This window comes from Enterobacter cloacae complex sp. S1 (assembly GCF_014930525.1).
GTDB lineage: Bacteria > Pseudomonadota > Gammaproteobacteria > Enterobacterales > Enterobacteriaceae > Enterobacter > Enterobacter hormaechei_C.
In genome coordinates this window covers 114514-171704 of record NZ_JADBRE010000009.1, presented here as the reverse complement: position 1 = coordinate 171704, position 57191 = coordinate 114514, and the positions used below count along the sequence as shown (strand labels likewise).

Annotated in this window: 52 protein-coding genes and 1 tRNA gene (2 of these 53 only partly in view); 28 read left to right on the top strand and 25 right to left on the bottom strand. The window is 55.7% G+C overall.

Annotated elements, in window-relative coordinates; genetic code table 11:
• On the bottom strand, window positions 1-555 hold the start of the coding sequence (gene bglX / locus IM290_RS08560) for a beta-glucosidase BglX (protein WP_032654276.1). Its footprint begins 1743 nt before the window's first position; only the first 555 of its 2298 coding nucleotides appear in the window; its start codon is at window positions 553-555; its stop codon lies off the left edge, out of view.
• Window positions 556-744: 189 nt separating this feature from the next.
• Between bglX and dld the strand changes: the two genes are divergently transcribed.
• Both dld and IM290_RS08550 read left to right on the top strand, forming a co-directional pair.
• Entirely contained in the window at window positions 745-2502 is a 1758-nt protein-coding gene (dld, locus tag IM290_RS08555; protein WP_015572331.1) for a D-lactate dehydrogenase, read from the top strand.
• 102 nt (window positions 2503-2604) lie between these two features.
• Window positions 2605-3159 (top strand): GNAT family N-acetyltransferase, encoded by a 555-nt coding sequence (locus IM290_RS08550; protein ID WP_045910728.1) that lies wholly within the window; start codon window positions 2605-2607, stop codon window positions 3157-3159.
• A 105-nt stretch (window positions 3160-3264) separates the two neighbouring features.
• On the opposite strand, the gene pbpG is transcribed toward IM290_RS08550, so the two are convergent.
• On the bottom strand, window positions 3265-4188 hold the full coding sequence (pbpG, locus tag IM290_RS08545) for a D-alanyl-D-alanine endopeptidase (protein ID WP_023304111.1): 924 nt from the start codon (window positions 4186-4188) through the stop codon (window positions 3265-3267).
• 167 nt (window positions 4189-4355) lie between these two features.
• Window positions 4356-4943, bottom strand: a complete 588-nt coding sequence (locus IM290_RS08540; protein WP_003859296.1) for a Yip1 family protein — start codon at window positions 4941-4943, stop codon at window positions 4356-4358.
• A gap of 157 nt (window positions 4944-5100) precedes the next feature.
• On the opposite strand from IM290_RS08540, the gene IM290_RS08535 reads away from it, so the two are divergent.
• The gene (locus tag IM290_RS08535; protein WP_193042288.1) at window positions 5101-5673 is read left to right on the top strand and encodes a DedA family protein; all 573 of its coding nucleotides are present in this window, start codon (window positions 5101-5103) and stop codon (window positions 5671-5673) included.
• A 94-nt stretch (window positions 5674-5767) separates the two neighbouring features.
• On the opposite strand, the gene IM290_RS08530 is transcribed toward IM290_RS08535, so the two are convergent.
• From IM290_RS08530 to dusC, 3 genes are all read right to left on the bottom strand, one after another.
• Window positions 5768-6532: an SDR family oxidoreductase gene (locus IM290_RS08530; RefSeq protein ID WP_193042289.1), complete on the bottom strand. Its 765-nt coding sequence runs from the start codon at window positions 6530-6532 to the stop codon at window positions 5768-5770.
• 50 nt (window positions 6533-6582) lie between these two features.
• Window positions 6583-8001 (bottom strand): multidrug resistance outer membrane protein MdtQ, encoded by a 1419-nt coding sequence (gene mdtQ, locus IM290_RS08525; protein WP_193042290.1) that lies wholly within the window; start codon window positions 7999-8001, stop codon window positions 6583-6585.
• A gap of 331 nt (window positions 8002-8332) precedes the next feature.
• A complete protein-coding gene (gene dusC, locus IM290_RS08520; RefSeq protein ID WP_193042291.1) occupies window positions 8333-9268 on the bottom strand; it encodes a tRNA dihydrouridine(16) synthase DusC in 936 nt (311 codons plus the stop codon).
• Window positions 9269-9436: 168 nt separating this feature from the next.
• On the opposite strand from dusC, the gene IM290_RS08515 reads away from it, so the two are divergent.
• The 4 genes from IM290_RS08515 to sanA all read left to right on the top strand — a co-directional run bounded on the left by IM290_RS08515 (window position 9437) and on the right by sanA (window position 12375).
• Window positions 9437-9832, top strand: a complete 396-nt coding sequence (locus IM290_RS08515; protein WP_003859308.1) for a CidA/LrgA family protein — start codon at window positions 9437-9439, stop codon at window positions 9830-9832.
• Entirely contained in the window at window positions 9829-10524 is a 696-nt protein-coding gene (locus IM290_RS08510) for a CidB/LrgB family autolysis modulator (RefSeq protein WP_193042292.1), read from the top strand. The genes IM290_RS08515 and IM290_RS08510 overlap by 4 nt, the downstream gene beginning before the upstream one ends.
• Window positions 10525-10652: 128 nt before the next feature.
• On the top strand, window positions 10653-11537 hold the full coding sequence (gene cdd / locus IM290_RS08505; protein WP_032103253.1) for a cytidine deaminase: 885 nt from the start codon (window positions 10653-10655) through the stop codon (window positions 11535-11537).
• A 127-nt stretch (window positions 11538-11664) separates the two neighbouring features.
• On the top strand, window positions 11665-12375 hold the full coding sequence (sanA, locus tag IM290_RS08500) for an outer membrane permeability protein SanA (RefSeq protein ID WP_017383381.1): 711 nt from the start codon (window positions 11665-11667) through the stop codon (window positions 12373-12375).
• A 127-nt stretch (window positions 12376-12502) separates the two neighbouring features.
• On the opposite strand, the gene mglC is transcribed toward sanA, so the two are convergent.
• The 7 genes from mglC to IM290_RS08465 form a co-directional block, all read right to left on the bottom strand.
• Window positions 12503-13513: a galactose/methyl galactoside ABC transporter permease MglC gene (gene mglC / locus IM290_RS08495; RefSeq protein WP_003859318.1), complete on the bottom strand. Its 1011-nt coding sequence runs from the start codon at window positions 13511-13513 to the stop codon at window positions 12503-12505.
• A gap of 15 nt (window positions 13514-13528) precedes the next feature.
• A complete protein-coding gene (mglA, locus tag IM290_RS08490) occupies window positions 13529-15049 on the bottom strand; it encodes a galactose/methyl galactoside ABC transporter ATP-binding protein MglA (protein WP_003859320.1) in 1521 nt (506 codons plus the stop codon).
• 79 nt (window positions 15050-15128) lie between these two features.
• On the bottom strand, window positions 15129-16127 hold the full coding sequence (mglB, locus tag IM290_RS08485) for a galactose/glucose ABC transporter substrate-binding protein MglB (protein WP_017383382.1): 999 nt from the start codon (window positions 16125-16127) through the stop codon (window positions 15129-15131).
• 294 nt (window positions 16128-16421) lie between these two features.
• Window positions 16422-17444, bottom strand: coding sequence for an HTH-type transcriptional regulator GalS (gene galS / locus IM290_RS08480; protein ID WP_193042293.1), 1023 nt, complete (start codon window positions 17442-17444; stop codon window positions 16422-16424).
• Between the two features lie 155 nt (window positions 17445-17599).
• Window positions 17600-18757, bottom strand: a complete 1158-nt coding sequence (gene yeiB / locus IM290_RS08475) for a DUF418 domain-containing protein YeiB (protein WP_015572318.1) — start codon at window positions 18755-18757, stop codon at window positions 17600-17602.
• Between the two features lie 18 nt (window positions 18758-18775).
• The gene (folE, locus tag IM290_RS08470) at window positions 18776-19444 is read right to left on the bottom strand and encodes a GTP cyclohydrolase I FolE (RefSeq protein WP_015572317.1); all 669 of its coding nucleotides are present in this window, start codon (window positions 19442-19444) and stop codon (window positions 18776-18778) included.
• A 102-nt stretch (window positions 19445-19546) separates the two neighbouring features.
• A complete protein-coding gene (locus IM290_RS08465) occupies window positions 19547-20695 on the bottom strand; it encodes a YbfB/YjiJ family MFS transporter (protein ID WP_193042294.1) in 1149 nt (382 codons plus the stop codon).
• 137 nt (window positions 20696-20832) lie between these two features.
• Here IM290_RS08465 and fghA point away from each other — a divergent pair, with 137 nt between their 5' ends.
• Window positions 20833-21660 (top strand): S-formylglutathione hydrolase, encoded by an 828-nt coding sequence (gene fghA, locus IM290_RS08460; protein WP_193042295.1) that lies wholly within the window; start codon window positions 20833-20835, stop codon window positions 21658-21660.
• A 267-nt stretch (window positions 21661-21927) separates the two neighbouring features.
• Complete coding sequence (locus tag IM290_RS08455; protein ID WP_015572315.1) at window positions 21928-23913, top strand: ligand-gated channel protein; 1986 nt, start codon at window positions 21928-21930, stop codon at window positions 23911-23913.
• Between the two features lie 54 nt (window positions 23914-23967).
• Here IM290_RS08455 and IM290_RS08450 read toward each other — a convergent pair whose 3' ends face one another.
• Together IM290_RS08450 and yieE are read right to left on the bottom strand one after the other, a co-directional pair.
• Window positions 23968-25437 (bottom strand): amino acid permease, encoded by a 1470-nt coding sequence (locus IM290_RS08450; protein ID WP_193042296.1) that lies wholly within the window; start codon window positions 25435-25437, stop codon window positions 23968-23970.
• A gap of 180 nt (window positions 25438-25617) precedes the next feature.
• A complete protein-coding gene (yieE, locus tag IM290_RS08445; protein ID WP_017383387.1) occupies window positions 25618-26484 on the bottom strand; it encodes a DNA-binding transcriptional regulator YeiE in 867 nt (288 codons plus the stop codon).
• Between the two features lie 97 nt (window positions 26485-26581).
• Here yieE and IM290_RS08440 point away from each other — a divergent pair, with 97 nt between their 5' ends.
• Together IM290_RS08440 and nfo are read left to right on the top strand one after the other, a co-directional pair.
• Window positions 26582-27628: a YeiH family protein gene (locus IM290_RS08440; RefSeq protein ID WP_047741403.1), complete on the top strand. Its 1047-nt coding sequence runs from the start codon at window positions 26582-26584 to the stop codon at window positions 27626-27628.
• Between the two features lie 64 nt (window positions 27629-27692).
• Window positions 27693-28550, top strand: coding sequence for a deoxyribonuclease IV (gene nfo / locus IM290_RS08435; RefSeq protein ID WP_193042297.1), 858 nt, complete (start codon window positions 27693-27695; stop codon window positions 28548-28550).
• A 74-nt stretch (window positions 28551-28624) separates the two neighbouring features.
• Here nfo and fruA read toward each other — a convergent pair whose 3' ends face one another.
• Genes fruA through fruB form a run of 3 tightly spaced genes read right to left on the bottom strand, consistent with a single transcriptional unit; the run spans window position 28625 to window position 32395 of the window.
• Window positions 28625-30310, bottom strand: coding sequence for a PTS fructose transporter subunit IIBC (gene fruA / locus IM290_RS08430; RefSeq protein WP_015572312.1), 1686 nt, complete (start codon window positions 30308-30310; stop codon window positions 28625-28627).
• Between the two features lie 16 nt (window positions 30311-30326).
• Window positions 30327-31265, bottom strand: a complete 939-nt coding sequence (fruK, locus tag IM290_RS08425; protein WP_006811313.1) for a 1-phosphofructokinase — start codon at window positions 31263-31265, stop codon at window positions 30327-30329.
• Window positions 31265-32395, bottom strand: a complete 1131-nt coding sequence (fruB, locus tag IM290_RS08420) for a fused PTS fructose transporter subunit IIA/HPr protein (RefSeq protein ID WP_045333658.1) — start codon at window positions 32393-32395, stop codon at window positions 31265-31267. Before fruB ends, fruK begins: the two co-directional genes overlap by 1 nt.
• Before the next feature lie 358 nt (window positions 32396-32753).
• Between fruB and setB the strand changes: the two genes are divergently transcribed.
• A complete protein-coding gene (gene setB / locus IM290_RS08415; RefSeq protein ID WP_193042298.1) occupies window positions 32754-33935 on the top strand; it encodes a sugar efflux transporter SetB in 1182 nt (393 codons plus the stop codon).
• Here the strand turns inward: setB and IM290_RS08410 are convergent.
• Complete coding sequence (locus tag IM290_RS08410; protein ID WP_003859353.1) at window positions 33932-34186, bottom strand: YkgJ family cysteine cluster protein; 255 nt, start codon at window positions 34184-34186, stop codon at window positions 33932-33934. The genes setB and IM290_RS08410 overlap by 4 nt on opposite strands.
• Before the next feature lie 164 nt (window positions 34187-34350).
• Between IM290_RS08410 and yeiP the strand changes: the two genes are divergently transcribed.
• On the top strand, window positions 34351-34923 hold the full coding sequence (gene yeiP, locus IM290_RS08405; RefSeq protein ID WP_003859355.1) for an elongation factor P-like protein YeiP: 573 nt from the start codon (window positions 34351-34353) through the stop codon (window positions 34921-34923).
• A gap of 116 nt (window positions 34924-35039) precedes the next feature.
• On the opposite strand, the gene uxuA is transcribed toward yeiP, so the two are convergent.
• A complete protein-coding gene (gene uxuA, locus IM290_RS08400) occupies window positions 35040-36230 on the bottom strand; it encodes a mannonate dehydratase (RefSeq protein ID WP_017383391.1) in 1191 nt (396 codons plus the stop codon).
• A 205-nt stretch (window positions 36231-36435) separates the two neighbouring features.
• Here uxuA and IM290_RS08395 point away from each other — a divergent pair, with 205 nt between their 5' ends.
• The 9 genes from IM290_RS08395 (at window position 36436) to yejF (ending at window position 48026) form a co-directional block, all read left to right on the top strand.
• On the top strand, window positions 36436-37902 hold the full coding sequence (locus IM290_RS08395; RefSeq protein ID WP_193042299.1) for a mannitol dehydrogenase family protein: 1467 nt from the start codon (window positions 36436-36438) through the stop codon (window positions 37900-37902).
• A 123-nt stretch (window positions 37903-38025) separates the two neighbouring features.
• On the top strand, window positions 38026-39012 hold the full coding sequence (locus tag IM290_RS08390; RefSeq protein WP_193042300.1) for a GTP-binding protein: 987 nt from the start codon (window positions 38026-38028) through the stop codon (window positions 39010-39012).
• 33 nt (window positions 39013-39045) lie between these two features.
• The gene (locus tag IM290_RS08385) at window positions 39046-39759 is read left to right on the top strand and encodes a phosphatase PAP2 family protein (RefSeq protein WP_023295065.1); all 714 of its coding nucleotides are present in this window, start codon (window positions 39046-39048) and stop codon (window positions 39757-39759) included.
• Window positions 39760-40174: 415 nt separating this feature from the next.
• Entirely contained in the window at window positions 40175-40744 is a 570-nt protein-coding gene (mepS, locus tag IM290_RS08380) for a bifunctional murein DD-endopeptidase/murein LD-carboxypeptidase (protein ID WP_193042301.1), read from the top strand.
• 127 nt (window positions 40745-40871) lie between these two features.
• Window positions 40872-42425 (top strand): cyclic di-GMP phosphodiesterase, encoded by a 1554-nt coding sequence (locus IM290_RS08375; protein WP_033487356.1) that lies wholly within the window; start codon window positions 40872-40874, stop codon window positions 42423-42425.
• Between the two features lie 75 nt (window positions 42426-42500).
• Window positions 42501-44306 (top strand): extracellular solute-binding protein, encoded by a 1806-nt coding sequence (locus tag IM290_RS08370; RefSeq protein WP_193042302.1) that lies wholly within the window; start codon window positions 42501-42503, stop codon window positions 44304-44306.
• 9 nt (window positions 44307-44315) lie between these two features.
• On the top strand, window positions 44316-45410 hold the full coding sequence (locus IM290_RS08365) for a microcin C ABC transporter permease YejB (RefSeq protein ID WP_003859369.1): 1095 nt from the start codon (window positions 44316-44318) through the stop codon (window positions 45408-45410).
• A complete protein-coding gene (locus tag IM290_RS08360) occupies window positions 45410-46435 on the top strand; it encodes a microcin C ABC transporter permease (protein WP_015572302.1) in 1026 nt (341 codons plus the stop codon). The genes IM290_RS08365 and IM290_RS08360 overlap by 1 nt, the downstream gene beginning before the upstream one ends.
• Before the next feature lies 1 nt (window position 46436).
• The gene (gene yejF / locus IM290_RS08355) at window positions 46437-48026 is read left to right on the top strand and encodes a microcin C ABC transporter ATP-binding protein YejF (RefSeq protein WP_193042303.1); all 1590 of its coding nucleotides are present in this window, start codon (window positions 46437-46439) and stop codon (window positions 48024-48026) included.
• Window positions 48027-48029: 3 nt separating this feature from the next.
• Here yejF and IM290_RS08350 read toward each other — a convergent pair whose 3' ends face one another.
• The 3 genes from IM290_RS08350 to rsuA all read right to left on the bottom strand — a co-directional run bounded on the left by IM290_RS08350 (window position 48030) and on the right by rsuA (window position 50573).
• Window positions 48030-48374, bottom strand: a complete 345-nt coding sequence (locus IM290_RS08350; RefSeq protein WP_003859372.1) for a YejG family protein — start codon at window positions 48372-48374, stop codon at window positions 48030-48032.
• Between the two features lie 276 nt (window positions 48375-48650).
• Window positions 48651-49850 carry a Bcr/CflA family multidrug efflux MFS transporter gene (locus IM290_RS08345; protein ID WP_017383400.1) on the bottom strand — a complete coding sequence of 400 codons (1200 nt, stop codon included), beginning with the start codon at window positions 49848-49850 and terminating at the stop codon, window positions 48651-48653.
• Window positions 49851-49865: 15 nt separating this feature from the next.
• Window positions 49866-50573, bottom strand: a complete 708-nt coding sequence (rsuA, locus tag IM290_RS08340; RefSeq protein ID WP_017383401.1) for a 16S rRNA pseudouridine(516) synthase RsuA — start codon at window positions 50571-50573, stop codon at window positions 49866-49868.
• Between the two features lie 151 nt (window positions 50574-50724).
• Between rsuA and IM290_RS08335 the strand changes: the two genes are divergently transcribed.
• Window positions 50725-52485: a DEAD/DEAH box helicase gene (locus IM290_RS08335; RefSeq protein ID WP_023304130.1), complete on the top strand. Its 1761-nt coding sequence runs from the start codon at window positions 50725-50727 to the stop codon at window positions 52483-52485.
• A gap of 125 nt (window positions 52486-52610) precedes the next feature.
• Window positions 52611-52895 (top strand): 50S ribosomal protein L25, encoded by a 285-nt coding sequence (gene rplY / locus IM290_RS08330; protein WP_015572298.1) that lies wholly within the window; start codon window positions 52611-52613, stop codon window positions 52893-52895.
• A 51-nt stretch (window positions 52896-52946) separates the two neighbouring features.
• Here rplY and yejK read toward each other — a convergent pair whose 3' ends face one another.
• Entirely contained in the window at window positions 52947-53954 is a 1008-nt protein-coding gene (gene yejK, locus IM290_RS08325) for a nucleoid-associated protein YejK (RefSeq protein ID WP_017693031.1), read from the bottom strand.
• Between the two features lie 134 nt (window positions 53955-54088).
• Here yejK and IM290_RS08320 point away from each other — a divergent pair, with 134 nt between their 5' ends.
• The 3 genes from IM290_RS08320 to IM290_RS08310 all read left to right on the top strand — a co-directional run bounded on the left by IM290_RS08320 (window position 54089) and on the right by IM290_RS08310 (window position 56246).
• Complete coding sequence (locus tag IM290_RS08320) at window positions 54089-54316, top strand: YejL family protein (RefSeq protein WP_001135586.1); 228 nt, start codon at window positions 54089-54091, stop codon at window positions 54314-54316.
• A gap of 19 nt (window positions 54317-54335) precedes the next feature.
• Window positions 54336-56096 (top strand): LPS biosynthesis-modulating metalloenzyme YejM, encoded by a 1761-nt coding sequence (yejM, locus tag IM290_RS08315; RefSeq protein WP_193042304.1) that lies wholly within the window; start codon window positions 54336-54338, stop codon window positions 56094-56096.
• 73 nt (window positions 56097-56169) lie between these two features.
• Window positions 56170-56246, top strand: a tRNA-Pro gene (locus IM290_RS08310).
• Window positions 56247-56312: 66 nt separating this feature from the next.
• On the opposite strand, the gene IM290_RS08305 is transcribed toward IM290_RS08310, so the two are convergent.
• A complete protein-coding gene (locus IM290_RS08305) occupies window positions 56313-56573 on the bottom strand; it encodes a DUF2534 family protein (RefSeq protein ID WP_148384292.1) in 261 nt (86 codons plus the stop codon).
• Window positions 56574-56775: 202 nt separating this feature from the next.
• On the opposite strand from IM290_RS08305, the gene eco reads away from it, so the two are divergent.
• A protein-coding gene (eco, locus tag IM290_RS08300) for a serine protease inhibitor ecotin (RefSeq protein WP_032103230.1) crosses the window boundary here: on the top strand, window positions 56776-57191 show its 5' portion. The gene runs 94 nt beyond the window's last position; 416 of the gene's 510 nt are visible here — the first part of the coding sequence; it begins with the start codon at window positions 56776-56778; its stop codon lies off the right edge, out of view.

Here is a 57191-nt window from a genome sequence, read left to right as displayed (position 1 = left end):
GCCCATCGTGGCGGTTAAATACGTGTCTTCACCGAAGCCCTCCGAAGCGCGGCCCCAGCGCGGATCGCGGGAGACGTCAACCATCGGCGCCCAGGTCATATTCAGGCCGTCGTCTGCGGCTTCATATGCCGAAACGCGCCCGACGGTTTTCACCGCATCAAGATTAAAAGAGGAGGCTAAGCCGAGGCTAATCGGGAAGACGGTACGCTGGCCGTGCACCACGTCATAAGCGAAGAACAGTGGAATTTTCAGGCGGCTCAGCTCCATCACCTGATCCTGCATCTTGCGGATATCCTGGCGGGTAACGGTGTTAAAAATGGCCCCTACCTGCCCGTCTTTGATCATCTCGCGAATGGCTTCCTTCGGGTTATCCGGACCGACGCTGATCAGGCGCAGCTGGCCGATTTTCTCATCGACCGTCATCTTTTTGAGTAAATCCGTGACAAAGGCGTCGCGGGCTTCGGGCGTGAGCGGGTGATTACCAAACAAATCCTCTGCCAGCGCAGGTTGCAGCGCCAGGCTGACGGCAACACCTACAGAACATAGCCATTTCATGTTGTTATTCTCTCTCATCAATAACCGCGGGAAGCACCCGGCCAGACCGTGCGAAAAGCGCAGTGTGCCATAAAGCCTGAAAACCTTGCAGGGTTATTCTCTGATTTTTCTCATGAATACCGGACCGCTCAACGGCTAATCGCGCTATGCTTTACAGCGAGAAATTTGCCCCACCACAAGGAGTGGAAGATGTCTTCTGTTCGAACTGACGATAACACTACATTTATTAACGAACTGTCTCGCCTGGTTGGTCACTCTCACCTGCTTACCGACCCGGCCAAAACCGCCCGCTATCGGAAGGGCTTTCGCTCCGGCCAGGGCGACGCGCTGGCGGTAGTCTTCCCCGGTACGTTGCTCGAACTGTGGCGCGTGCTCAGCGCCTGCGTTGCGGCAGACAAGATTATTTTAATGCAGGCTGCGAATACCGGCCTGACCGAAGGCTCCACGCCGAACGGCAACGATTACGATCGTGACATCGTGATTATCAGCACCCTGCGCCTCGACAAACTGCACCTGCTGGACAAGGGCGAACAGGTGCTCGCCTTCCCCGGCACCACGCTTTACTCGCTGGAAAAAGCGCTTAAGCCGCTGGGACGCGAACCGCACTCGGTGATCGGCTCATCGTGCATTGGCGCCTCGGTGATCGGCGGGATCTGCAATAACTCCGGCGGCTCGCTGGTGCAGCGCGGCCCGGCTTACACGGAAATGTCGCTGTTCGCCCGTATCGATGAAAACGGCAAGCTGACGCTGGTTAACCATCTGGGGATCGATCTGGGCGTAACGCCAGAGCAGATCCTCAGCAAACTCGACGATGACCGCGTAAAGGACGAAGACGTTCAGCACGATGGCCGTCACGCGCATGACCACGATTACATCACCCGCGTGCGCGATATCAATGCCGATACGCCGGCGCGCTATAACGCCGATCCGGATCGCCTGTTTGAATCCTCCGGCTGCGCGGGCAAGCTGGCCGTTTTTGCGGTGCGCCTCGATACCTTCCCGGCAGAGAAAAAGCAGCAGGTGTTTTACATCGGCACCAATCAGCCGGAGGTGCTGACGGAGATCCGTCGTCATATTCTGGCCGAGTTCACTCACCTGCCGGTGGCGGGCGAGTATATGCACCGGGACATTTACGACATCGCCGAGCGCTACGGGAAAGACACCTTCCTGATGATCGACAAACTCGGCACCGACAAAATGCCGTTCTTCTTCACTATGAAGGGCCGCACCGACGCGATGCTGGAGAAAGTATCGTTGTTCAAACCGCACTTCACCGACCGCTTTATGCAGAAGCTGGGTAACGTCTTCCCGGCGCATTTACCGGAGCGGATGAAGACCTGGCGCGACAAGTATGAGCACCATCTGCTGCTGAAAATGGCCGGGGACGGAATTGCCGAAGCGCAGAGCTGGCTCACCGAATTCTTCAAAACCGCCGACGGGGATTTCTTTGCCTGTACGCCGGAAGAAGGCAGCAAAGCCTTCCTGCACCGCTTCGCCGCGGCGGGTGCTGCCATCCGTTATCAGGCGGTGCATTCCGAAGAGGTGGAGGATATTCTGGCGCTGGATATCGCCCTGCGTCGCAACGATACCGAGTGGTTTGAACATCTGCCGCCGGAGATCGACAGCAAGCTGGTGCATAAGCTCTATTACGGCCACTTTATGTGCTATGTCTTCCATCAGGATTACATCGTCAAAAAAGGGGTTGATGCACACGCGCTGAAAGAACAGATGCTGGCGCTGCTGCACGAGCGTGGCGCGCAATATCCTGCCGAGCACAACGTAGGACACCTGTACAAAGCGCCGGAGACGCTTAAACAGTTTTATCGCAAAAATGACCCTACAAACAGTATGAACCCGGGCATTGGTAAGACAACGCGGAAGAAATACTGGAAAGAGAGTGCCGAAACAGAGGAACACAATACGCAAGCCTCTGATGAACTCTTATAGCCAAATTTAAGAGATTGTTAAGCCCTCCTCAAACGTACTAGAGTATCTGCCTGTTGCCAGAGAAACGTTTCTCTGGCTTTCCAAACAAGGAGCGGGCAGAACATGTCGGCTGTAGAAATTTTCCCCGAAACTGAAATCGAGGTGCGCGACGCCCTTCCTGACGATGCGCATGCCATCTCGGCGATATACGCCTGGCATGTGCTTCATGGCCGTGCGTCCTTCGAGGAAGTTCCTCCCACCGTCGATGAGATGCGTCAGCGGATGAAGAGCGTGACCGACAGCGGTTTAACGTGGCTGGTTGCGCTGTATCGCGGCATTGTTGTCGGCTACTGCTACGCCACGTTTTATCGTCCACGCCAGGCCTACCGGTACACCCTTGAGGAATCCATCTATGTGGATGCCAGCACTACCGGGCGCGGGTTTGGCTCGGCCTTACTCCAGGCACTGATCGCCCGTTGTGAACAAGGACCCTGGCGGCAGATGATTGCCGTGGTTGGTGACGGAAACAATAATGCGGGATCGTTACGGCTGCATAAAAAACATGGTTTCGAGGTTGTCGGTCAACTGCGCAGCGTGGGGTATAAGAAGGGCGACTGGCGGGATACGTTGATCATGCAGCGTCCACTCAACGATGGTGACTGGACGCTGCCGGAGTAGGCGCTTTCGCCCGGTGGCGCTTCGCTTACCGGGCCTACGTATCGGGGCCGCTTTAGGGCCGTAGGCCGGGTAAGGCGAAGCCGCCACCCGGCACAGACAGGCGGCTCAGTCGTTCTGCGCCGTCGCCATCTGTTCCGCTTTCTGCTTTTTATACGCCAGCGCTGAAGCCGGCACCGGCTGCACTTTCCCGGTTTCAATCCAGGTGCGCAGGCGGCTGGCGTCCGCAAAGTGGGTATATTTGCCGAAGGCATCCATCACCACCAGCGCCACTGGCTTACCGTTAAACACGGTGCGCATCACCAGGCAGTGCCCTGCCGCATTAGTGAATCCGGTCTTGGTTAACTGAATATTCCAGTTATCGCGATACACCAGATGGTTAGTGTTGCGGAACGGCAGCGTATACGCCGGGTTCGAGAATGTCGCCATCTCCTCACGCGTGGTACTGAGCTGACCGATCAGCGGGTATTGCTTACTGGCGATCAGCAGCTTGGTTAAATCACGCGCCGTCGAGACGTTATGGATCGACAGACCGGTTGGCTCTACGAAATGGGTATTTTTCATCCCCAGCGCTTTGGCTTTGGCGTTCATCGCGCGGATAAACGCGTCGTAACCACCAGGATAATGGTGGGCAAGGCTTGCCGCCGCGCGGTTCTCAGAGGACATCAGCGCCAGCAGCAGCATATTTTTACGGCTGATTTCACTGTTCAGACGCACGCGAGAGTAGATCCCTTTCATCTCTGGCGTGTGGCTGATATCCACCTTCAGCTTTTCGTCCAGCGGCAGTCGTGCATCAAGCACCACCATCGCGGTCATGACTTTGGTTATGGAAGCGATCGGGCGCACCAGATCCGGATGACTGGCGTAGATCACCTTGTTGGTATTCAGGTCAACGATCATCGCGCTGCCGGACGCAATCTGGGGTTGCGCAGCAGTGGTGGCGACTGCGGTCGTTTTGGCGATGGCTGGCGCGGTAGCGGAGACGCCCAGCAGCAGCGCAAGACTAAGGAGTGACACTCGAAATTTCAGCATGATGAGACTTCTGATAATGATTCACGCACGTTATGACGTACACCGCCTGCGTCAACGGATAAACGCAGGCTGGCATCGGCATCATAGCGGTCACCGTGCGTTGTCGCCAGCGGAGAATCGTGAACAGATGCTGCATTGCTGGCATTTACGCCAGCAATGCAGTGAGCTTAAAAGAGACGGTATCCATAACCCCACAGAATAACCGTCAGGGCCAGTAGCGCCTCAAGGACCAGTACGCCGATGGCAAGCGTGGAGCTGGAGAAGCTCAGGCCCTCTTCTTTATTGATATTGAGGAAGGTTGGCACCCCTACATACAGCAGATAACCGGTGTAAAAGAGGGCAACCGTACCGATCAGCGCGCACAGCCAGACCAGTGGATAGAGCGCGACAATACCGCTTAAAAACAGCGGGGTCGCGACGTATCCGGCGAAGACCATACAGTGTGCCAGCGACGGGCGCTGCGGATAGTTGCGCGCCATCCAGTGGATGACCCGCCCCATAACCGCCACCCCGGCCAGCATCAGGCCATAAAACAGAATGGCCAGGTACAGTCCGGTAAACCAGGAAAGCTGAACCACGGTGCCGTCACCAAAGTTCCAGCCTATCTGCGTAGTACCAATAAACGCGCAGACCACCGGCACCGCTGCCATCAGCAGGACATGGTGGGTATAGTGATGCGCGACCGTTTCGTTCTCGTTACGGATCACCTGCATTTCACGATCGGGATGGGAGAAAAGTCCCCAGACATGGTTCATAACGCCCCCTTGTTGTCGGCCCGTCAGCGATAGCTTAAGTATAATGCAGGCTTTAGATTATTTTATGTACAGTGGGAAATTTCCGTTGATTGCCGCGCGGTTGATGGATGGGGTATATGATTAACGCAGGCACAGTAAGGGAGATGACGTTTACGTAATGGATATCAACGGTCTTATTGAACAATATGGATACGCCGCGCTGGTGATCGGCAGCGTCGCGGAAGGCGAAACCATCACGCTGCTGGGCGGGGTGGCCGCACATCAGGGATTGCTGAAATTCTCGCTGGTGGTCGCCGCCGTCGCGTTGGGCGGTATGATTGGCGATCAGCTGCTCTACTTTCTGGGGCTGCGCTTTGGCCCGACCCTTTTGCAACGTTTTACTAAGCATCAAAAGAAAATTCGCCGTGCTCAGCGGCTTATCCAGCGACGTCCCTGGCTGTTTGTGATTGGCACCCGCTTTATGTACGGCTTTCGCATCATTGGGCCAATACTGATTGGCGCGAGCCGCTTACCGCCGAAAATCTTCCTGCCGCTGAACATTCTCGGGGCGATTGCCTGGGCGCTGATTTTCACCACGCTTGGCTACGTGGGTGGCGAAGTAATAGGTCCGTGGCTGCATAATCTCGATCAGCATCTAAAACACTGGGCCTGGTTGATCCTGGTTGTTGCGGTGGTGATTGTGGTACGGCTGTGGATGCGGCACAGAGAGAAGAGGCGGGATCAGGAGTGAGTGCGGCCTGATGCCCTCACCCCGGCCCTCTCCCACAGGGAGAGGGGGTTTTTAGTTCCCTCTCCCTGTGGGAGAGGGTTAGGGTGAGGGGAACCTATCCCTCCGGCTTAAACTGCGGATTCGCCAGCATAAAACCGCCGTCGACGATAAACGACTGCCCGGTGGTGTAGCTGGCGTCGCTGTCACACAGCCACGCCACCAGGCTGGCAATTTCTTTGGTATGCCCTGGCCGTGCCAGCGGGATTTCCGGCATTGCGCCTTCTTTCACTTCGCTGTCGTCCATATCATTCATCGGCGTGGCGATTGCTCCGGGCGCAACGGCGTTCACCAGAATCTTATGTTTAACCAGCTCCAGCGCCATCGACTTTGTTAACCCGCCCAGCGCATGTTTGGCCGCCGTATAGGCGCTGGCGTCCGGCAATGGCGTATGTTCATGCACCGAGGTGATGTTCACGATCCGCCCCCCTTCCCCCTGCTTCACCATCTGACGCGCTGCTATTTGCGAGCAGAGAAATGCGCCGTCCACGTCAACGGTGAATATGTGCCGCCAGTCGTCAAACGACAGGTCCAGAAAAGACGCTTTGTTCATCGCCCCGGCATTATTAACCAGCACATCCAGCCGCCCGAAACGCGTAATCAGGGTTTCAATGGCCTTTGCACCTTCCGGCAAATTGCTTAAGTCGAGATGGATGGCCTCGGCACGCTGCCCACGCGCTTCAATTTCACGGCAGGTTGCCAGCGCCCCTTTCTCATCTGAATGCCAGGTTACTCCGACATCAAACCCGCGTTCGGCCAGCATCAGGGCCGTCGTTTTGCCAATTCCGGAATCCGATGCGGTAACAATTGCGACTCGCGTCATATCCACCTCCTGAAAATCTGCAAAGAGGTAAGTATAGATAATGCGCAATGTTAGCCGTGATGATATCCGCCACCGAGCGCGGAAGTGAGCTGGAGCGTGGCATCCACGCATTGACCTTTCAGCATCAACCCGGCAATACGCTCTTTGAGCGCCGGAATTTTTGCTTCACTCACCCGGGATCCGGCAATGATCCCGGCGCTGAAGCGCGCCTGTGCCAGCGCAACGACGCGCGCCGCATCTTTTTCGATCTGCTGCTGGTGCTGATTTTTGGCGGTCAGCGTTTCCACTTCGCTGGCCGTCCGGGCAACCTGGTTTACGGCATCCACTACGGCCTTGTTGTAGTTCGCCACGGAGAGGTTGTTTTGCGCCTGGGCGATATCCAGGTTCGCATTCAACCGACCGCTGTCAAAAATTGGCAGCGTCAGCCCCGCGGTTACGCCTATTTGCTGCGCAGATGAGCGGAACAGGTCACTCAGGTGCAATGCATCCTGCTGCAAGAATGCCATCAAATTGATGTCAGGGGAGAACGCGGCTCTGGCGGCATCCACTTCGCTCATGGATGCTTCGATATACCAGTGCGCCTCCTGCAAATCCGGGCGCCGAGCCAGCAGTTCATAACCGAGCGTTGATGGCAACGACGCCTCTGCGTCAGGTAAGGCATGCCGGGCGAGCGTGACTGAAGGGGTATGGGTCAACGCATTCAGACGCGCCTCAATGACCTTCATTTTGCCGTGCACGTCAGCGAGCTGTTCATCGGTTTTGCTGGCATTAATATCCGTTTCAACGCCTTCCACCGAGGAGGTAATGCCGTGCTGATAAAGCTCACGATCGGCACCGATGATATTTTCCTGCTCCCGTTTGATTTGCGCGAGTACGTCACCCACCGCGGCCTCGGTCTGCCAGTCCCAGTACAGCCGCGCGACGCTGCTGGCGAGCAGCTGGCGGGTCTGCTCCAGCTCCGCTTTTTGCGCATTCACCTGACCGATGCGGGCCTCAATTTGGGCGCGGTTTTTACCCCATAAATCCAGATCCCAACCCGCCGTCAGACCAAAGGTGCCGTTGGTGTACCAGGGGCCGGTTGTTCCCGCCGCCGGGTCGGTCAGCGCAAATGGCCCCATCAGCCCCTCTGCCGACATTTTTTGCCGTTCAACATCTGCGGAAAAATCCAGCTGTGGACCCTCAGCAGCGACAGCGGCTTTCGCCTGTGCTTCCGCCAGGGTAATACGCTGACGGGCAATTTGCATATCCGGCGCATCAGCCAGCGCTTTGTCGATCAGCGCGTTGAGCTGGGGGTCGTTAAAGTCTTTCCACCATTTGCTTTTTGGCCAGTCGGCATGACGCAGTTGGGTATTTACAGCGGCGGCGGCGGCTTGCGTTTTTACTGGAGACACCGTGGCATGTTCCGGCGCGCAGGCGGCCAGCATAAAAACAAGAGGAGCACTCAGAGATAAAGTAAGAGAACGTTTCATTACGCCATGAACTCAAAAAAATAAAGGCGCAACTTACGCTTACTGACGTTCCGTTTTTTAGTAACGCGTGGCAATCCGCATATTGTTATACATTTTCATATCCGGAAATTTATTCCCCAAGTCAATGATTTAATTTCATGCATTCATGCTAATTATGAATTGGCTGCTACACTTACTTCGACAGACATACGCAGGAGAGGCGAATGAAAATATTATTGTGGGTTATTTTGATTATATTTCTGATAGGGCTGCTGGTGGTAACCGGCGTATTCAAGATGATTTTCTGATTCTGTTGCCCGGCTCCGCGCCGGGCAAACTCTTCACACTTCGCTCAGGATTTTGACTGGATCACCCGGGCAATATCCGCAGACGTCTGTAGGGTACGGATCTCATGAAATAATCCCAGCGCGTCGTCGTACTCTTTACGCAAATAACTCAGCCACTGTTTAATGCGCGCGACGTGATACAAGCCGGTATCGCCCTGCTTTTCCAGCCGCGTGTATTTTTGCAGTAGTTTCACCACATCCGCCCACGGCATCCGCGGCTCATTATATTTCACCACCCGGCTGAGGTTCGGCACGTTCAGCGCACCGCGGCCAATCATCACGGCATTACAGCCGGTCTCTTTGAGGCAGGCCTGCGCGCTCTCGTAATCCCAGATTTCGCCGTTGGCAATCACCGGGATCGTAAGCCGTTTGCGGATCTCGCCAATCGCCTGCCAGTTAATACGCTCGGCTTTATAACCATCCTCTTTGGTTCGCCCGTGCACCACCAGCTCGGTGGCGCCCGCCTGCTGCACCGCGTCAGCAATTTCAAACTGCTTATCGCCGCTGTCCCATCCCAGACGCACTTTGACCGTCACCGGCAGATGCGATGGAACCGCCTCACGCATGGCCTTTGCGCCGCGATAAATCAGCTCCGGATCTTTAAGTAGCGTCGCCCCCCCGCCGCTGCCGTTGACCAGCTTTGACGGACAGCCGCAGTTAAGATCGACGCCGTACGAACCAAGCGCTACCGCGCGGGCGGCGTTTTCAGCCAGCCACTCGGGATACTGGCCGAGCAGCTGGACACGCACCAGCGTACCGGACGGGGTACGGCTCTGACGATGCAGTTCCGGGCAGAGACGATAAAATGATTTTTCTGGCAGCAACATATCGACCACGCGCAGGAACTCCGTCACGCAGAGATCGTAATCGTTCACCTCGGTAAGCAGCTCGCGCACGAGAGAGTCGAGCACACCTTCCATCGGGGCCAGTAAAACACGCATTCTGAGTACCTGTGAAAAAAGACGCGCTATAGTAGCTGCTCTCTATGTATGTTGAAAGCCCGGCGTTCCATTGCGGAATATCTGGTATGCCCAAAATTCATGATGTGATCCGTGGCACATTTTCAGGTTTAATTGTATGATGAATACGTCTCAGCAAGGACTTTCACCATGAGCAAATCACTGAATACTATCTGGCAATACCTTCGCGCCTTCGTCCTCATTTATGCCTGCCTGTACGCCGGCATTTTTATCGCTTCGCTGCTGCCGATTACGATACCCGGCAGCATTATCGGCATGCTGATCCTGTTTGTGCTACTGGCATTACAGGTGCTGCCCGCGAAATGGGTTAATCCGGGGTGCTTCGTTCTCATTCGCTATATGGCCCTGCTTTTTGTGCCTATCGGCGTTGGGGTGATGCAGTATTACGATGTGCTTAAAGCGCAGTTCGGCCCGATTGTGGTCTCCTGCGCCATCAGTACGCTGGTGGTATTCCTGGTCGTCAGCTGGAGTTCACACATTGTGCATGGCGAACGCAAGGTCGTCGGGGAGAAAACAAAAAAATGATGGCTAATATCTGGTGGTCCCTGCCGTTAACCCTGGCGGTGTTCTTTGCTGCGCGTAAGCTTGCGGTGCGTTTCAAAATGCCGTTGCTCAACCCGCTGCTGGTCGCCATGGTGGTGATTATTCCTTTTCTGCTGCTCACCGGCATTCCTTATGAGCGTTACTTCGCCGGGAGCAAGATCCTCAACGATTTGTTGCAGCCTGCCGTGGTGGCGCTGGCGTTTCCTTTATATGAGCAACTGCATCAGATCCGCGCGCGCTGGAAATCCATCATTACCATCTGCTTTGTGGGTAGCCTTGTTGCGATGATCACCGGTACCTCGGTGGCCTTATTGATGGGCGCGTCGCCGCAGATCGCCGCCTCTATCCTGCCTAAATCCGTCACCACGCCGATTGCCATGGCCGTAGGCGGCAGCATCGGGGGCATTCCGGCCATCAGCGCCGTGTGCGTGATTTTTGTCGGTATCCTGGGCGCGGTGTTTGGTCATACGCTGCTGAATATCATGAAAATTCGGACCAAAGCGGCACGCGGTCTGGCAATGGGTACCGCCTCGCACGCGCTGGGCACCGCACGCTGCGCGGAACTGGATTATCAGGAAGGGGCATTCAGCTCGCTGGCGCTGGTGATCTGCGGGATTATCACTTCCCTGGTCGCGCCGTTTATCTTCCCGGTTATTCTGGCAGTATTGGGCTAAAATTTGCGATGCGTCGCGCAAATTTCATTTTCATTTCATAAGTTGCACACATAATGAGATTTGGATCACATATGAAGGCCGTGCGGCTCCGTACACTACCGATCCATTAACCTTGATGAGGCAACGTCATGCATCCACGTTTTCAAGCTGCTTTCTCTCAGCTTGCAGAGAATTTGCAATCAGCCCTGGCTCCGGTTCTGGCGGATGCGCATTTCCCCGCCCTGCTGACGGCAGATCAGGTCACGACGCTTAAACAGGCAACGGGGCTGGACGAAGACGCGCTGGCTTTCGCCCTGCTTCCCCTGGCGGCTGCCTGCGCCCGCGCTGACCTCTCCCATTTTAACGTAGGTGCAATTGCGCGCGGCGTGAGCGGGACCTGGTACTTCGGCGGAAATATGGAGTTTCTTGGTGCGACCATGCAGCAAACCGTCCACGCGGAGCAGAGCGCCATCAGTCACGCCTGGCTGCGCGGCGAAAAAGCCCTGCGCGCCATCACCGTCAACTATACCCCTTGCGGCCACTGCCGCCAGTTTATGAATGAGCTGAACAGCGGTCTTGAACTGCGTATCAACCTGCCAGGACGCGCACCGCATACGCTGGGTGATTACCTGCCGGATGCTTTCGGCCCGAAAGATCTTGAGATCAAAACCCTGCTGATGGACGAGCAGGACCACGGTTATGCGCTCTCGGGAGATGAGCTGAGCGAAGCGGCCATTGCCGCCGCCAATAAAAGCCACACGCCATACAGCAAATCTCCAAGCGGCGTCGCCCTTCAGTGCCGCGACGGCCGCATCTTCACCGGCAGCTATGCAGAGAACGCCGCATTTAACCCGACGCTGCCTCCGCTCCAGGGTGCCCTGAACCTGCTTAGCCTGAACGGGTATGACTACCCGGATATTCAGCGCGCAATCCTGGCTGAAAAGGCCGATGCGCCGCTGATCCAGTGGGACGCGACCGCAGCCACGCTGAAAGCGCTGGGCTGTTCAACCATCGACCGCGTGCTGCTGGCATAATCTGTTCGGCGGGCAGAGTTGCCCGCCAGTCTGACGAAAAACCCCTCAGTTGAATCGCTGTTTCTTGCGCTAACCAGGCGGGTACAGTAGCCTGAGGGAAATTTCATCATCGGTACGAGCCATCTGCATGTTAAAGCGCGTGTTTTACAGCCTGTCTGTCCTGGTCGGCATACTGCTGTTGATCGTGCTGGGTCTCGACCGCTGGATGAGCTGGAAAACAGCCCCCTACATTTTTGATGACCTACAGGATCTCCCCTACCGTCAGGTTGGTGTGGTGCTTGGCACCGCCAAGTATTACCGCACTGGCGTCATAAATCAGTATTACCGGTATCGTATTCAGGGCGCGCTGAACGCCTATAACAGCGGCAAGGTGAACTATCTGCTGCTGAGCGGCGATAACGCGCTGCAAAGCTATAACGAGCCGGTGACGATGCGCAAAGATCTGATTGCCGCAGGCGTCGACCCGGCCGATATCGTGCTCGACTACGCCGGATTCCGCACGCTTGATTCCATCGTGCGTACCCGCAAGGTGTTCGACACCAATGATTTCATCATCATTACCCAGCGTTTCCACTGCGAGCGGGCGCTGTTTATCGCCCTGCATATGGGCATTCAGGCGCAGTGTTATGCGGTGCCATCGCCAAAGGATATGCTGAGCGTGCGCGTACGTGAGTTTGGCGCTCGTTTTGGCGCGCTGGCTGACCTGTACTTATTCAAACGTGAACCGCGCTTTTTAGGCCCGCTGGTGCCGATCCCAACGATGCACGAAGTGCCGGAGAATGCACAGGGTTACCCGGCGGTAACGCCAGAGCAGTTGCTGGAAATTCAGAAGAAGTAATAACTTTTGTCGGGTGGCGGCTTCGCCTTACCCGACCTACGATCGCGATTTTGTAGGCCCGGTAAGCGTCGCGCCACCAGGCAAAAAAAGGCCCGCTACGTGAGCGGGCCTTTTCATTCTGAAGATCTTACTTCTTACGCGCGTACTTCAGTGAATCCAGCGCAACCGCGAAGATGATGATGGCGCCCTTGATGATGTACTGCCAGTAGGGGTTCACGCCGATGTAGGTCAGGCCGTAGTTGATAACGGTGAAGATGATCACACCGGTCACCACGCCCAGCACGGTCCCCACGCCGCCGCTGAAGGAGACGCCGCCAACCACGCAGGCTGCAATCGCATCCAGTTCGTACATAAAGCCGAGGTTGTTGGTTGCAGAGCCGATACGGCCCGCTTCCAGCATCCCGCCGAAGGCGTAGAAGACCCCGGACAGGGCATAAATCATCAGCAGGTTCAGAGCCACGTTGACCCCGGACACTTTCGCCGCTTCAGGGTTACCGCCGATAGCAAAGATGTTTTTACCGAAGCGGGTTTTGTTCCACAGGATCCAGACGAACGCCACCGCAATCAGCGCATAGAAGGTGATGTAGGAGAGACGGAAGCTGCCCAGCGCAACAAACCCCTGCGTGAAGGTCGAGAAGCCGCTGTCGAAGCCAGAGATTGGAGACGCGCCGACGAAATCGTAGTACAGGGAGTTGATACCATAAACGATGATCATCGTGCCAAGCGTGGTGATGAATGGCGTCACGTTCAGGTAAGCAATGATGATGCCGTTAATCAGGCCAATTACCGCGCCGATGGCGCACACGATCAGGATCACCACGAAAATCGGCATGGTCGCCATCTCCGGGAACACCTTGTTGGCGTTTTCCATCGACTGCAACAGGGTTGCCGCAATGACCGCCGCCAGACCCACCTGGCGCCCTGCCGAAAGGTCAGTCCCCTGGGTAACGATAAGTCCCGCCACGCCAAGCGCGATAATAATACGTACGGAAGACTGGGTCAGAATGTTACTCAAGTTCAGCAGACTTAAGAACGTAGGGTCCTGGAAAATAATAATCGCCAGCAAGACTAAAAGAACAACGTAAATACCGCCTTCTTTCAGATAAGTGAGAAAACTTTTTTTATTTAACGCACTCATGAGGAGCCCCTGATCTTAAAGGTGCAAAGACGCAAGACGCAAAATTTCGTTTTGCGTTGTCGTTTTGGTTTCAACAATACCGGCAACGAGACCATTGCTCATAACCAGAATACGGTCTGTGATCCCTAACAATTCCGGCATTTCGGAAGAAATAATAATGATCCCTTTATCTTTTTTCGCCAGCTCGGCGATCAGCTGGTATATCTCAAATTTTGCACCCACGTCGATACCGCGCGTAGGTTCATCCAGCATCAGAATTTCAGGCTGGGTTAATAGCCAGCGACCAATAATGACTTTCTGCTGGTTCCCTCCCGAGAGTGAGCCAATTTGCGTGCGGTGGCCCGGCGTTTTCACGCGCATGGAGTCAATCACCCACTGGGTATCGCTCTTCATGCGGGAATTATCCAGCAGCCCGACTTTATTTTTGTAATTGCGAATATTAGAAATTAACGAGTTAAAGTTAATATCCAGATAAGCGTAAATACCGGTGGAACGACGCTCTTCCGTCACCAGCGCAAAGCCATTATTAATGGCTTCGTTGGCGTTGTGGTTGTTGATCTTCTTACCGTGCAGCGTAATGGTGCCTTCGGCTTTCTCACGGATACCAAACAGGGTTTCCACGATGTCGGTGCGCTTAGCGCCCACCAGCCCTGCGATGCCAAGGATCTCCCCCTTGTGCAGATCGAAAGAGACATCGCGGATAGACGGCTGACGCAGCGAGGTCAGGTTACGCACCTCCAGAATCACTTCGCCTGGCTTGTTTTCTTTATCCGGGAAGCGCTGGTTCAGAGAACGGCCAACCATCATGGCGATGATCTTGTCCATATCCAGCCCTTCCAGCGGCTGGGTGGCGATCCACTGGCCGTCGCGCAGGATGGTGATTTCATCGCACAGCTGGAAGATCTCTTCCATTTTATGTGAGATATAGACAATGCCGCAGCCGCGATCTTTCAGCTTACGAATAATGGTAAAAAGGTGGTTAACCTCTTTTTCCGTTAATGACGATGTCGGTTCATCCATGATCACGATTTTCGCATCATAGGAGAACGCTTTGGCAATTTCGATCATCTGCATCTGGGAAACGGATAATGTCCCGACGCGTGCGCGCGGGTCGATATCAATATCCAGCTCATCAAAAATGGCTTTGGTGTCGCGATACATTTTATCCTGATCGACAAAGACACCTTTGGTTGGATAACGACCCAACCACATATTATCCATAACTGAACGTTGCAGAACCAGGTTTAATTCCTGGTGTACCATCGAGATACCGTTCTCCAGCGCTTCTTTCGCTGAATGGAAGTCGATCTCTTTTCCCTGAAAAAGAATGCTGCCAGAATCTTTTTGATAGATCCCAAAGAGGCATTTTAATAATGTTGATTTACCCGCACCGTTTTCACCCATTAACGCATGAATAGAGTGTGGACGAACTTTTAAATTAACATTATCGAGCGCCTTAACACCGGGGAATGACTTGTTGACACCGGTCATTTCCAACAAGTATTCACCGGACGACTGAGTAGTTGTGCTGACCATAATTATACCTTGTTGGCCTCGCATATCGCGTTATAAAAGGGCGCAACGAATTGCGCCCAGTGAAGACAATGCAGATAACTTATTTACCGATAAACTCAGCCAGGTTGGACTGGTCTACGCCCACGTAAGGAACGCGAACGATTTTGTTGTCAATTTTCCAGTTAGTCCCGTCAGCGGCGCCTTTACCGTCGGCCAGGTTTTTCGCCAGATCGAAGGTGGCTTTCGCCTGGTTGTTGGCATCGTTCAGCACGGTACCGGCCATAGCGCCAGATTTTACCAGCGCCAGCGCTTCTGGCAGGGCATCCACACCGAATACAGGAATGGCGGATTTGTTGTGCGCTTTCAGCGCTTCTACCGCACCCATTGCCATCGCATCGTTGTTGGCGATGACCACTTCAATTTTGTTGGCGTTCGGGCCAGAGAGCCACGCATCCATCTTATCTTTCGCCTGAGCGGTGTCCCACATTGCGGTGTCTAACGCCAGCTGTTGGGTTTTCAGGCCCTTGTCGTTCAGCTCTTTAATAACGTAGGTGGTACGTGCTTCAGCATCCGGATGGCCGGGTTCGCCTTTCAGCAGAACGAACTGAATCTGACCATCTTTGTTCAGATCCCAGTTTGGGTTCGCCGCCCAGTGTTTCGCAATCAGATCGCCCTGGATAATCCCGGACTCTTTGGAGTCAGTACCCACATAATACGCTTTGTCGTAGCTGTCCAGCGCCTTACGGGAAGGTTCTTTGTTGAAGAAGACAATTGGCACGTTCTGGCCGCGCGCTTTCTCGATCACCGTGCCTGCCGCAGCCGGGTCAACCAGGTTAATAGCCAGCGCTTTCACGCCTTTTGCCAGAAGAACGTCAATCTGATCGTTCTGTTTGGACTGGTCATTCTGGGAGTCATTCATCAGCAGCTGCACGTCTGGCGCTGATTTAGCATCTTTTTCAATTGCTTTACGCACAACGGACATGAAGTTGTCGTCGTATTTATAGATAGTCACGCCAATACGGGTATCCGCTGCGTGCGCTGCTGCGCCAAAAAGCATGCTTGCCATGACAGCAGACAGAGTCAACACCTTCTTATTCATGGTATCTCCGGTTTTTTTATGCAGGGTAGTTCTTGTGAAAAACGGTCGGCGGGCAGAAGTTAATAAAACGTTACTGATCGCCGAAGTTCACTTATAAAATGTCCAGCTTCCGTGTTCGGTAACGCTCCAGAAATGCGTTTTATTCGTTGTTTGAGGCATGCTGGTAACGGTAAAAGTGAATAATCACCGTTACATTGTGTTTCAGCCCCTAAAACGCTGACATCATAGACAGCGGCTTGTTAAGATACTGTGAATTTACTCACAGATTGAAAACGGTTACATCACGTGATGTTATCAGTTAGTGATCGGAGCCACAGTTTGTCGGATAGCGACCGAATGGCGGCGTACTAAAGTCGGCATAAAACAATGCGTTGCGTCAGGATCTAACAGCCCTGCCGCCCCCTGTAACGCCAGCTCTGTCGCCAGTTTCGCCATCGACGCAATGGGGTAACGCACCGTTGTCAGCTGCGGATCGGTGTAACGGGCAATCGGGATATCGTCAAAGCCGATCAGCGATAAATGCTGCGGCACCGCAATGCCGTTGTCTTTCAGCGCGGTAAGCGCACCTGCCGCCATGCTGTCGTTATAGGCAAACACGGCCGTCAGCTGAAGATTACGCCCCAGCAGTTCCACCATTGCCGCTTCACCGCCCTGCATGTCCGGCGAACCGGTACCTACCCAGCTTTCCAGCGGCGCAATGCCCTGCTCTTTCAGGGCGTTTTGCCAGCCCTCGCGGCGCATCATGTCGTCTTCAATACCGTGGCTGGAGGCCAGATAACCAATGCGCTGATGGCCGTTGCTGATGAGCATCCGCGTCGCCATCATCGCGCCGCTGATGTTATCCAGACCGACGCAGCGGTGCGCGTAGCCGGGGACGATACGATTGATCAGCACCATGCCGGGGATTTGCTCCATAAACCCGGCCAGCTCTTCATCGCTCAGGGCTTTAGAGTGCACAATCAGGGCGTTACAGCGCTGGCGGATCAGTACCTCAATGGCATAACGCTCTTTTTCAGCCTCGTGATAGCTGTTGCCAATCAGCACATATTTCTGGTGCTGCTGGGCAACGACGTCCACCGCTTTGACCAGGGCGCCGAAGAAGGCGTCCGACACGTCCATCACCACTACGCCAATGGTATCGCTGACCTGCGTCGCCAGCGCCTGAGCATTAGCGTTTGGCCGGTACCCCAGCTGGGTCACGGCTTTCATTACGTTTTCACGCGTTTCAGGGCTGACCAGCGCACTGTTGTTCAGCACGCGGGAGACAGTAGCAACAGAAACACCCGCCTGGCGGGCGACGTCACGAATGGTGATCATATTCACCACCCTTTAAAGGATTGCAGCAACTCACAGACACCCCCTGTGTTTAGCAAGGTGGCTATTCTGGCAGCGAGAGAGAGGAGACTACGTGAAGAAGCTCACACAGATGAAAACGCTTACATCCGTTTTGTTAATGATTGTGATCCAGATCGTTATCTGGATGTATTACGCAATGACACGCCCGAAGCGCGGGCGGTTAACCGTCGCCATGCCCATTCCAGCGGGCCCTGGCGGAAAAAACGCAGCCAGACAACCGAAAACACCACGTTAACAATCCAGACCGGAATAACAAACGCCAGCAGCGTCAGGCGGTCGAATTTCATAAACAGGCCGAATCGGTAGAAAAGCGTGGTGCATATCAGCGTTTGCAGGATGTAATTGCTTAACGCCATCCGCCCAACGCAGGCCACCGCACTGACGATCCACAGGCGGGAAAGCTGGGGCCAGAAGCCGTAGATCAGCGCCGCATAGCCAATAGTCTGGAACGGCGCGCTCAGTTCGCGCGGCACCTGCAACAGGAATGCACACCAGCGGTAATCCCACTGAAGATGCCACTGCATCATCACCGCCGGGAGGTTGATGATCACGCCGAGCAGCACCAGCCCTGCTCCCGTACGACGATAGTGTCGCAGGCTAAATTCCCCTTTCAGCCAGCCGGTGCGCATCAGGGCTGCGCCCATCAGCATCATCCCCGCCAGCTGCCAGCCGTATTGCGCGCCCAGCGCCAGCAGGTTATCGCCGAGCATATCGGCCCGGTTGCCTATCGCTTCCATGCCGCCTTTCAGCTTCCAGAACTGCTCATATTGCAGGTTGGCCGCATCCGGGATCCATGAACGACTGGTGGAAGCATCGGCAATCATGCCAAGCAGCAATAACACGGCCAGTCCCATGACATAGAGCATCACGCCGGTATTAAACAGGCTTTTCACACCGGGCGCGTCGCGGATCAGCCGCCAGCAAATCAGCCCCACCAGACCATACGCGAGCAGAATATCGCCGTCCCAGAACAGCAGCCCGTGAATAAAACCGAGGATAACCAGCAGCGTTAAACGCGACTGGATCCAGCGCGTACCGCGTTTGAGGAGAAGCTGAAGTCCCGCGCCAAACAGAAGCGCAAAGAGGGTCAGGAATTTAACCTGTGCAAAGAGATCGAGGATTGCCCACGTCCAGGCGTCGCTGCGCGTGATGTCGCCATACCACGCAGGATTCAGATAAGCGGCCTTCGGCAGACCGAAGGCGCTGATATTCAGCAGCAGGATACCGAGAATGGCGACGCCGCGAACAAAATCGAGCGTGACGTTTCGCTCCATGGTCCCTGCCCTGTCTGATTAGTTGTGGTGACGCACGGCGCGCAGGAACTCCTGGCGGGTGTTCTGGCTCGATTTGAACAGGCCGCCCAGCGAAGTGGTGGTGGTTGCGCTGGTTGCATCACGCACGCCGCGCGCTTTCACGCAGTAGTGCACCGCGTCGATAGACACCGCCACGTTGTTAGTACCCAACAGAGTTTGCAGTGCGGTCAGGATCTGCTGCGTCAGACGCTCCTGCACCTGCGGACGCTGGGCAAAGAACTGCACGATGCGGTTGATCTTGGACAGGCCAATGACCGTATCTTTTGGAATATAGGCCACCGTCGCTTTACCATCGATGGTCACAAAGTGATGCTCGCAGGTGCTGGTCAGCGTGATATCGCGTACCGTCACCATCTCATCGACCTTCATCTTATTTTCAATGACGGTGATTTTCGGGAAGTTCGCGTAATCCAGGCCGGAGAAAATTTCGTCGACGTACATCTTCGCGATGCGGTGCGGCGTCTCCATCAGGCTGTCGTCGCTCAGATCGAGATTCAGCAGTTGCATGATCTCCGTCATATGGCCGGCGATCAGACTCTTGCGGGTATCATTGTCCAGCTCCTGCACGGGCGGGCGCAGTGGCGTTTCAAGACCGCGCGCAACCAGCGCTTCATGGACAAGGGCTGCTTCTTTACTGAGTGATGACATTCTTTTCTCCTGCAGGTGTGGCGTCTTTTGCCCTCGTTGTGGCAAAAGTGTGCGCTCATTGTGCGTGAGGCGACGCACATAATCCAGTATTCACGACGATAATTATTGCAATTGCTGTTGCCTTTCAGCCTGACGGTTCCAGACTAACGCTCCGCCAACGAACAGCGCGATCCCCGCCAGCCCCAGCGCAGGTTCCAGCCGATGCGTGAGCCAGGTCGACAGTGCCGACGTGACCGGACCCACCAGCTGACCAATGGCATACCCGGTGGTGAGCAGTCCCGCCATATAACGCGTGTGGTCTGGCGCCAGCTCGCGACCGTACAAAAGAGAGAGCTGCACGGCGCAGAGGAACCCGCCGCCCACCAGCAGCCCACCCGTCAGCAAGCCGCCTATGCCCGGCAGCAGCCAGGCCGCCAGCACGCCAATCCCCTGTAACCACAGAACAATCGCCAGCCTGCGGTTAGCGCTTGATGTATGCCGCAGGGCAATGCTGAGCGCAATTCCCACCACCGAGGCGGCGCCAAATATCGGCCAGACAAACTGGGCAAACAGGCTGCCAGGAAAACGCACCGCCGCCATTTGCGATAAAAAGGTCGCCGGGAGGATATAGCCGAACCCTGCCAGGCTGTAGCTCCAGACCAGACGCTTGAGATCTGCGGTCAGCAGCAGCGGTTTAGGCGCGGTACCGGGCCGATGGAGCTGCCCGGACCGCGGCAGGTAGCGCGCCACCAGCACAATCAGCACCAGCGCCAGTACGCCGTAGATTTGCCATGCCGCCCCGGCGGACAAGGATTTCGCCTGAATATAGACCGCCAGCAGGCCGCTCAGGGCGATGCCGGCCCCGGGTCCGGCAAAGACGGCCGCACTGAGTCCCGGTTTGCCCAGCTGCCCCAGCCGCTCGTTGGTCCAGGCGGCAATCAGCACCATCGACCAGCCGCTCATGCAGCCGATCACAAAGCGCAGCAGACCGTGAACAACGGCATTATCTGCCGCCGCGGAGAGCAGCGTTAGCGCCACCGCACCGGTGATGCCAAGCCAGAGACGCGTTTCAACGAAGCGATGGGCGCGCATGGCATCCCATGCCCCCACCAGATAGCCCAGATAGTTCATTGCCGCCACCAGCCCCGCACTGGTAAGCGTGAGTTGCCCGGCGGCTATCATCAGCGGCACCTGAGGCGTGAAGGCGAAGCGCCCTATCCCCATCGCCACGACCAGAACAACAAATCCGCTGAGCGCGATACGCAGCGCCATGATCGCTCCAATTGTTAAAGAAAAGTAAATTTATGATGCAACATCTCGCCGTCCTGCGAAAGTGAAAGTTGCTCACAGGTCAATGAAAACTCTGTATTATGCGTTTTATGAATCGTCTTACCTTTAAGGAGCCCTGCATGGAACTGCTCGAAGAGCATCGTTGTTTTGAAGGTCGACAGCAGCGCTGGCGGCACGACTCCACCACGCTGAATTGTGCTATGACGTTCAGCATTTTCCTGCCCCCTGCGGACAATCCACCGGTGCTGTACTGGCTTTCAGGCCTGACCTGCAACGACGAAAACTTCACCACCAAAGCGGGTGCCCAGCGTATTGCCGCCGAACTGGGCATTGCGCTGGTGATGCCAGATACCAGCCCGCGTGGCGATGACGTGGCCGACGATGCCGGATACGATTTGGGTAAAGGCGCCGGGTTCTATCTCAACGCCACGGAACAACCGTGGGCGAGCCATTACCGCATGTATGACTACATTCGCGATGAACTGCCTGCCCTGGTGCACTCTCAGTTCGCGGTCAGCGAGCGCTGCGCGATAAGCGGACATTCGATGGGTGGCCACGGGGCGTTGATCATGGCGCTGAAAAATCCGGGGAAATACACCAGCGTGTCCGCATTTGCGCCGATTGTGAACCCAACGCAGGTGCCGTGGGGGCAAAAAGCCTTTACGCACTATCTGGGTGAAGAAGCAGAAAAATGGCAGGAATGGGACAGCTGCGCGTTGATGCTGACGAGCGACTCGGTGAATGCGATCCCGATGCTTATCGATCAGGGCGATGCGGATCAGTTCCTCGCCGGACAGCTACAGCCTGCGGTGCTGGCGGAAGCCGCGCGCCAGAAGGACTGGCCGCTAACGCTGCGCATTCAGTCGGGATACGACCACAGCTATTACTTCATGGCGTCCTTTATTGAGGATCATCTCCGCTTCCATGCGGAGCATCTGTTCAGATAAGTTCCGCCTTTTGCCCGGTAGCGCCTCCTGCCTACCGGGTCTTCCCCTCCCCCTCTTTACATACTTCTATCCGCTTGAATCCAGCCTGATTTCTGTCGCCGACACCCAAACACAAATGATTTCAATTATCATTTGTGTTTACAATTCTACATTCTTTTGTACAATTCCAGGCTCTTCTCCATCTCAAAGAGTTCTTACAAGACAAAAACATACAGTTCTCAGGGTTATCCCGATGGAGTTTTATTCATTTTTATACGGAATGTACAAATGACAATACCGCGCATTAAGCTCCTGGCCGTCGCCATTGGCGCTGCCACATGTTCCCCCTTCGTTCACGCAGCCGATCAGGACACCGTTGTCGTCACCGCGACGGGTTTTGAACAAAAGATCCAGAATGCCCCCGCCTCCATCTCTGTGATTTCAAAACAGCAGATTGAAGATAAAGCCTACCGTGATGTTACCGATGCCCTGAGAGACGTCCCGGGCGTTGTCGTCACTGGCGGCGGGAGCAGCAGTGATATCAGTATTCGCGGCATGGCCTCTCAGTACACCCTGTTCCTGGTGAACGGCAAACGCGTCAGTACGCGAAGCACCCGCCCCAACAGCGACAACTCGGGTATTGAACAAGGCTGGCTGCCGCCGCTGGAGTCCATTGAGCGCATCGAGGTCATCCGCGGCCCGATGTCCTCGCTTTACGGCTCCGATGCTATGGGTGGCGTAATTAACGTCATTACCAAAAAAGTCTCGAACACTAAAGCCTGGACCGGTTCGTTGCATGGCGATGCGACCTTCCAGGAAAACAATGATTCCGGCGATATCTTCCAGACCAACGCCTACGCTTCTGGTCCCCTGATCGACGGACTGCTGGGCGCAAAAGTGACGGGGCTGTTGTCACGCCGCGCAGAAGATAAAATCGTGAACGGCTATAACGAGCAGAAAATGCGTAACGGTGGCATTACGCTGAACTTCACGCCGGACGAGAAGAACGATTTCGACCTCGACTTTGCTCGCGAGCTTCAGGACAGAAACAGCACCCCGGGGATGTCGAAAGCGGCTGAAACCTGCCGGGGAACAACCTGTACGCCAAATACCAAAAGCGACTCGCGCTATGAGCACACGACCTACTCCTTAACGCACAGCGGGTATTACGACGACTTCAATACCACCAGCTATATCCAGCAGGAAGAGACCAATAATCCAGGTCGCAAAATGCGCTCCTATAACACCACCTTCAACAACCAGAACCAGATTTTCCTCGGCGATCATACGTTGACCCTCGGCGGGCAGTATCGTTATGAGAAACTGCGCGACAAGGGTAATCAGCTGGAAGCTGCTGACGGACTGAACAAACTGACGCGCTGGAGCTGGGCCCTGTTTGCCGAAGATGAATGGGCAATGACGGAAAGCTTTACGTTGACCGGCGGTCTGCGTATGGACAAAGACCAAAACTACGGTACTAACTGGACGCCGCGCGGTTACGGCGTATGGCACCTGGCCGATCAGTGGACGTTAAAAGGCGGGGTTTCGGCTGGCTATCGTGCGCCGGATCTGCGTCAGTCGTCTGCCAGCTGGGGCCAGGTAACGGGTGGCGGCCGTCTTGACGGTATCATCGTTGGCAACCCGGATCTGAAACCAGAGAAGAGCCTGAGCGAAGAGCTCGCCCTGCTCTGGGATAACAACGATAACCTGAATGCCGGCGTGACGCTGTTTAATACCGACTTCAAGGACAAAATTACGGAAGTTCGCCGCTGTAACAGCAGCGCCGATCCCGCCTGTACGATTGGCGATCACAGCTATGATTTCGTCAGCGATCGCGTCAACGTGGACAAAGCCAACATGCGCGGTGTGGAGTCCTCCTTCGGGTGGAAAATCACGCGCGATGTGAACTGGACTGCAAACTACACCTATACGGAGTCTGAGCAGAAGAGCGGCCAGTTCTCCGGCAAGCCACTGAACAAAATGCCGAAACACATGTTCAACACCACCCTGGACTGGCAGGCGACGCCCGACGTCGGATTCTGGAGCCGTCTGAACCTGCGCGGTAAAACGTCTGAGTACCTGAGCCGCACGTCAATGTCCCAGGGTACGCCGTCCTACACTCAGGTTGATGTCGGTATGCGCTACAACGCCAACAAAAACCTGCTGGTTACTGCCGGTGTGTATAACGTGCTCGATAAGCAGATTGATTACGATACGTATGACACCGTGCTGGATGGCCGTCGCTATACCGTCGGCATGACCTACAGCTTCTGATCTGCCCATAAAAAAGCCCGCTCAACTGAGCGGGCTAAAAGGGAGGAAGTGCGGTTATTGTTTAAATCGTTCCGGGAAATCCATTTCACTGTAGCGAACGAAGCGTGTTCCTTTCGTCAGTTTGTAGCCAAACCAGATGATCAGGAACAGCGGAATGCCAATATAGGTGGCCGTGACGGCACCCCAGTCAATGGTGTCCGCAAGGAAGGCCTCATAGTTCTGACCCAGGGTAATAATCAGGCACAGAACGAAGGCGAAGATCGGCCCCAGCGGGAAGAACCCTGACCGGTACGGCAGATTATTGAGATCATGCCCCTGCTTGACGTACCCGCGACGGAAACGGTAGTGGCTGATGGCAATGCCCAGCCAGGCAATAAAGCCCGTCATACCAGAGGTGTTAAGCAGCCACAGGTAGACCGTCTGATTGCCGAACATGGAGGTCAGGAAACAGAGACCCGCAATCACCGTGGTCGCATACAGCGCGTTGCGCGGCACGCCACCGCGAGACAGTTTCGAGAAAATACGCGGCGCTTTACCGTCGCAGGCCAGGGTGTAGAGCATGCGGGTGGAGGCGTACATCCCGGAGTTACCCGCAGACAGTACCGCCGTCAGGATCACCGCGTTCATCACCGCCGCGGCAGAGAGCAGACCCGCGTGCTGGAAGACCAGCGTGAACGGGCTGACGCTGATGTCTTTCACATCGTTACGCAGCAGGCTTGGGTCGGTATACGGAATGATCAGGCTGATAATCAGGATCGCGAACACATAAAACAGCAGGATACGCCAGAACACCTGACGCACCGCGCGCGGAATGTTCTTCTCCGGGTTTTCGGATTCACCGGCCGCGATACCAATCAGCTCGGTCCCCTGGAAGGAGAAGCCGACAATCATCGCCACGCCAATCATCGCCGAGAAGCCCCCGGCAAACGGCGCATCGCCTATTGTCCAGTTACGCCAGCCCGCCGGTTCAGCCCCTTTGAAAATACCAACGATCATCGCCACACCGACGACGATAAAGATGATGACGGTTGCCACTTTAATCAAAGAGAACCAGTATTCCGCTTCGCCAAAGCCGCGCACGGAGATGTAGTTCAGCAGGAAGATGACCGCCAGGAACAGGGCGCTCCAGATCCAGCCTGGCGTGTCCGGGAACCACCAGGTCATTACCAGCTGTGCGGCGACGAGGTCAACGGCGATGGTCACCGCCCAGTTGTACCAGTAGTTCCAGCCCAGCGCGAAGCCGAAGCCTTCCTCAACGTATTTTTGTCCGTAGGTCGAAAACGAACCAGACACCGGCATGTATGCCGCCAGTTCGCCCAGGCTGGTCATCAGGAAGTAGACCATCAGGCCAATCAGGATATAAGAGAATAATGCCCCACCCGGGCCGGCTGCCGAAATTGTTGCGCCAGAGGCAACGAAAAGACCCGTACCGATGGAGCCGCCAATGGCGATCATCGTCAGGTGACGCGCCTTAAGTGCGCGACGTAGCGCGGGCGCTTCTGTGGTTTTAGTTTCTGAAACCATGTGAAAATGCTGTCCATTCAATAAATGAGGCGCGATTGTAGCAGACGATCTGCGTTGCTTCCGGCAGAAATGCTCAGTTATAAGAGAGCTTCATGACTCGGTCAGGATTATAAGTAAAGCATAAAAATGTGGGGTGATAAGCGCACATAGCCCCGGTAAGCGAAGCGCCACCGGGGAACGTTAAATGGCGCAGTAGCGCAGAAAACGCTGGAGTGAGCTGGAAAGGTGTTTCTGACGATGATGGATGCACCACAGCGTGCGCACCAGCTTCGGCAGCGGAACGGGGATCTCAACCAGAGAGCCGGTTTCCAGCTGTTCGGCAATCACCCGTCGGGAAAGACAGCTAATGCCCAGGCCATGACGCACCGCATGCTTAATCGCCTCGGAGTTACCTAACTCCATCCCTAACTGGAACTGCGGCAGATGGGACAGCAGCAGATAATCGACAATCTCACGCGTGCCGGAGCCCTGCTCTCGCAGGATCCACTGCGCCTGCGCCAGACGCTCCAGCGTCACCTCGCCCTGAAGTAAAGAAGAGGCCGGGGAGGCAAACACCACCAGCTCATCCTCCAGCCAGGGTTCCGCAATGATATCCACGTTGTGGCACGGCCCTTCGATAAGCCCGATGTCCACGCGGAAATCGATCACCGCGTTAATCACGTCCTGGCTGTTGCCGACGCTCATTTCCAGCGGCAGGGTCGGAAAATCCCGGCGGTAGCGGGCAATCACTTCCGGCAGGATGTAGTTACCGATCGTGCTGCTGGCGTAGACGCGAATAGCGCCGTTGTCCTCGCGGAACAGCTGTTCGATCTCCGTTGCCTGCTCCAGCAAGGCCAGGGCACGCGGGTACAGCAGGCGGCCATGCTCGTTCACCACCAGCCGCTTTCCTACCCTGTCGAAAAGCTGAACGCCCAGTTGCCCTTCAAGATCGGTCAAGGCCGCGCTAACGGCGGACTGCGAGAGCGCCAGCATTTGTGACGCCTGGGTTGTCGAGCCGCTTTTCAGCACTTCGGCAAAAACTTCCAGCTGACGCAATGTAATGTGCATGGTTGCTTACCACTTATAAAGATTGATTATAAATATATAATCAATTTTATTTTTAAGCCAGAGCGCCGTAACCTTTAGCCAGACAAAGGAGAAGGTTATGTCAGAAATCACCTTACAACATCATCGTACAGTGTGGCACTTCGTGCCGGGTCTCGCGCTCAGCGCCGTGGTTACCGGCGTGGCCTTATGGGGCGGGAGTATACCGGCGGTTGCCGGCGCAGGGTTCAGCGCCCTGACGCTGGCCATTCTGCTCGGCATGGTGGTCGGGAACACCGTTTATCCACACATCTGGAAATCCTGCGACGGCGGCGTGATTTTCGCCAAGCAGCATTTATTACGTCTCGGGATCATCCTTTATGGCTTCCGTCTCACCTTTTCGCAGATTGCGGATGTGGGTGTCAGCGGGATTGCCATTGACGTCCTGACCCTTTCGAGCACCTTTTTACTGGCGTGCTTTATCGGTCAGAAGATCTTTGGGCTGGACAAACAGACCAGCTGGCTGATCGGTGCGGGTAGCAGCATCTGCGGCGCGGCGGCGGTACTGGCAACAGAACCCGTCGTTAAAGCCGAAGCCAGTAAAGTCACGGTTGCCGTCGCGACGGTAGTTATCTTCGGTACGCTGGCGATCTTCCTGTATCCGGCCATGTATCCGCTGGTGGCGCACTGGTTTAGTCCGGAAACCTACGGCATTTATATCGGCTCCACCATGCACGAAGTGGCGCAGGTGGTGGCGGCTGGTCACGCCATTAACCCGGAAGCGGAAAACGCGGCGGTCATCGCCAAAATGCTGCGCGTGATGATGCTGGCCCCGTTCCTGCTTTTCCTCGCGGCGAGGGTTAAACAGCTTGCTCCGGCAGGCGGCAGCGAGAAAAGCAAAATCACCATTCCGTGGTTTGCGATCCTGTTCATCGTGGTCGCTGTCTTCAACTCTTTCCACCTGCTGCCAAAAGCGATGGTGGATATGCTGGTGACGCTGGATACGGTCCTGCTGGCGATGGCGATGGCGGCGCTGGGCGTCACCACACACGTCAGCGCGCTGAAAAAAGCCGGCGCGAAACCGCTGCTGATGGCGCTGGTGCTGTTCATCTGGCTAATCGTTGGCGGTGGTGCGATTAACCTTGCGGTACACAGCCTGTTGGCATAAACCATCTCGTTCTTCTCCTGTTAACCCGCTATCATAGGCATTTCGGGTTAACAGGAGTCTTTTTATGAAATATGTTGGAGCGCACGTCAGCGCTGCCGGTGGCCTTGCGAATGCCGCCATTCGCGCCGCCGAAATCGAGGCGACCGCTTTCGCCCTGTTCACCAAAAACCAGCGCCAGTGGCGCGCCGCAGCGCTCACCGCTGAAGTGATTGATGATTTCAAAGCCGCCTGTGAGAAATACCACTATGGGCCTGGCCAAATCCTTCCCCACGACAGCTACCTCATTAACCTCGGTCACCCGGTTGCCGAGGCGCTGGAAAAATCCCGCGAAGCGTTCCTGGATGAGGTTCAGCGCTGTGAACAGCTGGGGCTGACGCTGCTGAACTTCCATCCCGGCAGCCATCTGATGCAGATTGACGAAGACGCCTGTCTGGCGCGCATCGCCGAGTCCATCAACATGACGCTGGATAAAACCCAGGGCGTGACGGCGGTGATTGAGAATACCGCCGGTCAGGGCAGCAACCTCGGCTTTAAGTTTGAGCATCTGGCGGCGATCATCGACGGCGTGGAAGATAAATCCCGCGTGGGGGTGTGCATCGATACCTGTCACGCCTTTGCCGCCGGCTATGACCTGCGCACAACCGAGGCCACGAAAAATACCTTCGAGGAGTTCGAGCGTATTGTCGGTTTTAAATACCTTCGCGGTATGCACTTAAACGATGCGAAAAGCGCGTTCGGCAGCCGCGTTGACCGCCACCACAGCCTGGGCGAAGGCAACATCGGCCATGATGCGTTCCGCTTTATCATGCAGGACGCCCGCTTCGACGGTATTCCGATGGTGCTCGAAACCATTAACCCGGATGTCTGGGCGGAAGAGATTGCCTGGCTGAAGGCGCAGCAAACCGCTGAACAGGCGGCATAAAAAAAGCCGGGCTGCTTACGCACCCGGCTTTTTTTGTAGGTCGGGTAAGGCGAAGCCGCCACCCGACACCTCTTTTAGGCTGCTTTTGCGACCACTTCCGCTTCCGGGCGCTTCAGCACCGCGTAAGACAGGCCTGCCACCAGCGTACCGGCAACAATCGCCAGCAGATAACCCAGCACCGGCGTGATGGCGCCAGGGATGAGCAGGACGAACAGACCGCCGTGCGGCGCCATCAGTTTCGCACCTACCGCCATGGAGATAGCCCCCGTCACCGCACCACCCACGATACAGCACGGCAGAACACGCATTGGATCGCGTGCCGCAAACGGGATTGCGCCTTCGGTGATGAAGCACAGGCCCAGTACCAGCGCCGCTTTACCGCCTTCCTGCTGCGCTTTATCGAACTTACGGCGGGCAATAATCGTCGCCAGACCGAGCGCCAGCGGAGGCACCATACCGGCCGCCATGATCGCCGCCATCGGCGCGTAGGTCTGGGTACTCAGCAGGCCAACGCCAAACGCATATGCCGCTTTGTTCACCGGACCACCCATGTCGGTACACATCATACCGCCGAGGATTGCGCCCAGCAGCACCGCGTTCGCCGTCCCCATGGTTTGCAGCCAGTGGGTCAGACCTTCCAGAATGCCCGCGACCGGCTTACCAATCAGGTAAATCATCGCCAGACCGACCACCAGGCTGGAAATCAGCGGGATGATCAGGATAGGTTTCAGCGCCTCCATACTCTGCGGTAGCTTCAGCTTCGAGCTGATCAGCTTCGCCACATAACCGGCGAGGAAACCGGCAATGATACCGCCGATAAAGCCAGAACCGGTGCTCACGGCGAGCATACCGCCGATAAGACCCGGCGTCAGACCCGGACGGTCAGCAATGGAGAAGGCGATAAAGCCCGCCAGCACCGGCACCATCAACGCAAACGCGGAGCCGCCGCCAATCTGCATCAACGCGGCCGCCAGTGTGCCCGGCTCTTTAAACGCCTCGATACCAAAGGCGAAGGAGAGCGCAATACACAGGCCGCCCGCCACCACCATCGGCAGCATGTAGGACACGCCGGTCAGCAGGTGACGATACGCGCCCGCAGACTCTTTTTTCCCTTCGGTCGCAGTTTTAGCCGCACCGGTTGCCTGATACGGTTTGGCTTCTGCCAGCGCCTTATCAAATTCCTGCGCGGTCTTCTTCAGCGCCAGGCCGGTAGAGGTACGGTACATCGGCTTGCCGGCAAACTTCGCCAGATCCACTTCGATATCCGCCGCCACAATCACCAGATCGGCTTCCGCCACCTCTTCCGGCGTGATGGCATTGCCCGCACCAACAGAGCCGCGGGTTTCAACCTTCACCCACCAGCCACGTTTTTTCGCTTCGGTTTCAATGGCTTCAGCCGCCATAAAGGTGTGCGCCACACCTGTCGGGCAGGCCGTTACCGCAACAATGCGTTTCGGCCCAGCGGCGGCAACCGGCGCCGCCTCAACAGGTGCGCTGTAAACCGTCGCATGACCTTTTGCTTCGCTCAGAAACAGTTCAGGGTGTGCCACCGCGCGATTAATATCACCCAGCCACACTTTTTTGCCGTTCAGGGCGCTGTCAGCGGGGATTTTGTCGCCCAGAACAATCGCCATTTCAGCATCACCCGGGTTATCAATGATATCCAGATGCGCTTTTTGTGCCGCCGCGCCCAGCAGGGTCTTCGCCATATAGGCACGAGCCTGTCCGAGACCGGAGTCAATGATCAGCAGCGTTTTCATTATTCCTCTCCTGCTGTTAGTTAAAAGGTTTTAAGTCAACGCGCGCCATCATCGCGGCTAACTGGGTACGATCGGTAATACCGACATTGCTCTGGCTCACGGCCAGGGCCGCAACGGCGGTAGCAAGACGTAAGGTATGTTCACTGGATTCGCGCATCAGCAGACCGTAGATCAGGCCGCCAACCATCGAATCCCCGGCACCCACGGTGCTGACCACCTCCATTGAAGGCGGTTTGGCAATCCATTCCCCGGAGGCGTTCACCCACAGGGCACCTTCTGCACCCAACGAAATCACCACGTGAGCGATACCCTGCTCGCGCAGCGCATGGGCAGCGTCAATCACATCCTTTAATTCTGGCAGCTTACGGCCCGCCCAGATCTCCAGTTCGCGGCGGTTAGGCTTAACCAGCCATGGCGAGGCTTTCAGACCGGCGACCAGCGCGTCGCGGCTGCTGTCGAAAATAATGCACGGGCACTGGCTGCGCAGGCGCGTCATCCAGTCGGTGAACGCTTCCGGGCTGACGCCGGACGGCAGACTGCCGCTGACGCACACCATGTCAAACTGGCCCAGCCAGCTCAGGGAATCGGCAACAAAGCGCTCCCAGTCAGCCGGGGTCACTTCGAAGCCGGAGAAGTTCAGATCGGTCACTTCACCGTCTTTCTCGGTCAGCTTAACGTTGATGCGGGTACGGCCCTGCACAACCTGAAAACGGTTAGCGATGCCCAGTTCACTGAACAACTGCTGAAAACCATCCTGGTTGTCTTTACCGAGGAAGCCGCCTACGGTGACGTCGATGCCGAGATCTTTCAGCACCTTCGCCACGTTAATCCCTTTTCCTGCGGCATGCAGGCCGGTCGTCCGCACCAGGTTGACTTCGCCACGCTCAATTTCCGGGCAGAAACCCACCAGATCGTAAGCCGGGTTCAGCGTAATGGTCGCAACACGTCTGCTCATTATGCGCCCTCCCCCAGACCGGCCGCGATGGCGTCGCCAATCGCTTTCAGCGCCTGTTCAGCATCCGCGCCCTGCGCGGTAAAGCGCAGACGATGGCCTTTCTTCACGCCCAGCGCGACAACTTTCATCAGGCTGCGCCCGTTGGCTGGTTTACCCGAACCGTCCAGATTGGTCACGGTGATCTCACTTTCAAATTGTTTAATGGTATTCACCAGCATGGTGCCCGGACGGGCATGCAGGCCGTGTTCGTTACGCACCACGTACTCTGCGCTCAGCAGGTCATCCGTCAGCGCATCGTCGCTGGTCAGCAGGGCCAGCACCGTCGCCGCGTCTGCGTTCAGCAGTTTTTCAGCTTTATTGTTCAGCAGCAGATCGCCCAGACGCTTCAGCACGGATACCGGCTGATCGTCCGCCATGGCGACCGTTACCAGCATCGCGGCGCGTTCGCCGTCTGTCTCAAAGGCAACCGCAGCACGGCTGACCGCGATAGCGCTACGCAGGTTGCCTTCAGCACTGTCGTTCAGCCAGATGCCCTGACCCAGGTTTAATGGCTTATCATTGATGGCGCGCGTCACAAAAGTGGTATCTGCCGCTCCCACTTCTTTCAGGCGGGCCGCGTTCAGCGCCTGGAGCGTCAGCAAATCGGACGCAACGACGTCCAGCGTCAGGGTTTCATTATCCAGCTTCAGCGCTTCGCTCTGTTTTTCGCCCATCAGCAGGGCACGCAGCTCTTCAGCAGTGGTGGCGGATTTAAGCTGTTCCGCGACGGCATCATCACTCAGCACGTGCGTCAGCTGACGCAGCAGGCCCAGGTGTTCGTCACCGCTGGCCGCGATGCCGATCGCCACATAAGCCACCTGACCCTCGCCCCACAGCACGCCCTGCGGGAACTGGAAGACCTGCACGCCGGTTTTCAGCACCTGATCGCGGGTGTCCGTGGTGCCGTGCGGAATTGCAATACCGTTACCGAGGAAGGTGGAGGTCTGCTGTTCACGCGCCAGCATGCCGTTGACGTAGCCGTCAGCCACGTTGCCAGCCTGCACGAGCGCAGCGGCGACCTGGCGAATAGCCTCTTCTTTATTCCCGGCCTGTTCGCCCGGGTGAATATCCTGAACAGATAACTGGAACATGATTCTCCTCTCCTGCTGAAATTGAATCGTTTCAGCTTAACTGAGAAACCAGGCGCTAACCTGCTTCGTCAGGACAGGCAAGATAGCGCTGAAACGTTTCAAGAAGTCTTGTCTTTTCTACAAAAGGTTGCAAGAAAAGTTACATTTCTTGTTGCAGAATTTAGAAGTGCAGCACATTTCTTCTTCAGTCGGGAGGTTTTTGCTGATGTTCAGCAAACAGGTTCAGCACGCTTCAGCGAAACGGCGATAAACTGAAATGCTATTTTGATTTATTGTGGCAATCTTGATTTTGCCCTCTGTTTATTTAATGACAGGCGGCGTAAACTCCGCCTCTCTCTGTTACTCGCAAAGACTGAACATGCATAACACCCCCGCTGCCGCCTCACCAAAGCCTTTTGATTTGACGTCAACGGCGTTTTTGATCGTTGCTTTTCTCACCGGTATTGCCGGTGCGTTACAAACGCCTACGCTGAGCCTGTTTCTGACCAACGAAGTTCACGCCCGCCCGGCGATGGTTGGCTTCTTCTTCACCGGGAGCGCCATCATCGGCATTTTCGTCAGCCAGTTTCTAGCCGGGCGTTCAGACCGCAAAGGCGATCGCAAAAGCCTGATCGTTTTTTGCTGCCTGCTCGGGGTGTTTGCCTGCCTGCTGTTTGCCTGGAACCGTAACTACTTCATTCTGCTGTTCGTGGGCGTCTTCCTGAGCAGTTTCGGCTCGACCGCCAACTCGCAGATGTTCGCCCTTGCCCGCGAGCATGCCGACCGCACCGGGCGAGAAGCGGTGATGTTCAGCTCGATACTGCGCGCGCAGGTGTCGCTGGCCTGGGTGGTTGGCCCCCCGCTCGCCTACGCGCTGGCGATGGGTTTTGGCTTTACGGTGATGTACCTCAGCGCAGCCGTGGCCTTCGTGGTATGCGGCGCAATGGTCTGGTTCTTTCTGCCCTCCATGCGCAAAGAGCCGAAAGTGGCGACCGGTACGCTGGAAGCTCCGCGACGTAACCGGCGCGACGCGCTGCTGTTATTCATTATCTGTACGCTAATGTGGGGAACCAACAGCCTCTATATCATTAATATGCCGCTGTTTATTATTGATGAGTTGCATCTGCCGGAGAAGCTGGCCGGGATCATGATGGGAACCGCCGCGGGGCTTGAGATCCCCACCATGCTGATTGCGGGCTATTACGCGAAGCGCTTCGGCAAGCGCTTTTTGATGCGCGTCGCCGCCGTAGCCGGGCTGCTGTTTTATGTCGGTATGCTGACGGTTCATACGCCAGCCCTGCTTCTTGCTTTACAGCTGCTGAACGCCATTTACATCGGTATCCTGGCCGGTATCGGCATGCTCTACTTCCAGGATCTGATGCCGGGTCAGGCAGGCTCTGCCACCACCCTTTATACTAATACCACCCGCGTGGGCTGGATTATTGCAGGCTCACTGGCGGGCGTTGTGGCTGAAATCTGGAACTATCATACGGTGTTCTGGATTGCGCTGGTGATGTGCGTCCTGACGCTGAGCTGCCTGACGCGAATCAAAGATGTTTAAGGCGCGGTGAGCGCTTCCAGCTCAAGCAGATAAGTGATGGCCTGCTGGCGCGTACTGCCGCACATTTCGGCGGTTGGCTGGAGCCCGGAGCACACCTTCGGGCGCAGGGGCGAGCCAAAGATCATGCACAGGTTAGTGTCAGAGAGCTGAACGCAGCGGGTATTGGCAGGCTTGCCCTCCGGCATGCCTGGAATGGGGCTTGAGATGGACGGTGCGGTACAGCACGCGCCACAGTCGGAACGACAATCCATACATGCTCTCTGTTGGTGGCAGATGCCCGCGCAGTCGGGCATTGCGCGCACAGTAACACCTTTTATGTATTGATAGCAAAACCCACGAATTCCGCTTGCCTGAAAGGCCGCGCGCGAGTAATTTGGCGCGATATTTTTTACCTCCCGTAAACAGGATTACTGCAATGCCAAGAGCGAACGAAATTAAGAAAGGTATGGTACTGAATTACAACGGCAAACTGCTGATTGTGAAAGATATCGACATTCAGGCACCCAGCGCCCGCGGCGCAGCAACGCTGTACAAAATGCGTTTCTCCGATGTCCGCACCGGCCTGAAAGTGGAAGAACGTTTTAAAGGCGACGATATCGTCGATACCGTGACCCTGACCCGTCGCTACGTTGATTTCTCCTACATCGACGGCAACGAATACGTGTTCATGGATAAAGAAGATTACACCCCGTATATCTTCACCAAAGATCAGATCGAAGAAGAGCTGCTGTTTATTCCTGAAGGTGGGATGCCGGACATGCAGGTGCTGACCTGGGATGGCGTGCTGCTGGCGCTGGAGCTGCCTCAGACCGTTGATCTGGAAATCGTTGAAACGGCGCCGGGCATCAAAGGCGCGTCTGCAAGTGCGCGTAACAAACCGGCTACCCTGACTACCGGTCTGGTCGTACAGGTGCCAGAGTATCTGTCAGCGGGCGAGAAAATCCGTATCCATATCGAAGAAAAACGCTATATGGGTCGTGCTGACTGATTGCGGCGTTTGCCGGGTGGCGGCTGCGCCTTACCCGGCCTACAAAAACACAAAAACCGGCCTCAGAGCCGGTTTTTCGTAGGCCCGGTAAGCGTAGCGCCACCGGGCGATCAGGCTTAAAGAAGTTCAGGATACTTCGTCATTTTCAGCGCCAGCTCGATACCGCGCACTTCCGCCATCCCTTTCAGACGGCCAATCGCCGAATACCCTGGATTCGTTTTCTTGCGCAGATCGTCCAGCATCTGGTGCCCGTGATCCGGACGGAACGGGATTGGACGCACATCCCCCGCCTGCTTACGACGTACCTCTTCAGAGAGAATGGCATCCACCACCGCAACCATGTTCACGTCGCCGCCAAGATGGGCTGCTTCGTGGAAGGTTTTCGGGTTCTCTTCACGGCAGGTTGCACGCAGGTGGGTGAAATGAATGCGATCGCCGAAGGTTTCGATCATCCGCACCAGATCGTTATCCGCCCGCACGCCATACGAGCCCGTACACATGGTAAAGCCGTTGTAGATGCTGTCCACCGTCTCTTTCAGCCACTGCATATCTTCAATGGTCGACACGATACGCGGCAGGCCAAGAATAGGACGCGGTGGATCGTCCGGATGAACCGCCAGCCGCACGCCGACTTCTTCTGCCACCGGAACAATAGCGCGCAGGAAGTGCGCCATGTTTTCACGCAGCTGGTTTTTATCGATATCGCCATATTCCGCCAGGCGCGCGCGGAACTGATCGAGGGTATAACCCTCTTCCGCACCGGGCAGGCCCGCGATGATATTGCGAACCAGCTTCTCAATGTCCGCTTCACCGGCGGCATTGAACCACGCCAGCGCCTGCTGCTGCTCTTCGGCGGTGTAGTCTGCTTCCGCCCCCGGACGCTTCAGAATGTGCAGTTCGAAAGCCGCAAAAGCGATTTGATCGAAACGCAGCGCCTTCGAACCATCGGCCATTTCATATTCCAGGTCGGTACGCGTCCAGTCCAGGATCGGCATAAAGTTGTAGCAGACGGTATCAATACCACAGGCTGCCAGGTTACGAATGCTCTGCTGATAATTCGCAATCCAGGTATCACACTCACCGGAGTGGGTTTTGATATCTTCGTGAACCGGAATACTTTCCACAACAGACCAGGTTAACCCCTTCTCTGCCAGCTGAGCCTGACGCTTTTGGATTTCCTCCACCGGCCACACCTGACCGTTCGGAATATGATGCAGCGCCGTGACCACACCCGTTGCGCCAGCCTGACGCACATCATCAAGAGAAACCGGATCGTTCGGCCCGTACCAACGCCAGGTTTGTTCCATTGCCCCACCCTCTCAAGTTGTTATACCAATATGTGTTACCTCAATGACGACTACCATACATGTTTAATCGAAGTGGTCAATACAGCACGCGGCATTGATTGATCAAACTCACATAACAGGGATATTTACGGCTTACCAATTTAATTTGTTGTCATATAACTTTACACTGGCATTGTTAATTAATGGTTAATCAGGTGTGTATTACATGAAGACTATTGCCTCCACCGCGCTTCCTGCTCATGTCCAGCAGCCCCGCTACGATCGCGAGCAGTTACGCTCCCGCATCGTCCATTTCGGTTTTGGCGCGTTCCACCGGGCGCATCAGGCGTTGTTAACAAACCGGGTACTGAATGCCAAAGGAGGCGACTGGGGAATTTGTGAGATTAGCCTCTTTAGCGGCGATGTCCTTATGGGCCAGCTCCGGGCGCAGGATCATCTGTTTACCGTGCTGGAGAAAGGTGCCGAAGGCAATCAGCCCATTATTATCGGTGCGGTAAAAGAGTGCCTGAACGCCAAACTCGACTCGCTGGCAGCCATTATTGAGAAATTCTGCGAACCGCAGGTGGCAATTGTCTCCCTCACCATTACCGAAAAAGGCTACTGTATCGATCCGGCGACGGGAAAACTGGATATGCGCAACAGCCGCATCCTGCACGATCTTGAGCACCCGTCTGAGCCGCATTCCGCGCCGGGTATTCTGGTTGAAGCCCTTCATCGCCGCCGCGAGCGGGGCCTGCCGGCGTTTACCGTGCTCTCCTGCGACAATATTCCCGACAACGGCCATGTGGTGAAAAACGCCGTTCTTGGCATGGCCGGAAAGCGTTCCGCAGAGCTGGCCGCATGGATCGAGGCGCACGTGAGCTTCCCTGGTACCATGGTCGACCGAATCGTGCCCGCCGCCACCGACGCCTCACTCGCGGAAATCACCCAGGAACTTGGCGTTGAAGATCCCTGCGCCATCTGCTGTGAACCGTTCATTCAGTGGGTAGTGGAAGATAACTTTGTCGCCGGGCGTCCGGAGTGGGAGGTGGCAGGCGTACAGATGGTTGAGGATGTCCTGCCCTGGGAGCAGATGAAGCTGCGGATGCTGAACGGCAGCCACTCCTTCCTCGCGTATCTGGGCTACCTTGCCGGCTACGCGCACATAAATGAATGTATGCAGGACGACAGTTTCCGCGAGGCGGCCCGCAGGCTGATGCTGAATGAGCAGGCCCCTACGCTGCGCATCACCAACGTTGATCTGACAGCCTATGCTGACAGCCTGCTTGACCGCTTCGCCAACCCGGCCCTACAGCATCGTACATGGCAAATCGCCATGGACGGCAGCCAGAAGCTGCCTCAGCGCATGCTGGATGGGATCCGCATGCATCTTGAGCGTAACACCGCCTGGCCATTACTGGCGCTGGGGGTGGCGGGCTGGATGCGCTACGTCAGCGGTACGGACGAACAGGGCAACGCCATTGACGTACGCGATCCGCTGAGCGACAAGTTTCAGGCCATTGTCGCTACCAGCAGCGACGCAGAACGCGTTAGCGCCCTGCTGACGCTAAATGAAATCTTTGGCGACGACCTGCCGCAAAACCCTGTCTTTGTCGAGGCAATCACCAGCGCGTACCAGCGCCTCGTCCGGCTCGGCGCGCGCCAGGCCGTTATCGAAACGTTAAAAATTTAGCGATTATTGCGTTTAAGGCGAACGGTTTTGTGCTCCGTTCGCCCTCCCTCTTCTCAATGCCCGATTTTTTCGTCAGGATGATAGATAGTTGTTACTACATCACAATTATTTATCGGAGCGCACGTGACCAAAACCAACCTGATCACCGGTTTTCTCGGCAGCGGTAAAACTACGTCCATTCTGCATTTGCTGGCCAATAAAGACCCGGCGGAAAAGTGGGCCGTGCTGGTCAACGAATTTGGCGAAGTGGGGATCGACGGCGCGTTGCTCGCCGACAGCGGCGCGATGGTGAAAGAGATCCCGGGCGGGTGTATGTGCTGCGTGAATGGTCTGCCGATGCAGGTCGGGCTGAATACGCTGCTGCGTCAGGGCAAGCCGGACCGTCTGCTGATTGAGCCCACCGGGCTGGGGCATCCTAAGCAAATCCTTGATTTACTGACCGCCCCGGTATACGAGCCGTGGCTTGAGCTGCGTGCGACGCATTGCCTGCTCGACCCCCGCCAGCTGCTGGATGAAAAAGCGATCAATAATGACAATTTCCGCGACCAGCTCGCCTCGGCAGATATTATCGTGGCGAATAAATCCGATCGCGCGACGGCTGAGAGTCAGGCCGCGTTCCAGTCCTGGTGGCAGCAGGCTGGCGGTGGACGTCAGTATGTGCAGACGACCCTGGGCAACATTGATGGCGCCCTGCTCGACCTTCCCCGCCTCAACCAGACGCAACTGCCTGCCAGCGCTGAGCATTCGCATAGCCACGGCGCGAAGCAAGGCCTGGCTGCACTGAGCCTGCCGGAGCATCAGCGCTGGCGTCGCAACCTGAACAGCGGCCAGGGGCATCAGGCCTGCGGGTGGATCTTCGATGCCGATACGGTTTTCGACACCATTGGTATACTGGAATGGGCGAGACTCGCGCCGGTTGAGCGGGTAAAAGGGATCATGCGCACTTCGGATGGTCTGGTGCGCATTAACCGTCAGGGCGAGGATTTCTTTATTGAAACCCAGAACGTCGCGCCACCCGACAGCCGGATAGAGTTAATTAGTGCGGTTAATACCGACTGGAATGCCCTCCAGTCAAGCCTGTTGAAGCTTCGTTTAAGTTTGGGCGGCTAACGTTGCCCCTGATTTCACACATTGCTGAAGACTATGACGACTCGACTTCCTGCTATTTTATTGCTCAACGCTGCCGGCCTGGCGATCTTTTTCTCCTGGTATATCCCGGCGGATCACGGTTTCTGGTTCCCGCTGGATTCCGGGCTGTTCCACTTCTTTAACCAGGCGCTGGCGAAGAGTGAAGCCTTCCTGTGGCTGGTGGCGATCACCAACAACCGCGCGTTTGACGGCTGTTCGCTGCTGGCAATGGGCTGTCTGATGCTCTCCTTCTGGCTGAAGGAAGACAAAACGGGTCGTCGCCGTATTCTGATTATCGGCCTGGTGATGCTGCTGACGGCCGTGATTATCAACCAGCTGGCGCAGCATCTGATGCCGGTTAAACGCGCCAGTCCTTCGCTCTTTTTCCCGAATATTAACCGCGTCAGCGAGCTGCTTCATATTCCAACCAAAGATGCTTCTAAGGACAGTTTCCCGGGCGACCACGGTATGATGCTGCTGATTTTTGCAGGCTTCATGCTGCGCTATTTTGGTAAAAAAGCCTTCGCCATCGCCCTGGTTATTGTGGTGGTATTTGCATTCCCGCGGGTGATGATTGGCGCTCACTGGCTGACAGATATCGCCGTAGGCTCCCTCACGGCGGTGTTAATTGGTTTACCGTGGGTGCTGATGACCCCACTGAGCGATCGCATAATAGGCATTTTTGATCGCTATCTTCCTGGCAAATTTAAACAAGCCGGAAACAAATAAATAACGAAAATTAACACCATTCATCAGGGATCGTTTTCGATCCCTGAGTCACTTCTTTTCGGCGTCATTCAACGCTGTCATCATCCCGTCATACAATTCGTGATAAAAATGAAGCAATTGCAGGGATTACCGATATGAATGGCGGCATTTTGAGCAATTCCGCGCTGTAACTTTGTGTATCACATTTTCTTATAAAAAAACGGACTTTTTTGCTCGCAATACCCCGTGCAATCGGTTAACCTCGAACTCGTTTTGCCCCACTGAGATAATTATTATCATGGTGAATAATTTTGTGCGTTGAGCCACAGTTTTCACCATAAAGAATTGTCTCATTGTGAACAGATTATTAGTCTCGTCACGGTTGGCATTTTTATAACGATATTTTCGTTAAGGACTTCAAGGGAAAACAAACAAAATGGTCAAATCTCAACCAATCTTGAGATATATCTTGCGGGGGATCTCGGCGATTGCAGTGGCGGTTCTGCTTTCGGCATGTAGTACGACGAACACCGCGAAGAATATGCATCCTGAGACGCGTGTTGTGGGAATGGAAGATTCCTCTTCACTGCAAGCCTCTCAGGATGAATTTGAAAATATGGTACGTAATCTCGACGTTAAGTCGCGTATTATGGATCAGTATGCTGACTGGAAAGGCGTGCGTTACCGTCTGGGCGGCAGCACCAAGAAAGGCATCGATTGTTCCGCGTTCGTACAGCGTACATTCCGTGAGCAGTTTGGGTTAGATCTTCCGCGTTCTACTTATGAACAGCAGGAAATGGGCAAATCCATTTCGCGCACTAAACTGCGCACGGGCGATTTAGTCCTGTTCAGAGCGGGTTCAACTGGTCGACACGTTGGCATCTATATCGGTAACGATCAGTTTGTCCATGCTTCCACCAGCAGTGGTGTGACGATTTCCAGCATGAACGAACCTTACTGGAAGAAGCGCTACAACGAAGCTCGCCGCGTTCTGAGCCGTAGTTAATATTGCTGTCGTATCGTTGGTTATCCCTTGGCTGGCGATACGATAAAAAAAGCACTGCTCCGGCAGTGTTTTTTTTTGCCCGTTACACTGATAACTATCCAGCGGCATTTCAGGAATCACGACATCTATGTTTACCCGCTACTTCTCCAGCAACCGCAAGATTCTGTTTCTCAGTTTCCTTACGGGGTTATTCACTGCCCTGCTCCTGGGAGCATTACAGTTTTACTGGAGTTACCACAAGCGAGACGTCAGATTCGATACCCTTATTACCGATTTAAGCGTCTACATGGAGAGCTATTTCGATGAGCTCAAAATGTCGATTGATACGCTCCAGCCACTCACGCTAAACAGCTGCGAGGAAGTGAGTGCCGCCCTGACCTCCCGGGCGGCCTTTAGCATCAATGTGCGCGCCTTTTTGCTGGTCAGGGATAAAAACGCCTACTGCTCTTCCGCCACCGGCCCGATGAATGTCCCTCTGGAAGCGCTTATTCCTGAACTGCACATCAATAAACAGGTTGATATGGCGCTCCTGCCGGGCACTCCCATGCTGCCGGACAAGCCCGCGATTGCCATCTGGTATCGCAACCCACTGGTGAAGGACGGCGGTGTATTTACCTCCGTTAATCTTAACCTGACTCCTTATCTCCTCTACACCTCAAGACAGGATGAGTTTGCCGGTATTTCCATCATTATTGGCGATTATGCGTTATCAACCCATTCCGGAACGCTGGTCCCTGCACGTGATTTGCCTGATATCCCGGTCCGTACCGCCACGCTGAAAAATGTGCCTCTGACCATCCATGTTTATGCGGAAGCCTGGACGACCGATGATGTGCTGTACGCCCTGTTTTTCGGCCTGGTCTGCGGTATCGCGGCGGGCCTGTTGAATTTCTATATTCTTACTATCCGTCTTAATCCGGGGAAAGAGATCCTCACGGCCATCAAGCGCGACCAGTTTTACGTGGTCTATCAACCCGTCGTGGATGCGCAGTCGCTCAAAATGACCGGGCTGGAAGTCCTGATGCGCTGGAAGCATCCGGTGATGGGAGAAATTCCGCCGGATGCCTTTATTAATTTCGCTGAAGCGCAGAAGCTGATTGTCCCGCTGACGCTGCATCTTTTTGACCTGATTATCCGCGATGCCCCTGTCCTGCAAACGGTGCTCCCGCCTGGGGCCAAGTTTGGGATCAACATCGCGCCCGGTCATCTGCATGCGGAAAGCTTTAAAGAGGATATGCGCGCGTTTGCCGCCGCCCTTCCGCCCGATCACTTCCAGATTGTGCTGGAAATAACCGAGCGCGACATGATCAACCACCGCGAGGCTAATCAGCTGTTCGAATGGCTGCACGAAGAAGGTTTTGAAATTGCCATCGATGATTTTGGCACCGGCCACAGCGCGCTGATCTATCTGGAACGCTTCACGATGGATTACCTGAAAATTGACCGTGGCTTCGTGAATGCCATCGGGACTGAAACCGTCACCTCGCCAGTGCTTGACGCGGTGCTGACGCTGGCAGAACGCCTGAATATGTTAACCGTTGCCGAGGGTGTTGAAACGCCGGAGCAGGCGGCGTGGCTGCGCGAGCATGGCGTGAACTATCTTCAGGGCTACTGGATCGGCCGCCCGATGCCGCTGGAGCAGTTCAGGACGTGGCAACCCGACATCACGCTCGGGGAATAATTTCACAATCACGGCGCTGTCCCTTATTATTCTGTTCAACCGAGCCTGCCTGTGAACAAAGGGATCCGCCGCACTATGATTATGCGCGTTGTGTTGACGCTATTGGCGCTGGTGAGCCTGTCGAGCCAGGCGCAGACCATCAAAGAGAGCACGGCCTTTGCCGTCATTGGCGAGCCGAAGTACGCGGTTAACTTTAACCACTACGATTACGTCAACCCCGCCGCTCCGAAAGGCGGAAACGTGACGCTTTCCGCCACGGGAACGTTTGACAACTTTAACCGCTTTGCCCTGCGCGGCGTGGCGGCAGCACGTACCGAATCCCTCTATGACACGCTGTTCGTCACCTCCGACGACGAGCCCGGCAGCTATTATCCCCTGGTTGCTGAGAACGTGCGTTACGCCGATGATTTCAGCTGGGCAGAAATCGCGATTAATCCGCGGGCGCGTTTTCACGACGGTACGCCGGTCAGCGCCCGTGACGTGGCATTCACCTTTCATAAATTTATGACCGAAGGCGTGCCGCAGTTTCGTCTGGTGTACAAGGGCACCACGGTGAAAGCCATCGCCCCGCTGACCGTGCGAATCGAACTCCCTGAGCCGAACAAAGAGAATATGCTGAGCCTGTTCTCCCTGCCCGTCATGCCCGAATCCTTCTGGAAAAATCATAAGCTGAGCGATCCCCTCTCTACCCCGCCGCTGGCCGGAGGGCCGTATCGCATTACCGACTGGCGAATGGGCCAGTACGTGATCTATTCCCGGGTGAAAGATTACTGGGCAGCCACGCTGCCGGTAAACCGGGGCCGCTGGAACTTCGATACAATCCGCTACGATTACTACCTGGATGATAACGTGGCCTTCGAGGCATTTAAGGCAGGCGCGTTTGATTTACGTGTCGAGAACAGCGCCAAAAACTGGGCGACCCGCTATATCGGAAAAAATTTCGCGAAAGGGTATATCGTTAAAGACGAACACAAAAACGAATCCGCGCAGGACACGCGCTGGCTGGCGTTTAATATTCAGCGCCCGGTTTTTTCCGATCGTCGGGTGCGTGAAGCCATTACCCTGGCGTTTGATTTCGAATGGATGAACAAAGCGCTGTTTTACGGAGCCTACAGCCGGGCGAACAGCTATTTCCAGAATACTGAATATGCCGCCCGTGATTATCCCCACGCGGACGAGCTGGTTTTGCTGGCGCCAATGAAAGCAGAGCTCCCGCCGGAGGTGTTCACCCGCGTATTTGAACCGCCCAAATCCGACGGAAACGGGTTCGACCGGGACAACCTGCTGAAAGCCAGCAACCTGCTGGATGACGCTGGCTGGGTGCTGAAAAATCGGCAACGGGTTAATGCGCAAACCGGTAAACCGCTCAGCTTCGAACTGCTGATTGCCTCCGGCGCAAACGATCAGTGGGTGCTGCCATTTAAGAAGAACCTTGCCCGGCTTGGCGTCACCATGAATATCCGCCAGGTCGATATGGCCCAGTTAACCAACCGCAAGCGCAGTCGCGATTACGACATGATGCAGACCCTGTGGGCCGCGCAGCCGTGGCCGAGTTCAGATCTGCAAATCTCCTGGGCATCGGGGTATATCGACTCCTCGTACAACGCCCCGGGCGTAAAGAGCCCGGTGATTGATGCGCTGCTTGCAAAAATTGTCGCCGCTCAGGGCGATAAGAACAAGCTTCTGCCGCTTGGCCGCGCGCTCGATCGGGTCTTAACCTGGAACTATTACATGCTGCCGATGTGGTATATGGGCGAAGATCGCGTGGCCCGCTGGGATAAATTCTCCCTGCCTGCCGTTCGCCCGGTCTACACCCTCGGCTTTGACACCTGGTGGTATGACGTGAATAAAGCCGCAAAACTGCCCGCAGAGCGGCGTTAAGGAGTGACGATGGGCGCTTATCTTATCCGCCGGCTGCTGTTAGTGATCCCGACGCTGTGGGCCATCATTACCATTAACTTTTTTATCGTCCAGATCGCCCCCGGCGGTCCGGTGGACCAGGCAATTGCGGCAATAGAATTTGGTCACGCTGGCGGCATGCCGGGCGGCGGCGGTGAAGGAATGGGGGCCAGCCATGCCCGGACGGGCGTGGGCAACATCAGCGAAAGCCACTACCGGGGCGGTCGCGGACTGGATCCGGAGGTGATCGCCGAGATCACCCATCGCTATGGTTTTGACAAGCCGCTGCACGAGCGTTATTTCAGGATGCTCTGGGATTATGTCCGTTTCGATTTTGGCGACAGCCTGTTTCGCAGCGCCTCGGTGTTAACCCTGATCAAACAAAGCCTGCCGGTTTCCATCACGCTCGGACTGTGGGGGACGCTGATTATTTATCTGGTCTCCATTCCGCTGGGGATCCGAAAAGCGGTCTACAACGGTAGCCGTTTCGATATCTGGAGCAGCACATTCATTATCATCGGCTACGCTATCCCGGCGTTTCTGTTTGCCGTGCTGCTGATTGTCTTTTTCGCCGGCGGCAGTTATTTCGACCTCTTCCCGCTGCGCGGGCTGGTCTCTGCGGATTTCAGCACCCTGCCGTGGTATCAGAAAATCACCGATTACTTCTGGCACATCACGCTTCCAGTGCTGGCAACGGTCATCGGCGGATTTGCGGCGCTTACGATGCTGACCAAAAACGCCTTTCTTGATGAGATCCGCAAACAGTACGTCGTCACCGCGCGCGCCAAGGGTGTCGGTGAAAAGCAGATCATGTGGAAGCACGTTTTTCGTAACGCCATGCTGCTGGTGATTGCCGGTTTCCCCGCCACGTTCATCAGTATGTTTTTTACCGGCTCGTTGCTGATAGAAGTGATGTTCTCGCTCAACGGATTAGGGCTGCTGGGCTATGAGGCCACCGTCTCCCGTGATTATCCGGTGATGTTTGGCACACTCTACATTTTCACCCTGATCGGCCTGCTGCTGAACATCATCAGCGATATCAGCTATACGCTGGTCGATCCCCGTATCGATTTTGAGGGTCGCTGATGTCGCGTTTAAGCCCCGTCAATCAGGCCCGCTGGGCGCGCTTTCGCCACAACCGTCGCGGCTACTGGTCGCTGTGGATCTTCGCCGTCCTGTTCGCCTTAAGTATGTGTTCGGAACTGATTGCCAACGATAAGCCCCTGCTGGTGCATTTCAAAGACCGCTGGTATGTGCCGGTGCTGACCACCTACAGCGAAAGCGATTTTGGCGGCCCGTTTGCGACGCCAGCCGAGTACCAGGATCCCTGGTTACGTGAACAGATAGCGCAGCACGGCTGGGCTATCTGGGCGCCGATTCGTTTTGGCGCGAACAGTATTAACTTCGCCACGTCCACCCCCTTCCCTTCACCGCCTTCCGCGCAAAACTGGCTGGGAACGGACGCCAACGGCGGCGATGTGCTGGCGCGCATTCTCTATGGCACCCGCATCTCGCTCCTGTTTGGGCTGCTGCTGACGCTCTTTAGCAGCGTAATGGGCGTTGTGGCGGGTGCCGTGCAGGGCTATTACGGGGGTAAAATAGATTTATGGGGACAGCGCGTGATTGAAGTCTGGTCCGGTATGCCGACGCTGTTTCTGATTATCCTGCTGTCCAGCGTGGTACAGCCTGGCTTCTGGTGGCTGCTCGGGATCACCGTCCTGTTCGGCTGGATGGCGCTGGTCGGGGTGGTACGCGCGGAGTTTCTGCGTACGCGAAATTACGACTATATTCGCGCCGCGCAGGCGTTAGGCGTGAGCGATGGCGCAATCATCTTCCGTCACATGCTTCCCAATGCGGTGGTGGCGACCCTTACCTTCCTGCCGTTTATTTTGTGCAGCTCCATCACCACCCTGACGTCGCTTGATTTTCTTGGTTTCGGTTTGCCGCTGGGCTCACCGTCCCTTGGCGAACTGCTGTTGCAGGGTAAAAACAATCTCCAGGCCCCCTGGCTGGGCATCGCCGCATTCCTCTCCGTGGCGGTGCTGCTTTCCCTGCTGATTTTTATTGGCGAAGCCGTGCGCGATGCCTTCGATCCCAACAAGGCGGTATGACATGACCCGGCCTCTTCTGAGCATAGAGAACCTGTCGATTGCGTTTTCAAAACAGGGCGAATCACGCACGGTGGTGACGGATTTATCGTTGCAGATCCAGCGCGGAGAGACGCTGGCGCTGGTCGGGGAATCCGGCTCCGGTAAGAGCGTTTCGGCGCTGTCGGTGCTGCGCCTGCTCCCTTCCCCGCCGGTCAGCTATCCGCAGGGGGATATTCTGTTCCATGGACAATCGCTGCTGAACGCTGACGAGCAAACCCTGCGCGGCATTCGTGGCAACAACATCGCCATGATTTTTCAGGAGCCGATGGTGTCGCTCAACCCACTGCATACCCTGGAAAAACAGCTCTATGAAGTGCTGTCCCTTCATCGGGGAATGCGTAAAGAGGCAGCGCTGGGTGAAATTCTCGACTGCCTTGAACGCACCGGTATTCGTAATGCCGCGAAACGGCTGAACGATTTCCCGCACCAGCTTTCCGGCGGCGAGCGCCAGCGCGTGATGATTGCAATGGCCCTGCTCACGCGCCCCGAACTGCTGATTGCCGATGAACCCACCACCGCGCTGGACGTCACGGTGCAGGCACAAATTCTGCAACTGCTGCGCGAACTGCGCGACGAGCTGAACATGAGCCTGCTGTTTATTACGCACAACCTGAGCATCGTGAAAAAGCTCGCTGACACGGTGGCCGTGATGCAAAACGGCCGCTGCGTGGAACAGAACCGGGCATCCGCCCTGCTGAGCGCGCCTCAGCACCCGTATACACAGCGCCTGCTCGATAGCGAACCCGCTGGCGACCCGGTTCCGCTTAACGCTGACAGCGCGCCGTTGCTGAGGGTTGAGGGGCTGTCGGTGTCATTCCCGATCCGCAAAGGCATTTTGCGTCGCGTGGTCGATCATAATCATGTTCTGAAAGAGATGAGCTTCGCTCTGCGTCCGGGCGAATCGCTTGGGCTTGTGGGCGAGTCCGGTTCAGGCAAAAGCACCACCGGCCTGGCGCTGCTGCGCCTGATCGCCTCTCAGGGAAGCATTGTTTTTGACGGCATGCCGCTGCAAAACCTGAATCGCCGGATGATGCTTCCCGTGCGCCCGCGGATGCAGGTGGTATTTCAGGATCCAAACTCTTCGCTTAACCCGCGCCTGAGCGTATTACAGATTATTGAAGAGGGCCTGCGCGTCCACCAGCCGACAATGACGGCGCAACAGCGTGAAATCGACGTGAAGCGGGTGATGGCGGAAGTGGGTTTAGATCCCGAGACCCGGCACCGGTATCCGGCTGAGTTTTCCGGCGGACAGCGCCAGCGTATAGCGATTGCCCGCGCGCTGATCCTGAAACCGGAGCTGATCGTGCTGGACGAGCCAACCTCTTCCCTGGACCGCACCGTGCAGGCGCAAATTCTGGCGCTGCTGAAGGGGCTACAGGAAAAGCATCGGCTGGCCTATATCTTTATCAGCCACGATTTACAGGTGGTGCGTGCGCTTTGCCATCAGGTGGTGGTATTGCGGCAGGGAGAAGTCGTTGAGCAGGGAGAGTGCCAGCGCGTATTCACCGCGCCGACGCAGGATTACACGCGCCAGCTATTGTCCGCTGACTAGCACTCAGAAAGGATATTGACCGGAGAACGGCTCGGCAATGGCCACGCCGAAGTTTTTCAGACGACAGGTGGCGGCAAACTCATCCTGGCTGTTAACAAACAGGCACGGCTCACCTTCGCATTCCAGCACGGAGCTGTCCACTTCGATGTCCGTCAGCGCCTGGCTGAGACGTTCCATGACCGGCCACGCATTTTCATCGCTCGGGCTGAGCAGTTTGAGCGCCACCAGACAATTATCCTCCCCGGCAACGCTTTGCGGAATCGGTTCAACTTTCGAACCTGCAAAACCCGTCGACCAGCGATAGCTCTGGGGCAAGCGATGGACAATGGAGAGTTGTAATGTATTCACGTTCAGATCCCCGGAAGCAAATTTACTTCACAATTTATTTACATTTATAGTAACACATCATCGCCAACCTGCACTGTTTAGCGGATTTTATAGGCGTTGCAGGCTCGCGTCGGCGCTATATGTACCCGTTTCTGCGATCTAACTCAACCTTTTTAAATACAATGATGTGACTTTTTACATAAATAGATTTTACATAAAAGAAACAAACACAGGGTAAACGAACGGAGGGTTGGTTGATATGGGTCAACAAAAAGGCCCGTCACGGGCCTTAAGTGGTCATTTATGCGCCGTCTTTCGCGGCCGGCTGGCGTAAAGATAGAAGAGAATGGAGCAGGTCGCGCAGAGGGCAATCGCCCACAGCATCGGCCAGGCGGTATTAAACGTCGCCGTCGAGAGCAGCGCCCCGACTATCGCGCCAATTCCGAAACGGAACGTTCCTGCCAGCGACGAGGCGGTGCCCGCCATATGCGGAAATTCGTCGAGGATCACCGCCATCGCGTTGGATGAAACCATCGACACGCAGCCGACAAACGCCGCCACGCCCACCACCAGCGCCCAGAAACCGACGCCCAGCAACGCGCTCAATACCAGCCAGATAGCCATCACGAACTGGATCCACAGCCCGGCGCGGAACATATTCAGCGCCCCAACCCGCCGGACAAAGCGGCTGTTGATAATGGTCATCACAAACAGGAACACAATATTCAGCGCGAAGTAGTAACCAAAATGCTGGGGTGACACATGGTTCAGTTCGATGTACACAAACGGCCCCGCGCTCAGGAACGAGAACATTCCGGCAAAGCTGAAGCCGCTGGCCAGCATATAGCTGAGCACACGCTTATGGCGAAACAGCGAGGCAAAGTTGCCAAGCGTGGTGCGAATGTGGAACTTCTGACGTCGCTCGACCGGCAGCGTTTCATCGATAAAGACGAAGATCATCACCGAGGCCAGCAGCGCGGCAATCGCCAGGATCCAGAAAATCGCATGCCAGCTGAACCACACCAGGACCGCCCCGCCCACCATGGGGGCGACCAGCGGCGCAATTGTCGTGACCAGCATGACGAACGACATCATGCGTGAGAACTCTTCCTTCGGGTAGACGTCGCGCATCAGCGCGTTAATCACCACGCTTGCCGCAGCAGCCGCCAGGCCATGGAAGAAGCGCATCACAATCAGCTGATCGATACTCTGCGCCAGCGCGCAGGCCACCGCCGCCGCGGCAAATATCAATGTCCCGCCCAGGATAACCGGTTTACGCCCCAGGCTGTCGGCCATTGGGCCATAAAAGAGCTGACCGAGGGCAAAACCAAGAATGTAGGTGCTGAGCGTCATCTGCGCGCTGCCTGCCGGTACGCCAAACTGCGCGGAAATCACCGGCAGCGCGGGCAGATACATATCGATAGACAGCGGCATCAGCATGGCCAGCAGGCCAAGGATAAATACAATTTTAAACGACGAGTGTGGCCTGGTGGTCACAGGGTTCTCCTGAATTTAGCGTGAAGGCAGCCCGACGCTGGCAATCTCTTCTTCCGTCAGCGGGCGATATTCCCCTGGGGCCAGGTCTGGATCGAGTTCAATCGCGCCGATACGTTCACGATGCAGCCCCACAACGTGGTTGCCCACGGCGGCAAACATCCGCTTCACCTGATGGTAGCGGCCTTCACTAATGGTCAGACGGACGTCCGTGGGGGTGAGGATTTCCAGCACCGCCGGTTTGGTCAGATCCTTCTCATTATGCAGCTGAACGCCTTTCGCGAATTGCTCTGCCGTGTCATCCGAGACCGGAGACTCAAGCATCACCCGATAGGTTTTCTCACAGTGATGGCGCGGGGAGGTGATGCGGTGCGACCACTGGCCGTCATCGGTCATCAGCACCAGGCCGGTAGTATCGATATCCAGTCGCCCTGCCGCATGCAGCTTGTGCGCCACAGGTTCGTCGAGGAAATAGAGCACCGTCGGGTGATCCGGATCGTCCGTTGAACAGACGTAACCTTCCGGTTTGTTGAGCATGAAGTAGCGCGGGCCATTCTGCTGGGTCAGCGGGTTGCCGTCATACTCCACCTGGTGCTCAGGCTGGAGTTTAAAAGCGCTGTCTTTCACAATGTCGCCGTCCACGGTTACGCGGCTGGCGCGAATTTCACGCCCGGCAATAGCGCGGCTTACGCCGAGTTGCTGAGCGATAAACTTATCAAGTCGCATGAAATCTTTTTAGCCTTAATGGTGCTGGAAGTCGGACTACGCGTCCGAAAAAGAAGCAGTCAGAAACAGTTCAGTATAATGGTCTGGTTGCGCCACTCAAGGGAAAAAGTTTCGTGGCATACTATATGCGAGTTAACTGAATAGAGAAGCCATGACGTTCACATTACGCCCCTATCAGCAGGAAGCCGTTGATGCCACCCTCGCCTGGTTTCGCAAGCATCGGGAGCCCGCTGCCATCGTACTCCCGACCGGAGCCGGTAAAAGCCTGGTGATTGCCGAACTGGCGCGCCTGGCCCGCGGACGCGTGCTGGTGCTGGCGCACGTCAAAGAGCTGGTGGCGCAAAACCACGCCAAATATTGCGCGCTCGGCCTGGAGGCCGACATTTTTGCCGCCGGACTGAAGCGCAAAGAGAGCCACGGAAAAGTGGTGTTTGGCAGCGTACAATCCGTTGCGCGCAACCTGGAACTGTTTCGCAGCGAGTTTTCCCTGCTGATTGTCGATGAGTGTCACCGCATCAGCGATGACGACGACAGCCAGTATCAGCAAATCCTCACTCATCTGAAAAAGGTGAATCCTCACCTCCGTCTGCTTGGCCTCACCGCCACGCCGTTTCGTCTGGGCAAGGGCTGGATTTATCAGTTTCATTATCACGGCATGGTGCGTGGCGATGAAAAGGCCCTGTTCCGCGACTGTATCTATGAGCTTCCGCTGCGCTACATGATCAAGCACGGCTACCTGACGCCGCCGGAGCGGCTGGATATGCCCGTCGTGCAGTACGATTTCAGCCGTTTACAGGCGCAGAGCAACGGGCTGTTCAGCGAGGCAGATCTTAACCATGAGCTGAAAAAACAGAAGCGGATCACGCCGCATATCATCAGCCAGATTGAAGAGTTCGCACAAACGCGCAAAGGGGTGATGATTTTTGCTGCCACTGTCGAACACGCGCGCGAAATTACGGGGCTGCTGCCCGCCGACGACGCGGCGTTAATTACCGGTGAAACCCCCGGCCCGGAGCGCGACAGCCTGATTGAGGACTTCAAAGCTCAGCGGTTTCGCTATCTGGTGAATGTCTCCGTACTAACCACCGGCTTTGACGCCCCGCACGTCGACCTGATTGCGATTCTTCGCCCGACGGAATCCGTCAGCCTGTATCAGCAGATTGTTGGCCGCGGGCTGCGTCTGGCGCCGGGCAAAACCGACTGTCTGATCCTTGATTACGCCGGTAACCCGCACGATCTCTATTCGCCGGAAGTCGGCACGCCAAAAGGCAAGAGCGACAACGTGCCCGTTCAGGTTTTTTGCCCTGCCTGCGGGTTTGCCAACACCTTCTGGGGGAAAACCACCGCCGACGGCACGCTGATCGAACATTTTGGCCGCCGCTGTCAGGGCTGGTTTGAAGACGATGAAGGCCATCGCGAACAGTGTGACTTCCGCTTCCGCTTCAAAAACTGCCCGCAGTGCAATGCCGAAAACGACATTGCCGCCCGCCGCTGTCGGGAGTGCGACACGGTCCTGGTCGACCCGGACGACATGCTGAAAGCGGCGCTGAAGCTGAAAGATGCGCTGGTGCTGCGCTGTTCCGGCATGGCCTTACAGCCCGGCGCGGATGAAAAAGGCGAGTGGCTAAAAATTACCTACTACGACGAGGATGGCGCAGACGTCAGCGAGCGGTTCCGGGTCCAGACGCCCGCCCAGCGCACCGCGTTCGAGCAGCTCTTTATCCGCCCGCATACCCGCACGCCTGGCGTGCCGCTGCGCTGGATAACCGTGGCCGATATCGTGCGCCAGCAGGCGTTACTGCGCCATCCTGATTTTGTTGTCGCCCGCAAAAAAGGGCAGTTCTGGCAGGTGCGTGAGAAGGTCTTTGACTATGAAGGACGCTTTCGCCGGGCAAACGAATTGCGCGGTTAACGGGACTTTTCGTTGATGCGCGAGCCATTTGAGTATAAAATGCCGCCCGCTTCACATCCGTGAGGCAGAACACTCACCTGCTGCTGGGTCGCCTGTAGTAGGGTTTTAAATACAGAGAGAAATCAATGTTCACTATCGAAGCAGAAGTACGTAACGTGCAGGGTAAGGGTGCGAGCCGCCGCCTGCGTACCGCAAACAAGTTCCCGGCTATCGTTTACGGTGGCGAAGCTGCTCCAGTTGCTATTGAACTGGATCACGACAAAGTATGGAACATGCAGAACAAAGCTGAATTCTACAGCGAAGTTCTGACCATCGTTGTTGACGGTAAAGAAGAAAAAGTGAAAGTTCAGGCTGTTCAGCGTCACGCGTTCAAGCCAAAACTGACTCACATCGACTTCGTTCGCGCGTAATCGCAAACCTGTCGAGAAAAACCCCGCGTTTGCGGGGTTTTTTTATGGCTGTTACTTACCGCCTGAAGTGCGACGCTGAAGCTGGTCGCGCAGATTCGGCGGCGTGCCTTTAATGGTCAGCGTGTCGGTGGCAGGGTCCCAAAAGATACGTTCCCCGAGCAGCATGGCATCAAAGTTAATGGTTAACCCACCGCCGCTACCGGCAAATTTCGTCAGCTGACGCAGCGTACTGCGATCCGCCGGGAAGCTCTCTTCCAGCTCATAGCCTTTTTCCGCAGTAAATTCCTGGAAGCTGACTTCGCTGACGCCTGCCAGCTCTTTGGACAGCGACTCCAGCTCAATCTCTTCTCCAGCCTGTAGCTGCTCGTTGCAGTAGCTGTAAACCTGCTGACGCACGGTCTGACGCTCAGATTTATCAAGCTGCGCCTCAGCCGTAAAGTCATCCACCGCCTGGAGGAGACCTTTGTTCTGCGCTTTGGCATTCAGCCCTTCGCTGGCGCCGAGGAAGTCCATAAAGAAATCCGCCACTTTGCGGCCCACGCGGCCTTTAAGGAAGGTCAGATAGCGCGTTGATTCCGGGTTGGTTTCCCATTCGGTTAAATCGATACGCGCCACAATATCCGCATGGTTGATATCCAGGTAGTGCGTTGAGCTGATATCCAGCTGCTCGTTCACGCGCATACTGCTTAAGTTATTCAGCACGGTGACCAGCAGATACTCTACCGCCAGATAGCGGTAGTGGCAGAACAGGACGATACCGCCATCGGCGAAGGGATATTTCGCCAGCTCGTCACGCAGACGGCCAGTAGCAGCGCGGCTGAATGCCAGGAAATCCTCTTCGCCCTGACGTTGCAGGCGCAGGCTATCCGCCAGTTCGCTCTCTTCGCTGAACAAGCCATAGGCTTTATTTTTCGCGCTGTAGACGCGATGCAACTCCGCCATCATCTCGACAACGGTAGGCGTTGGTTCCAGTAACGAATCGCGCAGCACCACTTCAAGGGTTTGCTCATCACGCTTGATAAGCTGGTGCAAGGCAATCTGGTTGATTTCCAGACTCATGATAAACTCTCCTTTTAGACCGGGCGGTATTCAACCACCACCAACGCATGTGTGCAACAGAAGATAAAAAAGGGGAAAAAAAGCTGTTGCTACGGTAATATGTCGCCCTTCTCTCAACAAACTGATTTTGATTTATGCCACAACATTCCCGCTACAGTGACGAACACGTTGAACAATTGCTCAGTGAGCTGGTCAACGTACTGGAAAAACATAAAACGCCAACCGATCTCTCCCTGATGGTTTTGGGAAATATGGTTACCAACCTGATCAATACCAGCGTTGCTCCGGCTCAGCGTCAGGCGATCGCCAAATCTTTCGCCCAGGCTTTGCAGTCCTCCGTTAGCGACGACCAGGCACACTAAGGGAAACGAACAACAGTTTATGGTGACGAATCGTCAGCGCTACCGTGAAAAAGTCTCCCAGATGGTCAGCTGGGGGCACTGGTTTGCCCTGTTCAACATTCTGTTGGCGATGGTGCTCGGCTGCCGTTATCTGTTTGTGGCGGACTGGCCAACCACGTTAACCGGGCGCATCTACTCGTGGATGAGTCTTGTTGGTCACTTTAGCTTTCTGGTCTTCGCCACCTATCTGCTGATCCTGTTCCCACTGACGTTTATCGTCATGTCGCAGCGGCTGATGCGCTTCCTGTCCGCCATTCTTGCGACGGCGGGCATGACGCTGTTGCTGATCGACAGCGAAGTCTTTACCCGCTTCCACCTGCACCTGAATCCTGTTGTCTGGGAGCTGGTGATTAACCCGGATCAGAACGAGACCGCGCGCGACTGGCAGCTGATGTTTATCAGCGTGCCGATTATCCTGCTGATCGAAATGCTGTTCGCCACGTGGAGCTGGCAAAAGCTCCGCAGTCTGACCCGACGCCGCCATTATGCGAAGCCCGTCGCGGCGCTCTTTTTCGCCTCATTTATCGGTTCGCACCTGATGTATATCTGGGCAGATGCGAACTTCTACCGCCCAATTACCATGCAGCGCGCAAATCTGCCGCTCTCCTATCCGATGACGGCGCGTCGTTTCCTCGAAAAACACGGCCTGCTGGACGCGCAGGAGTATCAGCGTCGTCTGGTCGAACAGGGTAATCCGGAAGCGGTCAGCGTGCAGTATCCCCTGAGCGATCTGAAATATCGCGACATGGGCCGCGGTCAGAACGTGCTGCTGATTACCGTCGATGGCCTGAACTATTCCCGCTATGAGAAGCAGATGCCAGCGCTGGCTGAATTCGCTGAGAACAACATCGTATTCACTCAGCATATGAGCTCCGGTAATTCGACCGACGCGGGTATTTTCGGCCTGTTCTACGGCATTTCACCGAGCTATATGGACGGCGTGCTGTCGGCCCGTATTCCGGCGGCATTGATTACCGGGCTTAATCAGCAGGGCTACCAGCTGGGGCTGTTCGCCTCTGATGGTTTCAACAGCTCGCTGTACCGCCAGGCGCTGCTGTCTGATTTCTCACTGCCCGCCGCGCAGAGCCAGTCTGACGATCGGACCGCTGACCAGTGGATAGACTGGCTGAAGCGCTATGCGCAGGAAGATAACCGCTGGTTCTCCTGGGTTGCGTTTAACGGCACAACGCTTGATGACAGCAATCAGAAAGGCTTCGCGCGCCGCTATAGCCGTGCGGCGGGCGATGTCGATGCGCAGATCGGCCGCGTGCTGACCGCCCTGCGCGACGCGGGCAAGCTGGACAATACGGTCGTGATTATCACGGCGGGGCATGGCGTGCCGCTCGGCGACGAGGCGAAGGGCATAGAGTGGTCGCGTCCGAACCTGCATGTTCCCCTGGTGATCCACTGGCCGGGCACTCCCGCACAGCGTATCAACATGCTCACCGACCATAAAGACGTCATGACCACGTTAATGCAACGGCTGCTGCACGTCAGCACACCGGCAATTGAGTACTCGCAGGGACAAGACCTCTTTAGCGCCACGCGGCGTCATAACTGGGTCACGGCTGCTGGCGGAAACACGCTGGTGGTGACCACGCCGACGTTGTCCCTGGTGCTGAACAGCAATGGCAATTACCAGACGTATAACCTCGAAGGTGAGAAGCTGAAAGACCAGAAGCCGCAGCTCAGTTTGCTGTTGCAGGTGCTGACAGACGAGAAGCGCTTTATCGCTAACTGATTATTTATGAATCAGTTAGCGTTGCTTGCCCCTTGCATTCAAAAAGGAATCGAGTAGTATTCCTTTTATGCGTCGGCACGTAGCGCAGCCTGGTAGCGCACCGTCATGGGGTGTCGGGGGTCGGAGGTTCAAATCCTCTCGTGCCGACCAAAACTACACAAAAAAACCAGCCGCTTATGGCTGGTTTTTTATTGCCTGTCTCCGCATGCGCAATGCTTAGTGTTTTTCACGCCCACCGAGAAAGAAAATCCCCAGCGGAATCGCCAGCAGGACGGTAAACACCAGGCTGTAAACAAAGATCATCGCCGATTGCAGGACAAACATGCTGGTTGTCCAGGCAGAGAGCGGGATGTTGTACTGCTCAATCACACCGACAATGGTTGCTCGCCCCACGCATGCAGCAGCAATCATAAACACAACCAGTAACGCCAGCAGGAACTTGCGGCCTTCAGCTGTCTTCAGTTTTTCCCGTACCATCTCCCCTCCCTTTACAGATGAATAACAATAATTAACGCGTAAAATAACACGATCGCCGCACCGACTCCACTACAGCATTAAACACCAATAAATGAATATAAAAGCAGTGCATTACTCCGTTTAAAATGAAAATGTGAGTAAATTACGCCAACCATTCACGTGATATATGTTAGTCTTTCCAGGATCGTTTTAACAAAAAGGAATGACAGTGAAAAACGCACCTAAATTTGCCATCGCCCTCATCGCCGCTGCGTGCGCCAGCAGCAGTGCTTTCGCCAGCGAAACCCGGAAAGAGCAGCCGCTGGAAAAAGTTGCTCCGTATCCGCAAGCGGACAAAGGGATGAAGCGCCAGGTTATTCAGCTCCCGGCTCAGCAGGATGAAGCAAATTTCAAAGTTGAGCTGTTAATCGGCCAGACGCTGGAAGTGGATTGCAACCAGCATCGTCTGGGCGGCCAGCTGGAAAGCAAAACGCTGGAAGGCTGGGGCTATGACTACTATGTCTTCGACAAAGTAACCTCGCCAGTCTCCACCATGATGGCGTGCCCGGACGGCAAGAAAGAGAAGAAATTTATTACCGCGTATCTGGGTGATAACAGTCTGCTGCGCTATAACAGCAA

What these genes read in the sequence shown, in the direction of transcription:
- uxuA (WP_017383391.1), bottom strand. Translation starts at nt 36,230, where the DNA reads ATGGAACAAACCTGGCGTTGGTACGGGCCGAACGATCCGGTTTCTCTT.
- mglC (WP_003859318.1), bottom strand. Translation starts at nt 13,513, where the DNA reads ATGAGTGCGTTAAATAAAAAAAGTTTTCTCACTTATCTGAAAGAAGGC.
- IM290_RS08335 (WP_023304130.1), top strand. Translation starts at nt 50,725, where the DNA reads ATGACGTTCACATTACGCCCCTATCAGCAGGAAGCCGTTGATGCCACC.
- IM290_RS08320 (WP_001135586.1), top strand. Translation starts at nt 54,089, where the DNA reads ATGCCACAACATTCCCGCTACAGTGACGAACACGTTGAACAATTGCTC.
- IM290_RS08395 (WP_193042299.1), top strand. Translation starts at nt 36,436, where the DNA reads ATGAAGACTATTGCCTCCACCGCGCTTCCTGCTCATGTCCAGCAGCCC.
- dld (WP_015572331.1), top strand. Translation starts at nt 745, where the DNA reads ATGTCTTCTGTTCGAACTGACGATAACACTACATTTATTAACGAACTG.
- folE (WP_015572317.1), bottom strand. Translation starts at nt 19,444, where the DNA reads ATGTCATCACTCAGTAAAGAAGCAGCCCTTGTCCATGAAGCGCTGGTT.
- IM290_RS08465 (WP_193042294.1), bottom strand. Translation starts at nt 20,695, where the DNA reads ATGGCGCTGCGTATCGCGCTCAGCGGATTTGTTGTTCTGGTCGTGGCG.
- cdd (WP_032103253.1), top strand. Translation starts at nt 10,653, where the DNA reads ATGCATCCACGTTTTCAAGCTGCTTTCTCTCAGCTTGCAGAGAATTTG.
- galS (WP_193042293.1), bottom strand. Translation starts at nt 17,444, where the DNA reads ATGATCACCATTCGTGACGTCGCCCGCCAGGCGGGTGTTTCTGTTGCT.
- IM290_RS08550 (WP_045910728.1), top strand. Translation starts at nt 2,605, where the DNA reads ATGTCGGCTGTAGAAATTTTCCCCGAAACTGAAATCGAGGTGCGCGAC.
- IM290_RS08375 (WP_033487356.1), top strand. Translation starts at nt 40,872, where the DNA reads ATGTTTACCCGCTACTTCTCCAGCAACCGCAAGATTCTGTTTCTCAGT.
- nfo (WP_193042297.1), top strand. Translation starts at nt 27,693, where the DNA reads ATGAAATATGTTGGAGCGCACGTCAGCGCTGCCGGTGGCCTTGCGAAT.
- mglB (WP_017383382.1), bottom strand. Translation starts at nt 16,127, where the DNA reads ATGAATAAGAAGGTGTTGACTCTGTCTGCTGTCATGGCAAGCATGCTT.
- yejF (WP_193042303.1), top strand. Translation starts at nt 46,437, where the DNA reads ATGACCCGGCCTCTTCTGAGCATAGAGAACCTGTCGATTGCGTTTTCA.
- mglA (WP_003859320.1), bottom strand. Translation starts at nt 15,049, where the DNA reads ATGGTCAGCACAACTACTCAGTCGTCCGGTGAATACTTGTTGGAAATG.
- fruB (WP_045333658.1), bottom strand. Translation starts at nt 32,395, where the DNA reads ATGTTCCAGTTATCTGTTCAGGATATTCACCCGGGCGAACAGGCCGGG.
- IM290_RS08385 (WP_023295065.1), top strand. Translation starts at nt 39,046, where the DNA reads ATGACGACTCGACTTCCTGCTATTTTATTGCTCAACGCTGCCGGCCTG.
- fghA (WP_193042295.1), top strand. Translation starts at nt 20,833, where the DNA reads ATGGAACTGCTCGAAGAGCATCGTTGTTTTGAAGGTCGACAGCAGCGC.
- yeiP (WP_003859355.1), top strand. Translation starts at nt 34,351, where the DNA reads ATGCCAAGAGCGAACGAAATTAAGAAAGGTATGGTACTGAATTACAAC.
- IM290_RS08540 (WP_003859296.1), bottom strand. Translation starts at nt 4,943, where the DNA reads ATGAACCATGTCTGGGGACTTTTCTCCCATCCCGATCGTGAAATGCAG.
- yeiB (WP_015572318.1), bottom strand. Translation starts at nt 18,757, where the DNA reads ATGGAGCGAAACGTCACGCTCGATTTTGTTCGCGGCGTCGCCATTCTC.
- yieE (WP_017383387.1), bottom strand. Translation starts at nt 26,484, where the DNA reads ATGCACATTACATTGCGTCAGCTGGAAGTTTTTGCCGAAGTGCTGAAA.
- rsuA (WP_017383401.1), bottom strand. Translation starts at nt 50,573, where the DNA reads ATGCGACTTGATAAGTTTATCGCTCAGCAACTCGGCGTAAGCCGCGCT.
- IM290_RS08450 (WP_193042296.1), bottom strand. Translation starts at nt 25,437, where the DNA reads ATGGTTTCAGAAACTAAAACCACAGAAGCGCCCGCGCTACGTCGCGCA.
- IM290_RS08410 (WP_003859353.1), bottom strand. Translation starts at nt 34,186, where the DNA reads ATGGATTGTCGTTCCGACTGTGGCGCGTGCTGTACCGCACCGTCCATC.
- yejK (WP_017693031.1), bottom strand. Translation starts at nt 53,954, where the DNA reads ATGAGTCTGGAAATCAACCAGATTGCCTTGCACCAGCTTATCAAGCGT.
- IM290_RS08510 (WP_193042292.1), top strand. Translation starts at nt 9,829, where the DNA reads ATGATGGCTAATATCTGGTGGTCCCTGCCGTTAACCCTGGCGGTGTTC.
- IM290_RS08305 (WP_148384292.1), bottom strand. Translation starts at nt 56,573, where the DNA reads ATGGTACGGGAAAAACTGAAGACAGCTGAAGGCCGCAAGTTCCTGCTG.
- IM290_RS08530 (WP_193042289.1), bottom strand. Translation starts at nt 6,532, where the DNA reads ATGACGCGAGTCGCAATTGTTACCGCATCGGATTCCGGAATTGGCAAA.
- IM290_RS08455 (WP_015572315.1), top strand. Translation starts at nt 21,928, where the DNA reads ATGACAATACCGCGCATTAAGCTCCTGGCCGTCGCCATTGGCGCTGCC.
- IM290_RS08515 (WP_003859308.1), top strand. Translation starts at nt 9,437, where the DNA reads ATGAGCAAATCACTGAATACTATCTGGCAATACCTTCGCGCCTTCGTC.
- IM290_RS08440 (WP_047741403.1), top strand. Translation starts at nt 26,582, where the DNA reads ATGTCAGAAATCACCTTACAACATCATCGTACAGTGTGGCACTTCGTG.
- fruK (WP_006811313.1), bottom strand. Translation starts at nt 31,265, where the DNA reads ATGAGCAGACGTGTTGCGACCATTACGCTGAACCCGGCTTACGATCTG.
- dusC (WP_193042291.1), bottom strand. Translation starts at nt 9,268, where the DNA reads ATGCGTGTTTTACTGGCCCCGATGGAAGGTGTGCTCGACTCTCTCGTG.
- IM290_RS08360 (WP_015572302.1), top strand. Translation starts at nt 45,410, where the DNA reads ATGTCGCGTTTAAGCCCCGTCAATCAGGCCCGCTGGGCGCGCTTTCGC.
- setB (WP_193042298.1), top strand. Translation starts at nt 32,754, where the DNA reads ATGCATAACACCCCCGCTGCCGCCTCACCAAAGCCTTTTGATTTGACG.
- mepS (WP_193042301.1), top strand. Translation starts at nt 40,175, where the DNA reads ATGGTCAAATCTCAACCAATCTTGAGATATATCTTGCGGGGGATCTCG.
- pbpG (WP_023304111.1), bottom strand. Translation starts at nt 4,188, where the DNA reads ATGCTGAAATTTCGAGTGTCACTCCTTAGTCTTGCGCTGCTGCTGGGC.
- IM290_RS08365 (WP_003859369.1), top strand. Translation starts at nt 44,316, where the DNA reads ATGGGCGCTTATCTTATCCGCCGGCTGCTGTTAGTGATCCCGACGCTG.
- IM290_RS08370 (WP_193042302.1), top strand. Translation starts at nt 42,501, where the DNA reads ATGATTATGCGCGTTGTGTTGACGCTATTGGCGCTGGTGAGCCTGTCG.
- mdtQ (WP_193042290.1), bottom strand. Translation starts at nt 8,001, where the DNA reads ATGAAACGTTCTCTTACTTTATCTCTGAGTGCTCCTCTTGTTTTTATG.
- rplY (WP_015572298.1), top strand. Translation starts at nt 52,611, where the DNA reads ATGTTCACTATCGAAGCAGAAGTACGTAACGTGCAGGGTAAGGGTGCG.
- yejM (WP_193042304.1), top strand. Translation starts at nt 54,336, where the DNA reads ATGGTGACGAATCGTCAGCGCTACCGTGAAAAAGTCTCCCAGATGGTC.
- fruA (WP_015572312.1), bottom strand. Translation starts at nt 30,310, where the DNA reads ATGAAAACGCTGCTGATCATTGACTCCGGTCTCGGACAGGCTCGTGCC.
- IM290_RS08535 (WP_193042288.1), top strand. Translation starts at nt 5,101, where the DNA reads ATGGATATCAACGGTCTTATTGAACAATATGGATACGCCGCGCTGGTG.
- sanA (WP_017383381.1), top strand. Translation starts at nt 11,665, where the DNA reads ATGTTAAAGCGCGTGTTTTACAGCCTGTCTGTCCTGGTCGGCATACTG.